A 53,742-nucleotide genomic window follows, 5' to 3' on the forward strand; every position below is an offset into this window, starting at 1 on the left:
TTTACTCTTCGTGTACCAGTGGACCACGTTTACTGGCACCAGAAGTCATAGCCGAAAGTGAACTCAGTATCGCGTCGTCCGCCCCGCCGCGCTCCACGCGTTCGTCGGCGCGTTCGTCGGGACGCGAACGTCGCGGTTCTGCAACCCGGCCATCCGCCCGGCGAACGCCCAGCGTTCGCCCTCCCAGTCCGGTTCCTCGTCCCCCGCCGCGGCGGCCGCCTCCTGCTCGCGGAGGTGGACGTCGATGGCCGCGACGATGGCCGCGGCTTCCTCCTCGGTGGCATCCGGCGGTATCGTGAGGTCCAGGCCCTCAGAGCGGGATGTTGCCATGTTTCTTCTCGGGTTGGGAGGTGCGTTTGCTCATCAGCATTTCGAGGTCGTCGATGAGTCGCGGGCGGGTGTCCTGCGGTTCGATGACGTCGTCCACGAAACCGCGGTCGGCGGCGGTGTACGGGTTGGCGAACTGCTCGCGGTACTCGTCGATGAGTTCGTCGCGGCGCGCATCGGGGTCGTCGGCCTCGGCGAGTTCGGAACTGTAGAGGACGTTGACCGCGCCCTGCGGTCCCATCACCGCGATTTCGGAGGTCGGCCACGCGTAGTTCACGTCCGCACCGATGTGCTTCGAGGCCATCACGTCGTACGCCCCGCCGTAGGCCTTTCTGGTGATAACGGTCATGAGCGGTACCGTCGCCTCGGAGTAGGCGTACAGCAGTTTCGCCCCGTGGCGGATGATGCCGCCGTGTTCCTGGTCCGTGCCGGGCATGAAGCCGGGAACGTCCACGAACGTCACGATGGGGATGTTGAACGAGTCACAGAAGCGGACGAACCGCGAGCCTTTCTCCGAGGACTCGATGTCGAGCGTGCCGGCGTTGACGCGGGGTTGGTTCGCCACGATGCCGACCGAGCGGCCGTCGAGGCGGCCGAAGCCGACGACGATGTTCTTCGCGTAGCCTTCCTGAACCTCGAAGAACGAATCCTCGTCCATGACGCCTTCGATGACGCGCTCGATGTCGTAGGGTTTGCGCGGTTGGTCGGGCACGACGGATTTGAGTTCCTCGTCGCGGCGCTCGGGGTCGTCCCACGGTTCGAAGCGCGGCGGGTCCTCGACGTTGTTCTGCGGGAGATAGGAGAGGAGGCGACGGATGTCGTCCAGCGCTTCCTCCTCGCTGTCCTCGGCGAAGTGGGCGACGCCGCTCTTGTCGGTGTGGGTCGTCGCGCCGCCGAGTTCCTCGAACGTGACCTCCTCGCCCGTGACCGTCTCGATGACGTCCGGGCCGGTGATGAACATGTGGCTCGTGTCCTTCACCATGAAGATGAAATCCGTGATGGCGGGCGAGTAAACCGCACCGCCGGCACACGGCCCCATGATGGCCGAAATCTGCGGGATGACGCCGGACGCCTGCTGGTTGCGGTGGAAGATGTCCGCGTAGCCAGCCAGCGACTCGACGCCCTCCTGAATCCGCGCACCCGCCGAATCGTTGAGGCCGATGACCGGCGCGCCGACTTCCATCGCTTTGTCCATCACCTTGCAGACCTTCTGGGCGAACACCTCGCCGAGCGACCCGCCGAAGACAGTGAAGTCGTGGGCGAAGACGAACACCTTCCGGCCGTTGACCTCGCCGTAGCCCGTCACCACGCCGTCGCCGGGCACCTGCTTTTCCTCCATGCCGAAGTTGTGGCTCCGGTGGGTTCGGAGTTGGTCGAACTCGTTGAAGGTGTCGTCGTCGAGGAAGTAATCGATGCGCTCGCGCGCCGTCATCTTTCCGCGTTCGTGTTGTTTCTCGATGCGCTCCTCGCCGCCGCCCTGCTCCGCCTCGCGGCGCTTCTCGCGTAGTTCGTCGATGCGCTCGTCCATCGTCATCGCTGAACACCCGGACGCGTTGTCATTGCGGAATTGCAGTACCAGCGGGCGCAAAAGGTTTCCGTACTGTGTCGGAAAAACGTCCGCCAGCCTACAACATCGAGTAGATGTTCACCGCGAGGGTGACGAGGAGAAACAGGGGGAGAACCGTTCTGACGCTCCAGAGCCACGGTGTACCCAGCGACCGCGCGAGTCCGCCCGCACCGGAGTCGAACTCCGAGAGTGCGTCCGTGCCAAGAATCCACCCGGCGAAGACGAGGAACCCGGCGAGTCCGGCGGTGAGCATCAGATCGACCAGCGTCCCCGCGACGAAACCGAATACACCGGGGTTGAACGCACAGACCGCACCCGTGACGAGTACCAGCCCGGTGAGTCCGAGCGTCGCGTTCCGCCGCGACACGTCCTGTTCGTCCACGAGATACGCGACGGGAATTTCGAGCATGCTGATGGAACTCGACAGCGCGGCGAACAGAATCGCGCCGAAGAAACCGACGGCGACGACTTCGCCGTACGGCATCTCCCGAAACGCTCCGGCGACGCCCATGAAAATCGCACCGGATTCGCCACCCCTCGTGACGTCCGTGAGACCGCCCTGAAACGCGAACAGGAGCGGGAACACGACGAACCCGGCGAGGACGCCGACGCCCGTGTTCAGCACGGCGATGACGCTCCCGTCGAACGGGAGGCTGTTGTCCTCGCCGAGATAGGAAGCGTAGGTTATCATCGTCCCGACACCGAGCGAGAGGGTGAACAGCGCTTGTCCGGCGGCGGCCCGGAGCATTCCGACGGGGTTCTCCTCGATAGGTGCGAGGTTGAAATCGAGGTAGAACGACAACCCTTCGCCCGCACCGGGTTGCGTGACCGCCCATCCGGCCAATGCTGCGAGCAGGACGACGATGAGCGGCATCATCACCTTCGTCGCCTTCTCGATACCGCCGCGAACGCCGCCGAGGACGACGATGGCGGTCAGCACGAGAAACGCGACTTGAAACGCCGCCGCCTCCCCGCCGAAGCTGATGTCTCCGAAGTACGTCGCTGGCGCGGAAAAGTACGACCCGGTGAAGCTAGCGAGGAAGTACCGAACGATCCATCCGCCGACGACGCTGTAGAACGAGAGCAAGATTAGCGCCGTGACGACGCCGAACAGGCCGACGTAGCCCCACGATTTGGTTCCGGGTGCGAGGCGCGCCAACGCGCCCGCAGGGTTTCGATGCGACCGGCGTCCGATGACGAACTCCGCGAGGAGTCCGGGGACGCCGACGAGCAGGACGATACACAGATAAACGACGAGGAAGGCGCTCCCCCCGTACTCCGCCGTCATCCACGGAAAGCGCCAGACGTTGCCGAGGCCGACCGCGCTCCCCACCGCCGCGAGGATGAAACCGATTCGACTCGCCCACGATTCACGTGCCATTGCTATGCACTCGCTTGTCGAACGGTTATGAGACTTTCGAGATTGAAAACCGTCAAAAGACGACAATCATGGTTTTCGGGCAGCTAAACGCGCATTTGTAGTTCCGGATCGTGGGGAAATTTGGTCGATAGGTTACGATTCGTCGGCGCTAGAAGTAGGCCCCCGTGGAGAGCCCCGTGTAAAGCGCCTTGATACCCAAGTAGAGGGTAACGACGACGGCGATGGGAACGACGATACGTACCCACCACAGCCAAACCGTCTTGAACGACCGGCCGACCGAACTCCCCCGTCCGAGTTCATCCATCGCGTCCGTGTCGGCGAACCAGCCGATGAAGACGGCGAGGAGGAGCACCACGATGGGGAGGAGGAACTTGAACACGACGTCGTTGTAGAAGTTGAGCCACTCCGTGCCAAACGTCGCGGGGACGCCAACGAGGAAGATGAAGACGCCCGTCGCGACCGCGGTCGTCGAACGCCGGTAGCCGTAGTGCTCGGTGATGTAGGACACCGGGACTTCGAGGAGGCTGATGGAACTGGAGAGGGCTGCGAACAGCAGGACGACGAAGAAGACGAATCCGATGATTTGTCCCGCCGGAAGGTTACCGAACGCACCGGCGAGGGCAACGAACGCCGTTCCTGCACCGCCGCTGCCGGCGCCTTCCGCCCCGCCCGTGGCGAAGAGGATGGGGAAAACGACGAAGCCGGCGAGAAGCGCGACGAGGGTGTTGACGACGACGATGGCTCCCCCGTCGGCCGGGAGGCTGTCGTCGCGTCCGAGGTACGACGCGTAAGCGATCATGACGCTGAACCCGAGCGAGAGCGTGAAGAACGCCTGTCCCATCGCGGGCGGAACGATGGACCCGAAGTTGTTCGCGATGACGCCGAAGTCCGGCGAGAGGTAGTAGTTGTACCCCGCGGTGGCACCCTCGAGCGTCGTCGCCCAAGCGCCCAGTCCGACGAGGAGGACGAGAATGGCGGGAATCATGAACGTCGTGGCTCGCTCGATGCCACCCGTGACGCCGAGCGCGACGATACCGATGGTGATCGCCATGAAAACGGCGTGAGCGGCGACGGCGGTCGGTCCGGCGGACACCGCACCGAAATAGGTTCCGGGGTCGCCGAAGTAGCTTCCCGTTGCGCTACCGACGATGTAGCTGAGGACCCACCCGCCGACCACGCTGTAGAACGCGAGCGTCAAGAGCGAGGAGAACAGGCCGAGTCCCCCGACGAACGACCACTGCCCGTGGCCGATTTTCCGGAACGCTTCGACGGGGTTCTGTTCCCCCCGACGGCCGATGACGAACTCGATGAGCATCGTCGGGAAACCGATGAGCGCCACCGCCAGAAGATAGACCACGAGGAACGCCGCACCGCCGTTCGTCGCGGTCTGGAACGGGAACGACCAGATGTTTCCGAGACCGACGGCGCTCCCCACCGCCGCGAAGATAAATCCTATTCGTGACGTCCACGTCTCTCGTTGTGCCATGTGTGTGCTTGCCATTTTTAATTAAGAGTTATAAACAACCCGATGTATATTTCCTACATTGGAAGTGAAATAATAAATATACGTGGGAGAGAACAGCAGCCTTTCGACCAGCGGCCTACGCCTCGCCGTACACCGGAACTGCGGCCCCGCTGGTCGCGTCCGCGGCGTCGCTACAGAGGAAGCACATCACGTCGGCGATGTCCGCCGGGTTGACCCACTTGTCGTGGTCGGAATCCGGCATCATCTCGCGGTTCGCGGGCGTGTCGATGACGCTCGGCATCACGGCGTTCGCCCGGACGACGCCGGTGTTCTCCTCAGCGATGGTCTCGGTGAGGAGGCGGACGCCCGCTTTCGAAGCGCGGTACGGACCGTCGCCTTCGCCGCCTTCGAGCGAGGAGCGCGCGCTGACGCTCACGATTGCGCCCTCGCGTTCCTGCAAGTGGGGAAGCGCGTGTTTCGACGCGAGAAACATCGTCTTCAGGTTCACGTCGAACAGCAGGTCGAACGTTCCCACGTCCGTCCCTTCGATATGCGACCCGCCCTTCCACGTTCCGGCGATGTTGGCGAGCGCGTCGATGCCGCCGTGGTCGGAAACGACCTCCGACACGACCGATTCCACCTCGGACTCGTCGGTGAAGTCCGCCCGATAGAAATCGACCCGTTCGCCGTCAAGTCGAGCATCTTCATCGTTCGGTTCGACTACGTCTGTCGCACAGACGGTCGCCCCCGCGTCGTCGAAGGCGGCACAGACCGCGCTCCCGAGCGCCCCGCTCGCACCCGTGACGAGGACGACGTCGTCGCTGAAGTCGAAACTCGCGTCCATGGACGGTCCAACACCGTGCGGCGTGAAAACACGCACGGCCGTTAAATCGCGTCGTACCGACCCAACCGCGTGCCGTCCAGCAGGTACGCCTCCCCGTCGGTGAGTCCGTCCGGCAGGAACGGCGCGAGGAAGTCCTGTCCGGCGACGTTCACCCACGTCCCACCCGTCAGGTCGTTGAACGCGGGAAAGACGACCAACCTGCCGTCGTTCGACATTTCGGCACCGCCGTCCGCGCCGTCCGCACCGTCCGCGCCGTACTGTTCCTCGAACGCGTCGGGATTCACCGTTCCCCGCAACCAGACGCGCTCGATTCGACTGCCGCCGACCGAATCCTCCAACCGCACGCACGGGTGTTCGTGGCCGACGCACACCACGTCCGCGGAGAGCACGTCCCCGTTCGGCCACGTGTGCCCGTGAACGAATCCGACATCGCCGAGGCGGATTCCGTCGCCCGGCGTCACTGTGCAGTCCACCCACGATTCGATGTCGCCGTCGTGATTTCCCTTGACCAGCGTGACCGGCCGGTCGATGGATTCGAGGAGCACCTCGATTTCGCCGCGCTCCGCTCCGCCCGGCCCGGCGATGGAGTGCATGAGGTCGCCGAGGACGACGACCCTGTCCGGGTCGGTGCGCTCGACCAGCGATTTCATCCGGTCGCGGCGCTCCCCGGCACGGCTGTCGAGGGAGATTCCCTGTTCGTATCGGAGTCCCGCCTCGATCCCGGCGTGGTAGTCCGCCACGACGAGCGCCCGTTCGTCGCCGAGCGTCGCGGTCGCGGCGGGTTCACCGGGGACCGGTTCGACCAGCGCCATCAGATGGGTTTCAGGGTCTCCTCGCCGGATTCATAACAGCGCCCGGCCATCAGCGCGTCTTGAAGCGCGTCCTCGACGTCGGCGGGCGTCACGTCGTAGGAATCGACGACGCCGGCGAGCAGGCGGTCACGCTTCACGCCGTCGCCGTCGTTCATTCCGCGCATGACCTCCATCACCGTGTTTTCGAGGTTCTCGGGGACCGGTTTCTCGCCGCCCGCGCTCGCCGGTTCGGCTTCCGGTTCCGCCGCCTCGGGTTCGTCGTCCTCGTTCGGCGTCGGTTCCGGTTCGGTGGCTTCGGTCCCCTCCGGTTGCGCCGCGTCGGCGTTCGGACCGGTCGCCTCGGCCGGTTCTGCGGCGGTGGTATCGTCCGGTTCCGCCTCCTCCACCTCCGTCGCCATCTCTTGGGCCGGTTCCGGCGTCTCGATGTCGGCCTCGCCGGGGTCGGCGACCTCCGCGCCGCTGGTGAACTCGGTGCCGAACTCCTCCTCTATCTCCTCGCGCTCGCCCTCGTCGAACTCGTACATCTCGCCGCTGACGTCCTCGCCCATCGGTTGGTCGTCGAAGTCACCGAGGTCGTCGTCCGACCCATCGGCGTCGAAATCGCCGAGGCCGCCCGTGGATTCGTCGGCGTCGGGGCTTTCGCCCGACGGTTCCGTGTCGAACTCCTCGACGTCGGTTTCGCCGACGGGTTCCGGTTCGACCGGGTCGTCCGTCTCCGCCGGTTCGCGGGCTTGGGCCGGAGGCGTGTCCGGTTCCGGGTCCGAATCGGGGACGGTCGTTTCCGCGCTCGACTCGTCCGCCGGCTCGGATTCCGTCTCGAACGTCGATTCGGCGTCCGCCGATTCCGGTTCCGTCGGTTCGGCGTCGGTCAAGTCAGCGTCGCCCGGTTCGGCGTCGGTCGATTCGAATTCGGCCGGTTCCGTTCCGGACTCGCTCTCCGAGTCCGGTTCGAATTCGGTGCCGAACTCGGGTTCCGGTTCGGCTTCGGCGGTCGGAGTTTCGTCCGATTCGGTTGCGTCCGCTCCGGTTTCGACCGCGGGCGCTTCGAGCGAGACGTCCGCATCGAGCGTCACGTCTCCGGATTCGTCCGGCGATACGTCGAGGGAACCGACCTCGTCCTGTTCGCCCGCCACGACCCGTGTGGCGTCGAGCGCGACGTTCTGCAGTTCCGCGAGATACGGCGTGTTCGTTCGGTAGTGGTCGAGCGCCAGCGGAACGCCGGCCGCGAGTCCCGTGTCCACGTCGGCGGCTTCGAGAGCGTGTTGCAGTTCCTCGCCGTACTGACCGGAATCGAGCGCGCCAGCGAACGTCCGGATGCGCGAGAGGGTCTGTTCGGCCGTTTGGACGACCCAGCGGTCGCGCGTTTCGGCGTCCACCGCGTTCATGCTCTCGGGTCGTATCGAGGTGTACACGAGGTCCGAATCATCGGGTTGGAAGGTTCGTGCCTTGCCCGTCACGGCGACGAACATCGGCGGGTCTGCGCGTTCGAGGAACGCGAGCGCGTCCGGTTGATACTGCCCCGCGTAGATGACGAACCCGCCCGTCGGGTCGACGATTCGGGCGCGAAGCACCTCGTCGCCGACCCGCTCGATTTCGGTCAGCACGCCGACGACGAACAGTCGATTGATTCGTGCGCCGGTCGGCGTGACGACGTAGTTCGGCGCGCGTTCCTCGTCGCTGTCCGAGTGTTCGAGCGAGGAATCGTCGTACTCGGCGGCGAAAATTCGCCACGCGACTTCCCGACGGCCGACCCCGCCCTGCGAACTCATGCGTCCACCTCCGCGAGGAAGGCCTTGGCACGGTTGACCGGTTCGTCGTCCGTTTCTGCGAACTCGCTCGCTTCGAGGTTCGCGCCGTAGTCGTCCACCGAGAGGTTGCCCCGAACGCGGTACTCGCGTCCGACGATCTTCTCGCGGATGCTGTCCGCGACGACCTCCTGGTCCATCGCGTCACGCGCCTGCTGACGGGCCTTGTCGAGGCCGCCGCCGTACACCTCGGCGGTGAGTTCATCGTCCAAAATCGCGGTGACGGTGCCCGTCCCGTCGTCCACGATGGCCTTCACGCGCAGGTCGTCTCGGCCGTCCACTTGGCCGTGGCTTCTGCACTGTCCTTTCTGTACGACGCGGCCGCACTCGGGACAGCGCTGGATGAGTCCCGACCCGTCGCGGACCGCGACGATGTTGCCGAGGACCTCCACGTCGAACGCGCCGCCGGTTTCGACCGCCTCGCGGACGGACATGCGCGTCGCGCTGTCGTTCACGTCCACGTCGCGCGCGAGCGGTTCGACGGTCGTGAACTCCGAGAAGTTGATGGACGGCACGCCGCGGAACTCGCGGACGTACACGTTGTCCACGCGAACCGTCGCACCGTCCGTCACCTCCTCGCGCGCTTCCCAGTCGGTGAACGGGAGGCGCGCGGATTCGTCGGCGACGACGCCGCTCTTTATCTCCGTCTCGCCGTCCCGTCCGTCGATGACCTTGCTCTCGACTTCGAGGAGGGTCACTTCCAGCGAGACGCCGCGGTCGCCGGGCGTCACCTCGGCCAGTGTCGCGTCGCCGCCGACATCGTACGGCACGTCGAGGTCGGTTTCCTCGCGCGCGACGTTGGTACTGTCCCCGAGGTTGAGTTCGGGTTTCCCCTCCCATTCGCGGACGCCCGCGTTTCCGGCGGTGATGACCTGCCCCGCGTCGAGGTCGAAGTCGTTCCACGCCGTGTAGGAAATCCTCCCCGTCTCGTCGGCGAGTTCGCCCTCGAAGATGGTCTGTTCGTTGCCCTGATAGCGAATCGAGCGCTTGCCCACGGTGAGCACCTTCGCGGTGATCGTGACGTTGCCCATGTCGGTCGTCACGTCCGCGATGTCGGCGGTGGACGGCGCGGAACTGCCGCCGCCACCGTCGCCGTACTTCCGGCGAAGGCTCTGTTTGGCTTCGTTTATCGGGACGCTGTACTCGATGAGGTTCTGCAGGTCTGCTTTGACCTCCTCTTTGTCAACACCGAGGTCGGAGGCGAGCGCCTCGGCATGATCGTCGACGTTCATCACCCGAAGTTGGGACGGGATGGATTAAAAGTGTTCGTCGTCGCTAGAAGTGTGAGCGGGAATGGAGGTGGAATCGAAATCGACCGAAATTCGCTATCGCCCGGCAAGTCCCCACGCGAAGACCACCCCGATCAGCATGATTGGAATTCTCCCGTAGGCCAGTACGAGACCGAGTGCAACACAGCACCGCAACCGCACCGCCACTGCACCACAATCCTCCCCAACCGACTCCTTCACTTCGTTCAGTCGCCCCTCGAACGGGCACACTACCGTGCGCCTTCGCGCGCCGTGTGGTTGGTCCGTAGCGCCCAACCCACCCAGCGTCAGTAGCGCGCAATCTGTCCAGCCGAATGGCGCGCGCCGAAGAGATGGTTCGGCCAGCGGTCCGGCCGAACCATCTCGGAAGATCCGTGCGAGGGATGAGTGACGCCGCGACTGAAAGGAGCGGCGGAGAGAATCGGTTGGGGAGGGTGTGGTGCGTTGCGGAGGCGGTACAGTGGTGGGGCGATTGTGGTCTTCATCGCCGCTCGGCAGTTGTACTCATAGCGCTCCCGGAAACGACTCAAAGCGACCGTGAGCGGGCGGGGGCTTTCGAGGTGGTCTGCCTCCTAGCAACTGAAACGACAGACCAACTCGAAGTCACCAGTTCGTCGCGAGCTCAGTCGGAGCGTTGCTCCGACAACGTCCCATTCGAACGCTCACTGGACCGATCGGGCGGGGGCTTTCGAAGTCCGCTTCTCGGTAACTGCAATCACAAAACAACCAAAGACGCCAGTGCGTAGCGGGCGAGTACAGAAGTAGCATCGAAATCACTCCGGTGACACCGAAAGCGGTTTTCTCCGGCGTACCGTATGTCGGTCATATGCACGTGGTCGTCAACGCCGCGATGAGCGCGGACGGAAAGCTCTCCTCGCGTCAGCGCGAACAGGTCGCCATCAGCGGCGCGAACGACTTCGATAGGGTTGACGACCTGCGGGTCGAAAGCGACGCCATCGTCGTCGGCGTCGGGACCGTCCTCGCGGACGACCCCTCCCTGACGGCGGACGACGGGCCGAACCCGGTGCGCGTCGTCGCGGACTCGCGAGCGCGGACGCCGCTCGACGCGGAGGTGGTGGACGACAGGGCGGAAACCCTGATTTTCGTCGCCGAGAGCGCGCCGAACCAGAACGTCCGGGCGCTGCGGGAGGCCGGGGCGGACGTCGTCGTGGCCGGAAACGGCCGCGTTGCACTTCGAGACGCGTTTTCGGAACTCGAATCGATGGGAACCGGACAGGTGATGGTCGAGGGCGGCGGCGAACTCATCTTCTCGCTATTCGACGGGGGACTGGTGGACGAACTCCGCCTCTACGTCGGGTCGCTGGTCATCGGCGGGCGCGAGGCACCGACGCTCGCGGACGGCGACGGCTTCGTCGAGCGAACATCGTTCCCGGACCTCGAACTCGATTCGGTCGAGCGCGTGGATGACGGGGTTCTGCTCCGCTATCTGGTTTCCTGACTTCGAAAAACGAACCGCGGTTTTCCCTACACCCAGCCCTCTTCGACGAGGAGTTCGCCGTTCAACACGCTGGCACCCGCGGCCCCTCGAATCGTGTTGTGTGCGAGGCAGTTGTACTGGATTCCGGCGGGCGTTTCCTGCACGCCGCCGACGGCCACCTGCATGCCGTTTCCGAGGGTGCGGTCGAGGCGCGGTTGCGGACGGTCCGGGTCCTCGAACACCTCGATGAGCGGGTCGGGTGCGCTCGGTAGGTCGAGGGTGGTCGCCCCCGCGAACGCCTCCTCGGCGCTCGCCTTCGTGATTTCCTCGTCCGTCTCCGCCCACACGTTTTCGAGGTGGCCGTCGAGCGTCGGGACTCGGTTACAGGAGGCCGCCACGTCCACGTCGTGCTGGACGATTTCGCTCCCGTCGAACGACCCGAGGAGCTTCTTCGGTTCGGCTTCCATCTTCTCCTCCTCGCCGCCGATATGGGGAATCACGTTGTCGATGATTTCCATCGACGTCACGCCATCGTAGCCCGCACCCGAGACGGCTTGCAGGGTGGAAACGTGAACGCGCTCCAAGCCGAAGGCGTCGAGGGCGGCGAGCGTCGGGACCATGGTGATGGTCGAGCAGTTCGGGTTCTTCACGAGCGCGCCGTCCCAACCCCGCTCGTCGCGCTGAACTTCGATGAGGTTCAGGTGGTCCGCGTTGACCTCGGGGATGACGAGGGGAACGTCGTCGGCCATCCGGCTGTTCGAGGAGTTCGAGGAGACGACGTAGCCCGCCTCGGTGAACTCCGGTTCGACGTCCGCGGCGACGCCGGAGGGAAGCGAGGAGAAGAGGAGGTCCACGTCGTCCGGTACCTCGCCCGGGTCCGTAGCGCGTACTTCGATATCGCCGACGTAGTCCGGAATCGGGGAGTCGATTCGCCATTTCGCCGCTTCGCGGTAGGCCTTTCCGGCGCTGTCGTCGCTCGCGGTTATCGTCGTCAGTTCGAACTCGGAATGCCCGTCGAGCAGTTGAATGAATCGCTGTCCGACCGCTCCGGTCCCACCAAGGATTCCAACGGTAACGCTCATGTGGGATTCGATAGCAGGAGTGTGCAAGTAGCTTTCGACGGTGTCGGTGTTTGCCGTGAGGCGAGTGGGGACGACATTCTGCAAATCGCGGACGGGCGTTCCGAACGACGTCGCTGCATGCCACGGAATTCGACCGAGCGCTATGCTAATATACTGGACGAAGCCTCTGAAGCCGTATGGATAGGGTGGTTGTCACCTGTGAGGGGTGTGGTCATCCGTGCACCGTCCGCGTTCGTGACGATGGCACGTACGTTCTCCCGACGGATACCGGCGAGTGCGAGCAGTGTGGTTGTACCGAATTTTTACAGGTTTCGGGGGACGTCATCGGGAACGATTGACACCGCTCGCCGTGCTGTCCGTCGGTGAAAAGTGACGCCGAAACGATCGAGAATTACTCTTTCTTGCGCGTGACGTATCCCGCGATACGGTTGCGGACGCCCTTCGAACCGATGTTGGTCAGTTGTTCGACGCTGTCCTTGTTCTGGTCGAAGTCCTTCGTGAACGCGGTTGGGTATCGTTCCAACAGGATGGTCCCTGTCTTCTTCACGTAGTCGGGTTTGATTGCCATACCGGACCCTTCCCGATAGCGGGCCTAAAAGCATTCGTTCTCGTTCGCCGCCGTCCTACCGCCGAATCCGGAATCCGTCCTCGCCCTCGGGGGAGTCGTACTCGACCGACACGTCGTCCACATCTGCCGCCGGACTGCCCGTGTGACACCACTGGACCATCTCCTCGACCGCCGATTCGGGACCCTCGAAGACGGCTTCGACGCGTCCGTCCAAGAGGTTCCGCACCCAGCCGTCGAGGTTCCTCTCCTCGGCCGTATCGCGGGTGTTCGCACGGTAGTAAACGCCTTGCACGTTCCCGGAGACGAACACGTGTGCGCGAGTTCGGTCTGCCATATCCGGACTTCGAATCCGAGACACAAAACGGTCGGGGTCGTCGGTGTTTCGGACGGCACACCCCCTGGTCGTTCGATACCGTTCGAATCCGACGGATGAACGAAACGTTAATTCGACATGTTGAGAGATGATGTGCATGAACCGTCGTTCGATGATCTCCGCTGGAGCAGTGATGACTACGACGTTGTTGTCGGGGTGTCAATTCCTCCGGTCCGAGCCACCGGATCCGGACATTTCGATAGCGTCCGCGCGAACGTATCCGGTCTCGTCGGATCAGTTCGTCGCGGCGGTCCGACTCGAAAAGCGCGGGGACACGGAAGCGACGGCAACCGTACGATGGGAACTCGACGTAGGAGAGTACACGCAGGCAGTCGTGCAGGAATTCGTACTGCGCACAGACATAACCGAACTGACGGTTTCCCTGTTCACGACGGTGGCCGACGATACTCCTCCCGAAGCGCTTCAACGGTCGGAAGTCAAACTGATTCGCCCCGATGCCGCCGATTCCGGTTGGTTCGCGGCCCCGGTACAAACCGAGTAATCGAAGTGGGCCGTCGGTTCTCGTGGTGGGTGCGCCGCATTACGATTTCCCCGTCTGCGGCTTTGGGTGGTATTTCGGACCGGAGTGGGTGAGGTTCGCCCCTCGGGCGGCAGTTGCTCGTAGGCGAGGTGTTTGACAGCCGTTCGTATCTCCTCCTTCGTGAGGTCGAGTTCCGAATACTCGAACGACCTGAGCGCGAGATACGCGCCGATACCCGAAACCGCTACGTCGATGAGGAACGCGAGGAGGAGTCCGAACCGTTGCACGGCGAGATGATCGATTCAGCTCCGCAGGTAATGGAACACGTAGGTCTGGGCGTACCCGGCGTACTCGTTCCCGAACTGCTCCCGAATCGCCCGTGAAGTGTCTCGATACGACCCCCGTTCGCAGTGGGGGTAGTGGTCCTCGATGGCGCTTTGAATCCACGTGTCGAGCGGTACCGCTTCCAGATAGCCGAGCGCGAAGAGGAGCACGCAGTCGGCCACCTTGTCGCCGACGCCGACGAACGCCTGCATGGCGTCGCGGGCGTCCTCGTAGGTCAGCCCAGACACGTCCGCGGGCGTCGCTTCCCCCGAGGCGAGGAGTTCGGCGGATTTCTTGACGTACGGCGCTCTGTAGCCGAGTTTCAACGCTCGGAGGTCCGACTCGTTCGCCGCGGCCAACTGCGTCGGCGTCGGGAATGAGTGGTAGGTCTTCCCGTCGAACTCGATGGCGTCTCCGAACTGCCGGGCCAGCGCGGTTTGCATCCCGTAGATTCGACTGACGCGCATCTGGGCCGAGCAGATGAACGAGACGAGACAGGGGAAGAACGGGTCGCGGACGATACGCATCCCGCGATACTCGTCGTAGGCTGCTTCGACCAGCGGATCCTCGGGCGTCGCGTCGATTATCGCGTCCAAGTCGTCATCGAGGCGGAGAAGGGAGACGAGGAGCGATTCGGCGTCCGTCGTCGCCACCCACTCCAACAGGCCGTCCCGCTGGCGGGCGCGAACGACTTCGTCCTCCACGACGGTGTAGTACCACGCCGACCCGCCGTAGGCGCGAGTCGTCTCGTACATCCGTCCGTCCTCGCGCCGCCAGAGGTAGCTTTGGCCGCTCTCGACGGTCGATTGCAGGTCGAACCCACCCGGAAGGTCTTCGACGGGTATCGAACCGGTTTCCATCGCTCGGGGATGGGTATCGCGGGAAAGCAACTCTTTCGATTCACCACGTCGCGGCAAGGACCCGTCGCCAGTTCTCGTGAGCCACCTCGGCAAGGTCATCGTCGGTGAACCCCCGTTCTCGAAGCGCGGCCAGAACGTCGGGGAGGCCGGTCACGTCGCCCACCTCGTCCGGAACGCGCGCGCCGTCGAAATCCGATCCGAGGACGACGTGGGAGACACCGACGCGGTCGGCGACGTACTCGATGTGGTCGACGATGTCGGCCATGGTCGCGGTGGCCTCCGGGTCGGGTTCGTCCGAGAGGACCATGTCGAAGAAACCGATACCGACGACGCCGTTCGAGTCGGCCACCGCGTCTATCTGCTCGTCGGTCAGGCACCGCGAGTGAGGTGCGAGGCCGTGGACGCCCATGTGAGTGGCGACGAGGGGGTCGCTGCTCGTCTCGGCGACGTCCCAAAACCCCGTTTCGGTCAGATGTGCACAGTCGACGACGATTCCTCGTTCGTTACAGGCGCGGACGAGGTCCCGACCCGCGTCGGTCAACCCGTCGCCGATGTCGGGACCGCTCGGGTACTTGGTGGGGACACCAGCGCCGAAGGCGTTCGGGCGACTCCACACCGGACCGATGGAACGGACGCCCGCGGCGTAGAGGAAATCGAGGTTCGAGCAGTCGGGGGCGACACCTGCCGCGCCCTCGATGTGTGCGATCGCACCGAGGTCGCCGGAGTCGAGACAGGCGTCGAAGTCGTCCACCGAGCGGACGACGCGAAAGTCGTCGGCGGTGGCGGCGAGACGGTGGAGGAGTTCGAGCATCCGATACGTCGTCTCGCGTGCGCCCTCGTGGTCGAGCGCGTCCGGAATGCGAAACTCGTAGCCGTCGTCCGTCCATCGGAGTTCGTGGTCGTCGTCTCCCAGTGCGAAGGTGGCGAAAAATCCGACGCCGAGTCCGGCCTCCCGAGCGCGTGGGAGGTCGAGGTGGGTCGTCGGTTCCTCGACTGCACCGGTGAACGCCGCCACGGGGTCGTCGGTTCCGTACAATCGGAGAAGCGTATCGTTGTGGCCGTCCACCACTGGCGGAGTCGTCATTGCTACTGCTGGGTCCGAAGCGGACATAAGTAGTGGTGTGACGTGTCAAAAGGGCTATAAAGGGCGAAAATTCATACTATTGGCCCTGTAATTACTCTTGGGAGTATGAACTGTAGAGTTGTCGTCGAAGCCGCGATACCGGTATACGACGTGAAAACGCCGGATGAGGCGGTGCGTATCGCCATTTCGAAGACTGGCGAGATGCTCAATCCCGACCTGAACTACGTCGAAATAAACATGGGGTCACGAACGTCTCCGTCCGGGGAAGACCTCCCACCAGCGTTCATCGCCGCCGACGAGGCGCTCGTCGCCTTGGAGTTGGAGATGACGGTGTTCAACGTCGAGCGAGAGGAACACGCGTCCCGAATCGCTCGCAAGGAAATCGGCCAACGACTGGAGAACATCCCGCTTACCGTCCTCGACGTCGAGATACTCGAGGAGGAAGACGAGGGGGAAACCGACGCTGAGGCCAGCGATGACACCGACGATTCGGACGAGGAGACGGGGGATGACTCGGACGACGTGCTGCCCGAGTTCGAGGACCTCATCGACTGAATCGATATCTGGGGGAACCGTATCGCGCTGTTCGACCGCGGTGACGAATGAGGCGACGGTCGCTGTCGGAGAACCATCCACGGGCCACGGTTCATCGTCCGGAACGCCCGGGACGGTTCACGGGGACGGGACACAAACGATAACCGATGGGACGACCAACCGGGGGATATGACCGAATACACGACGGTTTCGATTCCGAAGGACCTCGCCGACCGCGTCGACGAGACTATCGATGGAACGAGTTTTTCGAGCACCAGCGACCTCGTTCGGTTCCTGCTTCGCAGCATCGTCATTCAACACCAGCGACAGGGTCGCCTGACGGAATCGGAGTTCAGCGAAATCACGGACCAACTGCGCGAGCTGGGATACTTAGAGTAGCTCCACGGGTGGTTCCGCGTCGAGGATGACGAGTTCCCGTTTTCTTCCGCTCCGGTCGAACGCCCCGACCATCTCGGTCGTCCACGGCGGGACCGCGATCAACACCACTTCGTGCAGGTCGTCAGTTTGTGCCACTTCGAGACGACCCTGTGGATGGGAGATGAACCGCCCCTGTGTCTGTCGGGCGGGAATCGAGAGGTCCATGCCGAACACGGCAGTCACCGATCCCCCCGCGTTCGGCGGATAGAAATGGGTGAACACGGGTGCCCCCGGTTCGAGATGGTCCGCACCGTCCAGTTCGCCCGCCGGAGTGACAGCCAACGAGACGGTCAGCTTTTCCGGCTCGGCGTCCGCGGCCAGTTCGAGGAGCGCGTCTCTCAATCCACGGGTGAGGAAGACCACGATGACACATTCGTGTCGTATCGAGATAACGTCATCGCCCGACGGCCCTTCAGGTGATAAATTAATAATGATTCCATGCGTGGCACTCGCATGATAATACAATATCGGAAACTCCTGTATAATTTCATAGATTAAAATAGAAAATTTTATATAATTTAAGATATAACTCATTTCTATGGCAGACAACAGCCTTACTACGTACCTCGAAGAGAACCCACGAATGATCGGCGTGCTGTTCACGATCGTGTTGCTACTATCTCAAACTGGTAACGTAGCAGGTGCCGTGATGACCGGGTCACGCGGACCGTAGATTCGACGTTCCCCTACAGAGGCACCGTGTGACCGAGCTAATCGAATTTCCCCGCATCGACCGCGTAGCTCCACGTGAACTGCCCGTCGAGTCGAACGGGAACGTCTTCCAAGGCGAGAAATCGAGCGAATTCGTCCTTGTCCAACGTAAGCGTGCTGAGTGTTCCGGATGCTAAATACGATTGGTTCGCCTCGTCCAGTTGCAAGTGCACGAACGCACCCATTCCATCGGAGTTGGAGAGATACGTGGTCGGCGTCATTTCGAACTGCTCTCCGTTCGTTTCGATATCGAAAAGAACGGCCGTGATACTCTCTGTCTGCACGACGTTGATGCTCCCGTCCCCGACGACGGTGTACTGCCCTCCGATGATACTCCGGTCGCGGGCGATGTCCAACGCGGCCCAGAGCGGGAATCCGCGGTTCAACAGTCGCGCCATCGTTTTTCCGACACGAACCGCCCCGCTGTTTATCACGTCACTCAGCGTGACAACACCGCCGATGGCTCCCGCCTCGATGAGCGCCATTCCCTGCTCGTAGGACTGACACGCGTTGAGGAGAAACGCCTCGACGCCGATGTCGTCGAGTTCGGCAGCGTCCAGGGTTCCGTCTCGACAGTTGAACCCGCCGTCGTCGATGTGGCCGATGTAGTGGAGGAAATGGGTCTCGGATTCGAGAACCGAACGAAGTTCCGCGACGGACAGATCGTGACGGACGGTCACGTCGAACCGGAGGTTCCGTTCCGAACCGTACACCTCGTCCGCGAGGTTCCGCTCTTCGTCCATCTCGTCGTCGTTGCAGACGACCGTTATGTCTATCTCCCCTTCAGTTGCCGTGCGTTCGAGTCGGTTCCGAAACGCGGTCAACGTCGCTTTGCTCGCGCCGAGCGGCGCGTCGTCGCCGACCCACACCTGTTCGAGCGAGTCGGCCCGTTCCGGTTCCACGAACGAACGCGGCGTCGCCGCCGTTTCCGACGTACTTCTGCTGTGTTCGCTGCTTTCGCTGCTACCACGAACGAACTGGTCGACCGCCGGCACCTGTATCGTCGACGCGGATACCTCCGTGCCGCGTGCGGTCCGAATGACCGCGAGGTCGTCCACGAGAAATGGCAGCATCTCGACGTTGCTCGCCGCCGGGGAGACGTGCGTCGTCAACTGCCACTCGGGAACGAACTCCTCGATGTCCGTGTACGGTATCGAGAGATATCGCTCCAGTCTCTCGGCGGGTGACGCGTCGTATAGGGCCGCAAAATCCAGTTCGACCATCGATTCGAGTTCCCGACGTTCGTAGAGGTCGACCGGATACAACCCCTCGGTTCGGGTCACACAGTCGAGGAGGAACGTCCGTTTCAACACCCGTTCGACCTCGGTTTCGAAGCCACGAGCCACGTCGAGAGGATGCTCGAAGCCGCCCGCGACGATTCGGGGTGTGTTCCCCGGAACGACCGTCGCACCGAGGTAGTATGCGAGCGAGGCGACGGCGTAAACGGATTCGAGCGTCGGTGGTACCTCGATAATCACGCCTGTTTCGGGCGGTCGTAGGTCGTCCGGGATATGAAGCTCGTCGCCGAGTTCGATCGCCGGCGGATGGCCGCGAAGGGTGGGAAACGCTCGCTCGGGACTGGTCGTCTTCAGCGCCGACCCGAACGTCGAAACCGCCGCCATCACGTCCGTCGGGTCGTCCGTCGTCGTCACCGTTCCCGATGGACGACGATGGAACGACCGCCCGCCGACGACGATGTCCGTCTCCGATCCGAACTCGAAGGATATCTCGTCGAACGTTGCACCGATGGAAAGCGTCTCCTCGACGTGGACGTACAGTTTGATGGGCGCACAGAGCTCGATACTGTATGGTCCATCCGGGAGCTCTTCGTTCGCTATTCCCTCGACGCTTCGTACCATCTCGCCGTCCGTATCACGGACGTAGGTGGCGACCGGTGGCGAAAGACGGAAGCCGTCGGTCGAAAGGCGAACTGCGTCGTCGACCGGAAACGGAAACGGATGATTCGCCACCGGTTTCGGTCGAACCGCACCGAACGTCCGAAGCGTACATGTGCGTCGTTCGATGGGGTCCTGTATGATGACCTCGTTCTCCCGACCATCGAACGAGATTGTCACCGAATCCCCTCCGAAACTAGAGGGGAGGAAATCCGGAGCGTATCGGACATACGTCGTATATGTCGACCGAATACTAAAAAACTATCGACGATCTGTAATTCTTACTGTCTCACGAGGATATGAATCCGCGAACCGTTTTCATCAGCAGGGCCGGATATCGTCGGCGGGAGCCATCGAGAGCGTCCGCGAGGATCACAGGGGCGTCGTCGAAGATACCGGGACCGTGTCCGACGAGGATTCGCTCGGGCGCCAACCCGCGCAGATCGTTCGGCGGGAGGAGTCGCACCATGGGGTGGACGCCCAATCGCTCGCGGCCGGTTCGGAAGTAGTCGGCGGTTCCGACGGATTCGGGGACGACGAGCGTTCCGTTCGTCTCGTCGTACAGCGCGGCCTCCTGCCACGCCGGATTGTCCACCAGTCGCAACACGCGCAGTCCGGTGTCGGCGAGCGTCGTCTCGAACCGGCGAACCGGAACCCCGCTCACGCTCCGGCGGACCCACGTGGGGAGATACAACGGCACGTCGTGTCGTTGTGCGATCTCCTTTGCATCGCGCATGTGCCGGTCGAGCAGGACGACGACGCCGGCGACGGAACCAAACTCGGCGAACAGGTCGTCGAGACCGGGGGCGTCGACCGGATCGATGACCCAGACGTCACCGTCGATGGCGAGGGCGTGACTCGCCCGTCCCATCGTCTCCTCCGGATGGGCGAGCCAGCCGACGCCACCGTCCCATCGGTCGATCACTCGATATTCGGTCGGGGAATCGGTTTCTTTCAGCGGCATACCCACAGTAGCGGGCCGACGCGCATAAATCGACGGGGCAACGCTTCCGTCCCGCGGTGGCTACGTGTCGCTCGCGTCCAGCGACTCGACGTACTCGGCGTTTCTCAGAGTTCGCTCGTATCGATTTCGATGTCGGGCGGTGAGATGATGAGAAACTGCCGAAAGTGAACCAGATTTCCGCCCTGTTTTTTCACCGCCGGTGCGAGGTCGGCCGCCAATTCGGACAAGTCCCCGTCGACGGAGAGAACGAGGACGTGCCCGTGCTCGATTGCGCCGAGGCGCTCCGCGATGGGAGTGGTTCCGTCGAGGATGCCGAGGATGACCCGTGCATCCTCGTCGAAATCTATCTCCTGTTCGGCCGCTTGTAAATCCAAATCGAACCCCGAATCGTTCATGGCGGTACCTCTCATCCCCCCGAGAAAAATCCTTGCCTTGGTTCGGATCAGTTGTCGTATTCGCGCTTGAACCCGCGGAATTCCGTCCGATGGGCCTCCTCGTCGGCGAGGATGGTAACGCCGAGGTCCTCGGTAACCGGGTCGTCGGCCTCTCGCGCCGCTGAGATGACGTCACGGTACGTCGAGATGGCGTCCTCTTCGGCTTCGAGGACCCCGTCGATGACCGACAGAACGTCCGTGCTGTCCTCGGGCGGTTGCAGGCCTTCCTGCCGCGCCTCGAAATCGTAGGACGCCGGGGGGCGCTCGTCCAACTGTTTGAGCCGTTGGCCGATCATCTCGGCGTGGCCCAACTCCTCTTGGATGTCCGTTTCGAGGCTTTCTCGCACCTCTTCTGCGCTCACACCTTCGAGGACGATGGAGTTCGTCAGGTAGTTCATCACCGTCTCGATTTCGTCGCTGTACGCCTTTCGAAGGAGATCCGTGACTTCGTTGCTCGTCATCGCCTCGGAGTACGCGGTGGGACTACGTTACGATTGTGGCGAACTCGACCGGCAACCCTTGCCTCACGCAAAACGGTTATATTCCTTGCCACACATTCACATGCCAACGATGGAACAGTACGTTAAAGATTCGCATACGCACGGTGCAAGCGGTGCTATCGTCGACCCGATTCCCACCGGAGGGGTTTTGCCGCATCCGCACCACTGAACGTCGAATCGACACCGAACGGCATCGACTGTGCATCGTGACAGAACGCACGAAATCCGAAGCGGACGACCGACACACCGATCAATGACAGACGAGAACTCACCATCCCGACCGACAGACGACGACCGAGAGAAAGAGACGATGGCGGAAATCAGCCACACACCCCCGTACGAGGCACCCGATGCGAACCGAGTGTTCGAGCGCGGCGGCGAACTGTTGACCGAAGAGCGCCGCTCCTGAGCGGTCGAATCGGAAAAAGAAGTCCCGTTTTTCCCGTTCTCCATCTCCCGTCGAGTCCCCGGACCCCCGTCCCCAGTCCCAACTCAGCGGATCGGTTCCCGTCCGCCGACGGGTTTCGAGGTATCCACGATCTCCGCGCGCGCTCCACCCTTCTTGACTTCGGTCGCAGTCATACATTCGAGGCACCCGAAGACCTCGTTCTCGTTGTTTCCGAACACGCGGGCGAAATCACGCGTCACGAAGGAACCGCAGCTTCGGCATCGGTTTTCGGCTACAGTGTCGCTTCCACTAGCAATCTGGCTGTTTGTCGTTGTCATGCTGAACCTCGTCGATACGACTAACATCAGTGTGGGTACTTTGTTATCCGGTGGCTGTCGGTGCGAAACCAACCACTATCGTTTGGAAAGACAACTCTACGATTTCGGTAACGACCGGTTACTCGGCCGGAACGGCGAAAATTGCCCTTGGAACCACGCGCCACGAGGGTCCGAAATTCGGTGACGGCCTATGCTTTAATGATCGTCCGGGCGGTAGTTTTCGCTGATGCCCAAGATAACACTCGACGAGGAAACCGTTTCGCGTCTCGACAGCCTCCGGGTCGAGGACGAATCCTATGACGAAATCGTCAACGAGCTCATCAACATCTACGAGGCAGAGGAGATGACGCTCTTCCACGGCGGCGACTATTCGAGCGACTGAATCAGTCGGCGTCCCATCGAGCGACGAGAGTTTCTCCCGCGCGCACGCGCTGACCTTTTTTCACTTCGATGTCCGCCACGTCGAACGATTCGGGGAGGAGCACGTCCGCCCTGCTCCCGAAGGCGATGTGTCCGAGTCGCTCCCCGTGAGCCAACTCGTCGCCGGGTTCGACGTAGGGGTGGATTCGCCGGGCGAACGCGCCCGCGATGAGCGTCAGATCGCAGGTCGAAAGGCCGATGTGGACTTTCTCGTTGTTGTCCGACTCCTTGCTGAACGCGGGGCGGTGGGTTCCCGGTTCGTGTTCGACCGATTCGACGCGCCCCGAGAGCGGCGCGCGGTTGACGTGGACGTCCGTCACGTTCATGAACACGCCGACGCGAACGCGGTTTCCCTCCTCGCGTATCACCGAGACGCGCCCGTCGGCGGGTGAGAGAACACCCGCGGAGGGCGGGGAACGCTCCGGGTCGCGGAAGAACAGAAGGACGGCACCCCCCGTCGCGAGCGCCGCGAGCGTAGCGACCGGCGAGAGCAGTCCGAGTGGCCCGGCGAGTAGGAACGGCGGCGCGGCGTATCGCCACGCGCCGGGTGCGACCTTCATCACTCCTGAACCGCGGCCCTGACACGCGCCCACTTCCCGTTCGATTCGAGGCGCGTTTGGAGTTCGTCAGCGTATCGTTGTGCTAGCCCTTCGGCGGCCGTGAGTCGCTCCTCGTCGACGCCGCTTCCGCCACCGCCGCCCAGTCCGAGCGCGTCCTTGACCGACCCGAAGACGCCTCGTCCTTCCTTTTTCGACGACTTTCCGGCCATCGAGTTCATCTGCGACTGGATGTTCTCCATCTCGGGCATCACCTGTCGAACCTTGCTCGTGTCGGCGACGAGTTTCGCGCGCTCGTCGTCGTCGGGGTGTTCGATGTCGAACTCGACTGCGGTCATCACCAGACCCCATTCCTGCCGGGAGAACTGGGAATCGGCGACTTCCTGTGCGAACTCCCTATCGACCGCCATTCTGTCCCCCACGATCATGTCCGTCCACCGTTGTCCACTCATAGGTGACTGTGCTATGGCACGAGACTTGGTAGTTTCGTCTCCGAGAACGGTGCGGGAGACGGGACGGGATACCGAGGAGACGGTGCGGTGACACGTGTGGAGGGCGAAAACCGCCCGGTAGGGAGTGCCTACGGGTGAAAATCCGACGCGTAATCACTGCTTTCCGAAACGAGGGATACAGAATCAAAAACCGAGGGTCGAACCGCGCGCGAGTCAGTTGTATGGATAGCGCGCGTGGTTGCCACAGTCGCAGGTAATGACGACGTGGCCGTCCTGTAATCGGACGCGGGCGTTCTTTCCGGGACGGAGGTACGCATCACAGGCATCGCAGCTAAATCGCTTGAACTGCCGGGGAAGCGAGAGGCGGTGTCGCTCGGCGATTCGCCTGGCGAGGCGGACGTACTCCCGCGCTCTGTCGTCGTTGCACTCCGTAGTGGCGTCCCGTGCAAGTACTTCGAGACGCTCTATTCGCTCTTGAGCTACAGTCATTCGGAATGGGGGGGTGGGGGGTTTCCGGGGCGAGACAGGACAAGGATAGAAATCGTTCCTGTATTGCCCCATGCGAGTCATGCTCGTACGGGAACAAATACTTTGCGGTCGTTCAATGAGTCCTTTCCGAAAGGAGTAATTGGGCGCTATGCAATCTCCCGCGCAGTGCGCGTACTCAACTATCTCGAACTCGAATCTCGGTTGGCCCGAAGCGGCATCGGCACCTCCACGAAGCAGCAACGCAAGGCGTTAGCGGAAACCGACGTCGACGTCATCACGTCGCCGTGGGCGGGGGAAACCCCGGTTCATGCACTCGCGTCCGGGGCAGTAGGGGGCCGTTTCTTCGCCGACTTCGACGTGGCCCACTGCAACCTCATCGGGCCGGGTTCGGTCGCCGTCGCGCGCCACGCGAAACGGAACGACATTCCGCTCGTCCTCCACTCGCACGTCACGAGCGAGGACTTCGCGGAGAGCTTTCGCGGGTCAAGTCTCGTCGCGCGCCCCCTCGGACGCTATCTGAAGTGGTTCTATTCGCAGGCGGACCTCGTGTTGTGTCCTAGCGAATACACGAAATCCGTCCTCGAACGCTACCCCGTCGACGCGCCGATTCACCCCATCTCGAACGGCGTCGACGCGGAGTCGTTGGACGGCTTCGAATCCCTCCGCGAGGAGTACCGCGCGCGCTACGATTTGGACGGCATGGTCGTCTTCGCCCTGGGGAACGTCTTCGAACGCAAGGGCCTCACGACGTTCTGCCGGGTCGCCGAGCGGACCGACTTCGACTTCGCGTGGTTCGGGACGGTGGACGACGGGCCGCACGCCAGTTCGACGGTCAAGAAGTGGACCGAGAACCCGCCGGACAACGTGACGTTCTCCGGGTGGGTGGAGGACAAACGCGGCGCGTTCGCGGCGGGGGACGTGTTCTGCTTCCCGGCGAAGGTGGAAAATCAGGGCATCGTCGTCCTCGAAGCCATGGCGTGTGGCAAAGCCGTCGTGCTTCGGGATATCCCCGTGTTCGACGAGTTCTTCACGCACGGCGTGGACTGCCTGAAGTGCGAGACGGAAGACGAGTTCCGACGCGCGCTCGAACTGCTCCACCGCGACCCCGAACTCCGGGAGCGACTGGGGGAGAACGGTCGGAAGACGGCGAGCGAACACAGTCTCAAGCGCGTCGGGGAACGACTTGTCGAGGAGTATTCAAAACTCGTCTGAAGTCATAAGCACTTAACTCCCCGTCGTCGAATGGCCGAACAATGAGCCGATGGGTCGCCGCCTTCACGGACACATATTTACCGACCATCAACGGCGTCACCTACACGATTCGAACGTGGCGCGATTTCTGGGAGAAGACCGGTAGCCGAATGGACGTGGTGTACCCCCAGTCCGATGAGTACACGCCGGAGCAGGGCGAACATCCCATCGGAAGCCTGCCGTTTCCCTTCTACGACGGCTATCGACTCGGAACACCGCGGATTCCGAAGGCCGTTCTCGACGCCGAAATCGTCCACTCTCACACGCCGTTCGCCATCGGCCTCGGCGGCCTCCGACTCGCACGAAAACACGACCGACCGTTCGTGACCTCGTATCACACGCCGACTGGGGAGTATGCGGACTATCTCGTCTCGAACGAGTCGGTCGCCGACTACGTGGAACGGGCGGCGGGCGCGTACGAACGGTGGTTCTTCGGACAGTCGGACGCCGTGCTGACGCCGAGCGAGGCGACCAGGAAACACGTCGTCGAAACCGTCGGCATCGATGCGCCCGTTCACGTCGTCCCGAACGGTATCGACGTCGAGCGGTTTCACCCGGTCGAAACGGGGGCGTTCGTCCGAAAGTACGACCTCGACGTCGACCGGCCGCTTATCGGCTACACGGGGCGTCACGGGTTCGAAAAGCGCCTGTCGGAAGTCATTTCTGCCGCCGACGGCATGGACGTGACCGTCGTCTTCGGCGGCGACGGTCCCGCCCGAAAGACGCTCGAAAAACAGGCTCGCGACCACGACGTGGACGTCCGTTTCCTCGGCTTCCTCGACCGGGACGAGATGGCGTCCTTTTACTCCGCCCTCGACGTGTTCGCGTTCCCCAGTCCCGTCGAAACGCAGGGTCTCGTCGCGCTGGAAGCGAACGCCTGCGGCACCCCCGTGGTCGGTGCGAACGCCGGGGCGCTGTCGAACACCATCGTCGACGGGGAGACCGGCTACCACTTCGAGAGCGGTGACATCGAAGGCGTTCGGGCGTCGATTCGCCGCGCGCTCGAAGAACGCGAGCGTCTCCGGGAATCGTGTCTCGCCCGCAGAAACGAAATCAGCGTCGAACGAGCGGTCGAAGGGTTGGAGTGGGTGTACGAACGCGTCGTTTAGAGTTCGACGCGCTCGACGATGTGGTCGCTCCCTTCGCGGACGTTCAGGGCGACGATTCGGATGTCGTCTTCCAGTCCCGACCCGTGGAGTTTTGCCTTGAGCAGGTTATCGACCTGATACACGCCCGCCGCGTTCAGCATCTCGATTTCGACGAGGACCGGCACGGTGTCGCCCTGTCGCAGGCTGACCTTCTTGATAGCTTGGCTGGAAACGGTGTTGATGCCGCGACCACCCTTCTCGTAGGGGATGCGCGAGCGGCCGTGTTCCATGTCGAGCGCGTCCGAGACGCGGATGACGCCCGCTTCGGTCGTCAGCGGGTCCTCCTCGGTGTGGTGGCAGAGGATGGCGTGGAGGATTTCGCCCTTCATCCGAACCGTGTTTTCGACGTCGTAGAAGTTCGGCAGTACGCGGTCGAGGATGTCCGACGCGAGCGGAATCGAGTAGTAAGAGTGGTCGTCGCGGTGGACGATATGGCCGATGTCGTGGAGCGTCGCGGCGAACGCGACGATGACGCTCTCGTCCGCCTCGTCCAGTCCCTCGTCCGCCGCGCCGTTGAACTCGACGCCGCCGCGTTTCAGCAGGTCGTAGAGCAAAAGCGCGCGGTTTCGAACGATTTCGATGTGTTTTCGCCCGTGGTCGTTGTACCCCTTTCTCGTCACAGCGTTGACGTTTTGGGCGTCCAGATACGCTTGAATCTCCTCGTCGTTGTGGATAAATTCGAGTACCTCGTTCAGCTTTTCGTCGGGGAAGGCGTGGTCAGCGTCCGGGTCGTACGCACGCCGCCCGTTCTCCGTTTGAGCTTCCATTTCCGCATCTTCCATGGCTCCGATTTCACGTTCTGGGGAGAAAAGCTCTCGGGGAAGGGTCGTTCGAACGCAGTGACCGGGACTCTCGAACGCGAATCGACGGACTTCGAGCGATCACGGACGGGTTTCCATCGTGATGGTTACTGGCAGGCGACCGACGTCATCGTTTCGCGATTTGACCGCGGGAGGGAAACGAAGAGTTGGACGTTTTCGCCCTGTGCGGTCGATTCGGAGTCTCGTCATCGCCCCCCTGAGAAGAGCAAAAAGCCTATAGTTGGCAACGGGTAAGAAACTGGTAGAGGATGTTCGAAATGATACCACTATTCGGGCCGGTTCCCGGAGGGATGGAGCTCGCGGTGATCCTGCTCATCGCGGTTCTCCTGTTCGGTGCAAACAAGATTCCGAAGCTCGCACGCTCCACGGGAGAGGCGATGGGCGAGTTCAAGAAAGGCCGCGAAGAAGTCGAGCAGGAACTGCAGGAGATGCAAGGCTCGAGCTCTTCCAGTACCGCGCGCGAAGTCGAAAGCGAACCGACGACGGCCACCGAAACCGAGACCGAGACCGAGACGGAAACCAAGACCGAGTCGGAATCGTAGTTGTTTTTCCTTCGAGTTATCACATATTACGCGGGGCGTGTGGCCTAGCGGATAGGGCGAGAGGTTCCTAACCTCTCGACCGCGGGTTCGAATCCCGCCACGCCCTGCATAGCGAACGCCAGTGAGCCGTGAGAAGTGACTAGGGATTCGAATCCTGGGAGCCGCAGCCCGGGAAGCGAACGGAGTGAGCGACCCGGACCGTCTCCCTTCGGTTCGAATCCCGCCACGCCCCCTCGTTCACTACGTTCACTCGCGGGAGTTCCGAAAGACGTACTGCGTCTTTCGACGTTCGTGAATCTTCGATTCACTCACTCCCGCCACGCCTTCGCTGCGCTCGCGGGAGTTCCGAGAGGCGCACGGTGTCTTTCGACGTTCGTGAATCATCGATCCACTCACTCCCGCCACGTCTTTTTCGAGTGAGGGCACATGTCGCGTTTCCGTGTGAGGCGCGCGACGCTCGTTTTCCGCCGATTACCGGTAGCGACGTGATGAAAGATTTATCATGTGTCGGAGAAAAGCAACGAATGCGGTAACTTCCGACGAAGATACCGCGAAAACAGCCTAGTCAGGCACGCCGCGTTCGCCTCGAAACGGTGACTCTCCCCGTGCCGAGGAAATGCGGTTCTCTCTCCCCCTTTCGAACGAGCTGACATGGTCGAGAGGTATCTTTCTTCTGAGATGTCGAAACCACCCGACTGGAAACCGATGGTTTCAAATGTGAAAAATAACACATGTATATTAATTTTAATAAGTCTTTTTAATGGATTAGCGTTTGGCGATAGTCAATGGCTAGTGACGAGTCCGAAACGCTCGGGAACGGGGGCCCCGACGACACCGGACCGAACGGTATCCGCCTCTCGGACGGAGTTCCACCACGTGTGGCCGTCGGGTCGTACTCGTGGGAGGAGTTCAAAGAGGAATTTTTCTACGAGGACGGGACGCCGCCGACGAACTGGCGGGGAAAACCGCGTCCGTTTCCGGCCGAGGAGTTCCTCGGCTTCGACCCCGACGGGACCGACGCTCGCGTCGAAACCGCCGCGGAAAACGCGTCGGCGCTCGGGGAATATTTCGAGTCGTTCCTCGACTACGAGGGGACGCCCGTCGCGCTCGGGAGCTACTACTGGGAGCACTTTCGCTACGAGTACTACTACGACCCCAACCGGGAGAAACCGCGCGAACTGCCGCGTGACGAGGAGGGGGACGTCATCGAGTTCGAGAAGGCCGATTGGCTCGGTTTCGCCCCCGACGAACTCCCCGAACGCCTCTTCCGCGGCGCGTTCGCCGGAGATCGCGGAAGCGACCGGTTCGAGGCGTTTCTCGACCCCGCGACCACGCCGGTCACGGTCGGCGAGTACCTGTGGGAGCACTTCCGCTACGAGTACTACTACGACCCCGACCGCGAGAAACCGCACGAAAAACCCCGTGATGAGGAGGGAGACGTCATCGAGTTCGAGAAGGCCGATTGGCTCGGATTCGAGGAGGAGGACCTGCCGGGGTTGCTCACCGAGGGTGCGGCCAAGGCCCGAACACTCCTCGAAGTCGAGGACGAGCGGACGCTCGACGTTCCCGAAGAACTGGACGAGGACGCCTTCTTTTCGACCGTCGAGGGGCACACGACGGTCGTCAACCGATACGATTTGGAGAAGGCGGTCGCGCTCCCGAAGAAGGGCCACTTCCGCGAGGTGGACCGGTACTGGGTGAACAAGCCCTATTCGTTCGTCATCATCTTCCACTCCGAGCGGGAAAACGAGACCAAATACTACCTCGTGGAACCGTATCGGACGCGAATCGAAGAGGACCTTCGGGAGTTCCTGACCGGCAAACTCAGGACCTCGATCAAGTACGCCAGCGACGAGGTGGTCGTGGAGGCCGACGAGGAAGCCCGCGAGGACGTCATCGGGCGCGAGGCGCTTCGCCTCCTGTCGCGCTACGACCTGTACATGCTCGACGACGACCAGATCGCCGACCTGCTAAGCGGGATACTTTCCGGGTACGACGGCGCGCGCGCGACGTGGACGCGGCACGCCGCCGAACTCGAAACTCGAACCGACGACGCGCTTCGAACCCTCCGCGACCGGACGGAACCGTACGTCGAAAGCCTCCGAGAAAGGAAGACGAGCGTCGCAGAGAGAGACGAGCCGAACGCCGAGGACGGTGCCGAAGACGGCGATAGCGAGTCCGGGCCCGAGGGAACCGAACGAGCGAGGCGAGTGGAAACAGAGGAGGAAACGAAGGATGCGAAAGAGGCGGACGACGCGGAAGAAGCGAAGGGAGAGGAGGGTAAGGATATCGATGATATCGAGGATGGTTCCGAGAGCGACGGCTCCGAAGACGCGGTCGAAAGCGACCGGACCGAGGGGGGAGACGAAACTCCAGCAATAGAGGAAGGGGCCGAGGTTGATGGGACGGGTGAAACCGAAGAGGCCGACGGACCTGTCGTCACGACGAAACCGGTCGAACTGTCGGATTCGGTCGACCCGTCGGCCTCGGACGAATCGGCACCTACCGTCGAACCGAGCCGAATCGAGGAGTTGCGGACGCGGTGGGAGGACCTCCTCCGCGAACACGCCGGGGATGAGAGCCTTCGCCGAGCGGTTCGAACCCGAATCGAGGGGATCATCGAGGAACACGAGGTGGACGAGACGGGCGGCGAACTCGACGGCATCATGGCCCGGCCGGAACCCGCCCTGTTGGAGGAGGACGCGGACACGCTGACGGAGTATCAGGTCGAGAAACTGCTGTACGTCCTAAAGCGGAACTTCATCGGGTACGAGCGTATCGACGGCATCAAACACGACATCAACGTGGAGGACATCTCCTGTGACGGCTACGACTCGCCGGTGTTCGTCTACCATTCGGACTACGAGCAGGTCATCACGAACGTCTTTCACGAAGTGACCGAACTGGACGATTTCGTCGTCAAACTCGCCCAACGGTCCGGCAAGGGCATCAGCAAGCGCCAACCGCAGGTCGATGCCACGCTCCCCGACGGGTCGCGTGCCCAGTTGACGCTCGGGCGCGAGGTGTCGGACCACGGGACGAACTACACCATCCGGCAGTTCAAGGACGTGCCGTTCACGCCAATCGACCTCATCAATTGGAACACCTTCTCGCTGGAGGAGATGGCGTTCCTCTGGCTCGCCATCGAGAACCACCGTTCGCTCATCTTCGCCGGGGGGACGGCGTCCGGGAAGACGACGAGCCTCAACGCCGTCTCGCTGTTCATCCCGAGCAACACGAAGATCGTCTCCATCGAGGACACGCGCGAGGTGGAACTGCCCCAGCGCAACTGGATCGCGAGCGTCACCCGCCCCTCGTTCTCGGACGACGACAAGGGCGACGTGGACGAGTTCGACCTGCTGGAGGCCCCGCTCCGCCAACGCCCCGACTACATCGTGATGGGCGAGATTCGGGGGGAAGAGGGGCGAACGCTCTTTCAGGTCATGTCCACGGGACACACGACCTACACGACGTTCCACGCCGATACCGTGGGCGAGGTGCTGAAACGGTTCACGACGGAGCCAATCAACGTCTCGAAGACGCTGTTCACCGCCCTCGATTTGGTGTCCGTCCAGACCCAGACGCGGGTGAAGGGGAGCAAGGTGCGCCGGACGAAGTCGCTGACCGAGATCAACCACTACGACACGGAGAACGATGAGATCAACGTCAAGGACGTGTTCCAGTGGCGCGCCGAAACGGACGAACACGAACCGCTCACCGGGTCGAACACGTTGGAGGAGATAAAGTTCGACCGCGGGTGGGACCAGTCCCGGTTGGACGAGGAATTCCTGAAACGGCGGACCATCCTCGCCTACCTTATCGACAACGGCCTGAACGAGTACACGCAGGTCGCGGCGACGATTCAGGCGTTCATCAACGATCCCGACACCATCCTCGCGCTGGTGGCGAACGACGCGCTCGAAGACAGCCTCGCCGACCTTCGCGAGATGGAAAGCGTCCTCATCGACATCGACCCCGAAAAGGAGGAGATGGTCCCGCGACCCGATCCGACCCGGGAAATAGCGGATCTGTCGGAGGACATCCTCGCCGAGGCGGAGGACCGACTGTTCGACGACTATCGGGACGTCTCCGTCTCGGAGAAGGGCCTCGCCGTCGCGCTGGCGGACACGGCGAAACCGACGAACGACAGGGGTACCGACGGTCCGCGAGACGGGAGCGAATCGAGCATCGAGCGGGGCTCCGGTTTCGGCCGTGAAGCCGACGTCGAACGGGAATCAGCGAGCGTTCCCGATTCGGCGCTCGACGACGATGACCCGTTCGGCGGGTTCGAGGAGGCAACGGTCACGGACGACGGGAACGACGAGGACGATGAGGACGACGAAGACGAAGGGACGACGGAATCGGAGGACGACGGATGAGTTTCGGTTCCGCGTCCGCACAGGGCGGGTCGAGCGCGGACGCGCTCGCCGACGCCTTCTATCCGCTGTACGAGCGTCTCTTCCCCGAGAACAGCGATTTCGTCGCCGACTTGGAAGGAAAACTCGCCGAGGCGCGGATGTCCGAGACGGCGGAACTGTACCTCTCGCGAGGCCTCGCGATCGGAACGCTCGCCGGACTCGTCCTGTGGTTGGTCGGTCTGTTTCTCGGGTATCTCCTCCTGCGGTCCGGCGTCGTCGGAACGGGCGTTTGGCTCGGAATGCCCGTCTCGGGAACCGTCGCCGACGTGCTGAACGCGCTCAAGGTTCCCGCGCTGGTCCTCGGAACCGGCGTCGTCCTCGGCGCGGTCGGATTTTTGGCCGGTTTCGGAACGGTACTCGTCATCCCGTACAGCCGTGCCGGGGAGCGAAAGCGGGAGATAAACATGCTCCTGCCGGACGCCGTCTCGTTCATGTACGCCCTCTCCATCGGCGGGCTGAATCAACTGGAGATACTGGAGGCGATGGCGAAGGCGGACGACACCTACGGCGAGGTGTCACGCGAGTTCCAGAGCGTCGTGCAGGAAACCGACTACTTCGACATCGACTACCGAAACGCCATCAGAAAGCGGGCGCTCGAAACGCCGAGCGACGAGTTGGCTCAGTTTTTCACCGACATGCTCTCGATAATCAACAGCGGCGGGAACATGACCCGGTTTCTGGACGACAAGAAGGACAAACACATGCGGACGGCCAAACAGGAACAGGAGTTGACGCTCGAAACTCTCGAACTGTTCGGCGAGATGTACATGACGCTCTCGCTGTTTCCCCTGCTCCTCATCATCATTCTCGTCATCATGAGCATGCTCGGAAAGGCACAGGAGATTCTGCTCTACGGGACGGTGTACGCCCTGATTCCGCTCATCGGCGTCGGCTTCCTCGTCCTCGTCTCGACCGTGAAACAGGACGAAGTGGGTGACGGCTACCTCGACTCCGGTGAGGGGACGAACCGCCTCGAAACCGTCTCCGGGTCCGGCCTCCTCCACCTCGGACTCGTCGAGGAGTTCGTCGGCGAGTTTTCCGTCTTCGACCGGATCAAAAGTCGAGAGGGAACCCACACCACCCTCGAACTGCTGAAACGACCGCACGTCTTCTTCCGCGACAACCCGCTGTACGTCCTCGGCATCACGGTTCCGACATCGGTGGTCCTCGTCGCCAGCGCGGTGTGGACGGGGGCCGTGGCGTCGTCGTTCGACGGTCTCCGGGCGAACCCCACGTGGACGACGTTCGTCTACGTCTACATACCGCTGTACGTGAACGGATTTCCGCTCGCCGTCTTCCGCGAATGGAACGTCCGCTCGCGGCACAAGGTGATTCGGAAGCTCTCGGACGACCTCCGAAAACTGTCCAGCGCGAACGACACGGGCCTGACGCTGCTCGAATCCGTGAAGACCGTCGCCGAGACGTCTTCGGGAACGCTCGCCGACGAGTTCGATCGGATGCACGCCAAGGTCCAGTACGGGATGAACATGAAGGCGGCGCTCATCGAGTTCAACAACCGGTATCACATCCCCCGACTCGCCCGGACGGTGAAGCTCATCAGCAAAGCACAGGAAGCGTCGAGCCAGATTACGGCCGTTCTGACCACGGCGGCACAGACCAGCGAGAATCAGGACGACATCGCGCGGGAGCGCCGGTCCCGCGCCCGGATGCAGGTCGTCATCATCATGATGACGTACCTCACGCTCCTCGCCGTGATGGCGATTCTGAAGACGCAGTTCCTCGACGTGATGGCGAACCTCTCGGCGAGCGCGGGCGGAAGCGGAGGTGCCGGCGGAGCGGCGGGTGTGGGTTCGTCCGGTCCGAGTTTCGGCGGCGGCGTCGATACCGAGACGCTCTCGATGCTCTTTTTCCACGCCGTGACGATTCAGGCCATCCTCTCGGGGTTCATCAGCGGGTACATCCGTGACGCGGACCTCCTGTCGGGCGTCAAGTTCGCCGTCGTGCTGGCGACGACGGCGCTCGGCGTGTGGATGGTGGTGGGCTGACCATGGGCGACAGAGGCCAGACGCTGAACGACTACGTGCTCGGTATCAGCGTGTTCCTGCTGACGGTGGCGTTCGTCGTCGCGTTTCTGCCGAGCATCTTCACCCCGTTCAACGCGCCGATAGACGATTCGACCGCCGCTCGCGCGAGCCGCGGTGCGACGTTCATTATCGACGACCTCTCCGTCGAGGGACGAGCGAACGTGTTGGACCAAAGCCGAACCACGACGTTTTTCGAGCAGAACGAGACGGAACTCCGTCGGGTGCTCGGCTTCCCGCGGACGACTGACGTCAACGTCACGCTCGTCGATGCGGAAACCGGAATCGTCAATCGATCCGCAGGTGACGCGCCGGGCGACGATCCGACCGCAGCGACGGATCGCATCGTTCGAATCGGATCGAACACCTACCAACTGACGGTGAGAGTATGGTAGACGACAGGGGGCAGGCGTACACGCTGGAGGGGTTCGTCGGCGCGCTCGTCGTGCTGACCGCCCTGCTGTTCGTCTTCCAGTCCATCGTGCTGACGCCGACGACGGCGGGGACGGTCGACCAGGACGTGAAAGCACAACTCCGCGTCCAAGCGAACGACGCGCTCAGGACCGTCGATAGCGACGGAACGCTGGAAAATCTCACCCGGTACTGGAACGCGAGCGGCGGGTTCGCCTACGCGAACGAAAGCGAAGTGGGATACGGCTCGGAACCGCCCTGCGCGCCCGCCCGTTCCCCGGACGAGGTGTGTGACTCGCTCGGCGAGACCCTCCACGACGCGTTCACGGTTCGCGGCTACACGTACAACCTCTACGTGAGCTATCAACTTCCGGACGACCCGACGGAAGTCGCCACGGAGCGCGTCGTCTACCGCGGCGTGCCGTCGGCCAACGCGGTGACGGCGAGACACACCGTCGTCCTGTACGACGACCAGCGGTTGACCGCCCCGGACGACGGCGGGAACGCGACGCTCGAATCGCTCGGGTCGAACGGGTTCTACGCGTCCGATGCCGACGAGGGCGTCGTCTACAACGTCGTGGAGGTGCGGTTGGTCGTATGGTAGACGGAAGCGAACGCCGTCGCCTGCGCGGCGACGACCGAGGACAACTCATCCTCGTCGGCGCGGTGGTCATCGCAATCGCGCTCGTCGGCGTCGTCGTCGTCCTCAACAGCGTCCTCTACACGGAGAACGTCGCCAACCGGGAACCGATTTCGTCGACGCGCGACGCGCGGGATGCACACACCCTCGTACGGGAGGACATCGGGTCGCTCGTTCGACGGGTCGATTACGAGGAGCGGTACGATTCGCCGAACGCGGTCCGAACAGCGGTCAACGCGAGCGTCGCGGAGTACGGGACGCTCATCGGACTCCGACTCTCCCGGCGCGCGCCCGCCTCGTTGAACCTCACCGTCGTCGACGAAACGGTCGGAACGGGTATCGAACAGGACTCCGGCGGGAACTTCACGAACGCGACCGATGCGAGCAACTGGACCGTCGCGCGGAACGCGGACGTTCGACGGTTCGTCGCGACGGTGAACCGGTCGTCGCTTTCGACCGACGCCAACGCTTCTTTCGCGGTGACGACCACCGACGGGTCCGCGAACTGGACGCTCTCGCTCTCCCGGAACGGGAGCGACGTCGTCGTGCGAACGAGCGGGTCCTCGAGTCCGACGGCGAGTTGTAATGTCACCGCGGACCGACTTCGAATCGACTTCCGCAACGGCACCGTATCGGGCTGTTCGTTCACGTTCGCGGACGGCGTCGGCGACGGCTACGACGTGACGTATCGGAACGGCGCGAACGCGAGCGGAAACTACTCCATCCTCCTCAACGGAACCGACGCGACGATTCCGTCGGAGTCAGTGTGGACCGACTCCGACGCGTCGCCGTACCGAACGTACGTCGTCTACGACGTCTCGGTTCGGTTGACATACGCGACGCCGGAACTGACCTACCGAACGCTCCTTCGAACCGTCCTCTACGAACCATGACTCCCACGCGATTCGCGGCCGACGACAGAGCGGTTTCGACCACCGTCACGTACGTCTTGACGATGGCGATTACGGCGGTGCTCCTCGGCGGACTCATCACTGCCGCCGGGGGACTCGTGGAGAACCAGCGAACGCAGGCGGTACGGAACGAGCTCGGCGTCGTCGGCGAGCGAATGGCGGGCGAGTTGACGAGCGTTGACTCCCTTGTGCGGGTCGGGGAGAACCCCACGGTTCGACTGCGCGCGACGCACCGACGACAGGTCGCGGGCAGATACTACTCGGTCGAACTCGTGACCGACGGGCCGCCGTGTCCCGGTCAACAGTGTCTCGTCCTCTCCACCGACGACGTGACGGTGACGGTCCCGTTCGCCACGGAAACGCCGGTTCGTCGGGGGAACGTGTCCGGCGGCACCGTCGTCATCGAATACGACACCGCGAACGGAACGCTCGGGGTGACGGACCCGTGACGTTCGACGAGCGCGGGGTGAGCGAGGTGCTCGGCTTCGTCTTCATCTTCGCCATCATCGTGGCGTCCGTCGGTCTCCTCTACGTCAGCGGCGTCGGGTCGTTGACCGACGCCCGCAACGCGGAGCAGTCGCGCAACGCCCAACGGGCGTTTTCGGCGCTGGCGACGACGTTCGACGACCTCCAGCGTGGTCGCGCTCCCGCCCGCGCCGGAGAGGTTCGCCTGTCCGGTGGAACGCTGTCGGTGGAACGGGGAACGGAACTCCAAGTCATCGTTGACCAGACGAGTCCGTCCGCGGTCGAGTTCGATCGGACGTTGTCACACGGCGCGCTCGTTTACTCCCACGACGGTACCGTCGTAGAGTATGAGGCGGGGGCCGTCTTCGGTCGAAGCGACGGCGGAAGCCTCACCATTCGCCCGCCGGCGTTCGCCTGCGGACCCGACCGGGCGTTCGTCTCCTCGGTTTCGGTTGAACAGGGAGGTGGCTCCTCCGTGGTCAGCACGCAGGGGTCGGTCCTCCTCGTCGGGCGAACCGCATCGACGGAACTCGTCTTTCCGACGGACGGGACCCCGCAGGACGGGGTACGGGCCACGACGGTCAGGTTGAACGTCGAGTCGTCCCCCAACGGTGCCGCGTGGCGTCGTTACTTCGAAGCCAACGGGTGGTCGAAAAACGGGACGTGGTACGAGTGTCACACCCGGCGGGCGGTCGTTCGCGAGACGACCGTCGTGTTCGCCATCCGGACCTGACCTCACGATGCCCGTTCTATCGTGACCTGATTCATCGTCACGTGGACGCGGAAGTCCTCCGGTTCCCCGACGCTTCCCTCCTCGTGAATCGAGATGAGGACCACCGCGTCGTTGTAGTCGGGGTCGCCGCTGCCGCATTTCCCCGTCCCGATGTCGTCGGTGGTCGCGTCGGCACAGGAGAGTTCGTACACCAGCACGAACTCGTTCGGGTCGAGGTCGAGGTAGCCGGTGTCGTTGATTCGGTCGCCGAGCATCTGGGACATGTTCCGCTGTTCGGGATTCGCGGAGCCGTACCCCGGAACCTCCATCCCGTCGGCGAGGAGTACGACGTTCCCCTCGTTCGTACCCGATCCGTCGGCCTCGACGACGATGTTGGTCATCAGCGACCCTTCGTAGTCGGTCCGGTAGGATTCCCAGACGTAATCGTACTGCTCTCCACCGGATTCGTACTGATTGAGTCGTTTCGTCGACGATGACTCCCAATCGACCGAGCCGATTCCGTACGCGGTTCCCTCCACGCTGATGACGTCGCCCGCGGTCACGTTTTCGGAGAAGTGATAGCCCTCGTCGTGGGTCGGGTCGTTGATGTCGTGTCTGATGACGTCCGTCGACCCGACGCCGTCGCCCCACGGTTCGTAGGTGTCCCCGCCGATGTTGATGCGCATGTTGATGGGGGCGTTTCGTTTCGTCCCGTGAACCTCCCACTCGTCGGTCGTGTCGTTGTAAACCCAGTCCAGATCGGTTCCCGAAGAGATCTCCGTCCCCAACACATCCACGCTGACGGAGGCGTTCCGTTGGGCACTGACGCTGTTGTCGTCGCTCCGGGTCGTCGAACCGCTCAAGATGACTGTCAACGACGCGGTTTCGTTGCCGTCGTCCACCGTTACGGTCCCACCGTCGACGTGCGTTCTGAAGAAGTCCGCCCACGCCCGGTAGTAGTCGCTTTCGACGGTGAGCGTCGCGTTGTCCGGCGGGGAGCACCGCGGCGCGTCGAACGCCTCGCGGAACTCCTCGCTGTCGGCGCGGGAGGCCGTGACGTTTTTCGTTGCCCGGAGTCGCTCGACGGGGCCACTCGCGGACCCGGTGACGTTCACCAACTGAAAGCTGAAGGTGCCGTTTCGGTACTGCATGTCCGGCGGCGATATCATGACGCTCCCGTTGCCGGTTCGCTTCCAGACGCCGCCCGCTTGATACGCCACCACGTCGCCGTCCTCGCCGCGATACTCGATGGCACCGAATTCGATACGCTTGCGACACGCCGCGTTCGACCCGTTCACGAGCGAGATGGTCATGGCCCCGTCGTGTGTGACCTCGACGTTGCCGTCCTGGCCGCTGAAATCGAGGACGTGTTCGTTGTTCGTCCCGAACGCGACCTGACTCAATCTGGCGTCCACCTCCCGCATCGCGTGTTCCGCGTTCCGTACCTCCACCGCTCCACGAATCTCGTGGACGGCCGTCGAACCGATGAGGAGGACGCCCACGACGGAAACCGTCACCAGACCGATCATCAAAACGACACCGATGAGCGGGGATTGCCCGCGGCGGTTTTTTCGAAGAATGTCCGGTTTCCGATGTGTCATAGTTTCGATTTCCATCTCGAACCTGCATAAATCTATGCCAAAAAGTCAACAGAAACGAATGGTCGATAATCGAACCGTACCGTCGACGAACGACCGAGCACGACACAAAAAATTGATACCTTTCTCGTCCGAATTTCCGTATCGTGTTCGACTCGGAGGAGGCGTTCGTCGGCGCACTGCGGTCCCGCTTCGAGTCGTCGCTGATCGCAGTGGCCGACGGCCGACGCGAGGAGTACGACCTCCTCTTTTCACGCGAGGACGTCGAGGGGCGGTTCCGCCCCGAAGATTTCGACCGGATTCACGACGGGTCGCTCCTCCGGCGCGACGCGCGCGAGGACGCCGAAAACGTGTTCCGCGCCGGGTCGCTCGACTTCGCCATCTACACCTTCGACGAAGCCGTCGTCATCCAATTCCTCCACGGCGAAGGGTCGCTGTTCGTCGCGTTCGAGGACGGCGACGTTCCGCTGTTGCAGGCCGTCGAACTGTGTTCGGAATGGGTTCGGTCAGACGTCTGATTCGCCCGTTCGGAATACCGTTCCGCCGCGTGACCGGCCGCAGTGGGCGGATCGGAGGTCGTTCGCTCCGATCAGTTCCCCGACGCTTCCGAGACGCGACGAACCGCAACCCCGTAGAACGGTCGTTGGGCACAGTAGCCGCTCGGTGCGTCCTCGCAGACGAAAATCGTCGCGATTCGGTAGGTTCCGGGCGGAAGTCGCTTCCGCGTCGCCCACGCGATTCCTTCCCGTCTTCGGTTTTCTCCCTCGACGGTGGCGAACAGGTAGCGATGGAGGAGCGTTCGCTCCTCGAAGCAGTCGGCTTGGGTCGGACCGAAGGTCCCCTCGACCCGCCGGACGTCGAGTCGGTCGTTCACGTCCGGGGTCGGGTCGTCCTCGGGCGTGATGTCACAGGTGTACAACAACCGCGGCGGCCCCTCGGATTCGGTCCGCGTCGCCGTCGCGTTCGCTGCCCCGAAGGCCGCGAACGTCCCCGTCGCGGCCATTCGGCGAAGCAGTTCGCGTCTCGTTTGGGTCGTGTTCGGTGTCATGGGTGGCATCCCCGACTCGCGCCGCTTACCATCGGGACGCGATTAGTTGTTCTGCTCCGTCACACCGAGGAACTGTAAGAACGAAATGAATCGAGAATAACGTTTATGTTCGGCGAACAGGTACGTCGATTATGGTCCTCGAAAACGGTTGGACGGTGTACGACAAATTGGCTGGCGCGCTTGCGCTCGTCCTCATGACCGGTTACTACCTCACACCGGTTCAGAGCGCGGTCGTGGCGACGCTGGACGTCGTTCTCAGCCCGCTCGCCACGCTCGTTCCCGTCTCGGTGTTCCTGTTCGGGTTGGCCGGTGCGACCGGACTGTACTCGACGACGCTTCAACTCCTCCTGCAGGACTCCGACGCGATGGAGCGATTACAGGAACGGATGAAAACCCTGCAGAGGGAACTGCAATCGCCGCCGGACGACGATGCGGACGCCCTCGGAGACGACCAACGCGAACTGATGCGGTCGTGGATGACGATGCTGAAACTGCAGTTCCGCCCGATGGTGTGGAGCATGCTGCTCACGATACCGGTGTTCCTGTGGATTCGCTGGGCGATGATGAATCCCGCGGCGGCGACGATTCCGGTCGCGCTCTCGCTCCCCGTCGTCGGGCACGTTGCACTGACCGCCACCCTCGTCGGCCCGGTGAAAGTCTGGCTCGTCTGGTACCTCGGCGGGTCGATTTCGTTCACTTTCGTCTCGCGGCGCGTGCTCTCGCGCGTCCTCGCGTGAACGCGAAAAACGGAAGACAAAAAGAACGAAAACCCAAATCGGAACTCCTCCACCCCAACCCGGCGACTCGTCTACGTCGGCATGATGACCGCACGGCCCTCGATTTCGCCGTGTTCCAGCTTTTCCGCGACGGAGTTGATGTCGTCGAGGTCGTACCTCGTCGTGTGAAGCGTCACGTCGCCGCGCTCGACGAGTTTCACGAGTTCCTGTAGTTCCGTGTAGCGGCCCACCAGCGTTCCGCGGTAGGCGAACTCGCCGTCCACGAGCGACTGGGAGGGTTCGTGAACGTGGCCGCCGTAGCCGACGATGTGGTGGTCGCCGCCGGGCGCGACGATGTCAGGGGCGTAGCCCGTCGTCTCGTCCGCGCCCACGAAGTCGATGACCTGTTCGGCACCCGCCCCGTCCGTGATATCCGTTATCGTGTCCGGGACGTCCTCCGAATTCGGGTCCACCGTGTGGTGTGCGCCGAGGCCGTCGGCCAAGTCGCGGGCGTCCGCCTTCACGTCGAGGGCGGTGATTTCGGCGGCGCTCATCGCGTCCAGACATTGCAGGCCGATGTGGCCCAATCCGCCGACGCCGATGACGACGGCGTGGTCGCCGGGGTTGAGTTCGCGGGCGGCCTTCTTGACCGCGTGGTAAGCCGTGATTCCGGCGTCGGCGTGCGGTGCGATGTCCACGGGGTCCACCCCGTCGGGGAGAGGAATGACCGCACGCTCGTTGGTGAGCAGGTATTCGGCGAACCCGCCGTCGGTCGTCAGGCCGGGAAACTGGACGTTCTCGCAGTACATGTCCTCGCCGAGGCGACACTGGCGACACTGCCCGCAGGTCATCACCGGATGGCAGATGACCGTGTCGCCCTCCTCGACGGTTCGGACCTCGCTCCCGACTTCGACCACCTCCCCGGCGTTCTCGTGGCCGAGCGTCATCGGGAGTTCCTGTTCCACGTAGTCCGTCCACATTCCCTCGATGACGTGGTTGTCCGTCTGGCACCACCCCGCGCCCCGAACCTTCACGACGACGTGATTCGACCGACTCGCCTCCGGCCGGTCCACGTCGTCGATTTGCAGGGCGTCTTCCATATCCTCCGTGTACTCGTGCAGGCGTGCGGCTTCCATGGCGCGTAGAATAACCGCCGAATTACGCATAAACATTCGTGTACTACCCAGCTCGGATATGATTTCCGCACCACATATAACACGATTGTAAGTGAAGGTTATGTGCTAGTAGCCCGTTACCTTGGGCGGTATGTACCGTGGAACCGGAGACGGTCGATGGGAGGACGAGGAGGACCTGTTCGTCATCGACTCACACATTCACTTCTGGGACGCGAGCGAGGAGAACATCATTCACGAGGGCGGCGAGCAGTTCATCCGCTGTTTTTACGACTACCACACCGGGTTCACGCCGGCGGAACGGGAGTGGACGTTGGAGGAGTATCGCAAGTATTCACAGGAGCGCATGATAGAGGACCTGTTCGGCAACGGTGCCGTGGACATGGGTATCTTCCAGCCGACGCACTTGGAGGAGTTCTACGACGAGGGCTTCAACACGGTGGATACGAACGCCGACTTCGCGGCCGACCACGAGGATCGCTTCATCGTCAACGGTCGCTTCGACCCGCGCGAAGGCGAGGAGGGATTGGAGGAACTCGAACGCCAGAAGGAGGAGTTCGACATCCAAGGCGTGAAACTCTACACCGCCGAGTGGCTCGACGACTCGAAGGGGTGGCGACTCGACAGCGAGGAGGCGTTCGAGTATCTGGAGAAGTGTGTCGAACTGGGCATCGAGAACATCCACCCGCACAAGGGTCCGACGATTCGGCCGCTGAACAAGGACGCCTTCGACGTGAAGGACGTGGACGACGCCGCCACGTCGTTCCCGGACCTGAACTTCGTCGTGGAACACGTCGGTCTCCCGCGATTGGACGACTTCTGTTGGCTGGCCGCGCAGGAACCCAACGTCTACGGCGGCCTCGCGGTGGCCGCGCCGATGGCGCAGAACCGCCCGCGAAAGTTCGGGGAGATAATGGGCGAACTCCTCTACTGGCTCGGCGAGGACCGCCTGCTGTTCGGGAGCGACTACGCGCTGTGGAACCCCGACTGGCTGGTCGAAACGGTCATGAACGCCGAACTGACCGAGGTACAGAAAGATGAGTACGGCGTCGAGTTGACGCCGGAAGTCATGCGCAAAATCATGGGTGAGAACGCCGCCCGGTTGTACGACATCGACATCGAGGAGAAAAAGCGGCAGTTCCGCGAGGACGCCATCACCGAACAGTTCGGATTGGAAACGCACTACGAAACGACGGACTCCACGACGGCCGACTGACCATGTCGACGGACACTCCGAACGCGAACGAACCGGAGACGAGCGATTCGGAAACGCATGCGTCGAAATCGAACGAGTCGAGAACGGACGAGTCGAAAACGGACGACCCGGACGGAAACGGCGAGGGGATTCCGACCCGAGCGGCCGTCCGGTCGGCGCTCGACGCCGTGACCGACCCCGAACTCGACCGGTCCATCGTGGAACTCGACTACATCGACGACATCGAAATCGAGAGCGGCGAACGCGACGAGTCCGACGACCCCGAAAAACCCGGCGCGCACGTCGGAGTGACGTTCACGCTCCCGACGGCGTGGTGCTCGCCGGCCTTCGCGTGGATGATGGCCCTCGACGGACGGGAGGCCGTCGAAGCGATTTCGGGCGTCGCCCGCTGTGAGATGTACCTGAACGACCACATGCACGCACAGGAAGTCACGGGAGGCGTCAACGGCGGGCGGGACTTCGACGAGACGTTTCCCGACGCCGACGGGGGACTCGAGGCGACCCGCGCGACACTCGATTCGAAGGCTCGACTCGCACGGCAGTACGTCGCCGTCGAGGCGCTGCTGGCCGCGAGCGTGACCCACGAGCAGATAGCGGTACTGTCCCGCGAGGACGTGAATTTCCTTCCCGGCGGGGAGTACGCCACCGTCGGCGTTCGGGACGGCGCGCTCGCCGTCGTGGTGGACGCCGACCCGCTGGTTCGGTATCTCGAAAAGGGAACGCAAGTGGGCTGTTTCGCCGACGGCGACGGACGCCTCTTTCGAACGCCGGAGGGGGACCCCATCGACCCGGACCGGGCCGAACTCGTCCACCGCCGGGCGCGACTCGCACGGGTGAACATGGACGGACAGGGCGGCGTCTGCGATGCCCTTCACGAGGCACGTCGTTCCGAATCAGCGCGTCGGTAGCCGTGTCTGTCGAGATCGTTCACATACCTCGGCTTCGAGGTCCAGCAAGCGTCGCTTCGTCGCGACTCCGTCGGCCGCCGAATACCCCTTCAGCGACCCGTCGCTCCCCACGACTCGATGACACGGAACCACCAACGGGACCGGATTTCGACCGCACGCTTGCCCGATGGCAATGGGTGTCGTGTCGAGGGCCGTGGCAAGTTCGCCGTACGTCCGCGTTTCCCCGTACGGTATGTCGGCCATCGCGTTCATCACCGTCCCTGTCATCCCGTCGGGGACGGTCACGTGCAGGTCGAAGTCCACGCGGTCGCCCGATTCGTACTCTCGTATCTGGTTCCGGATTTCCCCGCTCGATTCAGAAACGAGCGACTCGTCGATGTCGATGGTCGTTTCGAAGATGTCTGCGTTCATATTGGTGCTCCTGCCGGTGTCCGAACTCCTTCGTGATTCCCTATGCCGGTGGAGGATATGACTCCTGGGCGCGGACCGAAACTGATCCCGGTCGAATATGCGACTTCGACGCGCTCGTCGCGTGTGATTAGATGGTGATTCGAGACCGGAATTCGGGGACTCCCGTTACACCGGTCTCGACTCGAAACAGCGCACCCGCTGCGGGCCCGTTCGCTTCCTTGTCTTCTCCGCCACCGGAGGTCACGTAGGCGTCCGCGTACTCCTCCCCGCCGAACGTTATACTGGTCGTCTTCTTCGCGGGCAAGTCGATTTTCCTCTCTTGGGTTCCATCCGGCGAAAAACGGTAGAGGCCTCCACCGTTGTAGCGAGCGGACCAGATGTGTCCCTCCGAATCGACGGTCAGTCCATCGGGAACTCCGTCCCCTTCTGGGGTCCGTACGAACGTCGTTTGGTTGGATATCTCGCCCGTTTCCACCTCGTAATCGAACAGATAGATCTTCCGCTCGTTCGATTCGGTCACGTACATCCGTTCTCGGTCGGGAGTGAACCCCATGCCGTTCGGAATATCCATCCCGTCCAGCACCTCGACGATACTCCCATCGGTGTCGAGTCGATACAGACTGCCGAGATGGTCCTCCGTCGGCATGGTCCCACAGAACACGCGTCCTTTCGGATCCGCGATTACGTCGTTAAATCGGGAGTCCCCTTCTCCACAGATTCCGTCGACGACGGTGGTGAGACAGCCGTCCTTCCATCGTTTCACTTTCCCCTGTTCCATGAAGAGCAGGAGGGACCCGTCTTCCTGAATCGTGTAGCCGCCGACGACGTCTCCGTCGTAAAACTGCTCGTGCTCCCCGGTGTTCGGATCGTAGCGGAACATCCGACCGGTCGGAATGTCGCCCCAGTACACCCGCCGTTCCGTCGAATGCCAGAGCGGCCCCTCGCCCGTCACACAGTCGTAGTTGGCGATGACCTCGTACTCCTCCGATTCGTCTTCTTTCGCGCTCGACATCTCCGACGTACTACCGCCGCTGACGCCTCCCGTCGCAGCCATGCCCATGAACGCACCCGTTCCTTCGATCACTCGCCGTCGGGAAATCGTCCCCGAACACAGGTCGGTTATCGTTTTTTTAGCCATAACTTCTCACGTGTTATTATTCTAATAATGAATAATAGTTTTTGAAGATAAATATTATTTACAGCGTGGAGGAATTATCGGGGCGACACGAATCGACCGTCAGTTCGGTACCATTCGTGAGGCGATTCGATACGTATGGGTTATCTCACAGATAATTACTACCACTAGAAAAAATAATTAAGTTATGGTAATTCATGGTATTAACTGGAATCGGAGGTCGTTGACCACCCAGCTCGGTTTTGCGATTGGGCGAGCAGCGGCACCCGATGGAGAGGCAATCAATGAGTTCAGACGATTCAAGCGAACCGACAGGCGAGGAACAGACCAGTAACCGATTCGACCGCCGAACGTTCCTGAGCACCGCGGCGGTCTCGCTCAGCGGCGGCGCGGTCGCCACCAGCACTGCGAGTGCCGCCTCGGGGCAGGTCCACACCGAGGCGTTCGACGGAAACGAATGGACGCTTCGCTGGCGCGACGAGTTCAACGCTGGATACATCGACACCGGCATCTGGAACTTCGAAACCGGCAACAACAACGGTTGGGGGAACAACGAACTCCAGTACTATCGGAGCAACAACGCGTGGACCGAGAACGACCACCTCGTCATCGAGGCCCGCGAGGAGCAGTACGGAGGGTATGATTACACCTCCGCGCGGATGACGACCCAAGGAAAGTACAACAAGCAGTACGGTCGAGTGGACGTGCGCGCCAAACTTCCCTACGGACAGGGCATCTGGCCCGCCATCTGGATGCTCGGGTCCAACATCGGCTCCGTCGGGTGGCCCGACTGCGGCGAAATCGACATCATGGAGCTCATCGGCTCCGACCCCGACACCGTTCACGGAACCATTCACGGTCCCGACTCCGGCGGAGCGGGCGTCGGCGGGTCCTACAGCCAGAGCAACTGGTTCTCGGACGCCTATCACACGTTCACGCTGACGTGGTACCCGGACGCCATCAAGTTCTTCGTGGACGGCCAGCAGTTCTTCGTGACCACGCTGTACGACGCACAGAACGCGGGCCGCGAGTGGGTGTTCGACGACGGGCCGTTCTTCTTCCTGCTCAACGTCGCCGTCGGCGGGAACTGGCCGGGCGCGCCCGACGCCAGCACGCAGTTCCCACAGCGGATGGAAGTGGATTACATCCGCGTGTACGACTGGGTCTGAGACGAGTGTGCGAAAAAACGGGCGGACGGTCGAACTCTCTTTTTGACGGGCGGTGACGTCGAGGTGTGTTGGACGAAACGATGACTACCAACTGGCCGTTTCGACGATTGCGACCGTCGACGAGTTGGTTCGCTCGCCTCGTCGTCCGCTTCATCACTCACTCGTGAGTGTTCTGTCCGCGCAATTCGAACATGGCTCCCGGACTCACCGGACAGCCGCACGGTTGACACGCGTGACTGCCCGGCCCGTGCGTCGTGACCAGCAACACAGTCTCGCCACAGGCGGGACAGTTGGGGAACGTTTCTCGTGTCGAACCGTCGTCCGGCGAGTTCTCGGGGAGCATGACTTTCCGATGGATACGGAGACCAGCACGGACCGATTGCACTGTTGGGGCTCTCCACAGGGTGGGCAGTCCGTGAGTTGTCTCCGTGGCAGCAACATTGTACGCTATTGACTTATAATTTGGCAGTTCAAACTGCCATTTTGATACTCTAAAATGTCAGAAGAGTGACGAACCAAATCGAGTAAGTATTCCCTCGTGGTGCTACTGCCAATGACACGGCGAAAACGGGGACGCTGGATGAACACGGCGACGGACCCCGTTTTAGAGTTCTTGGACGACCACGACATCGCCGTCCCAATCGGCGTCCTCGACAACGAACTTCAACCGGGCTATCGAACGATAAAACGAGCGTTGGAGGAGCTAGAAGAACGGGAGTTCATCGAGCGCGACGAGAACTATTCGTCTCATTTTCGGATCACCGAGCGAGGCCGGGAGTATCTGATAGGGGAAATAGATGCGAGCGAAAGATAATATCTGCCCACTATTCAGAAGACCTATCAATTGAATGTCTGATTAAGGATACCTTCTCGACAAAGTTCGCGCCCTACAGTCGATCCATGTTCTTCGAACGCTTCGAACTCCTTCCGCTGGATCTCCTCGCGTGCCTTCGATACTGGAACGAACTGACGAACAGGAGAAAACTCGCCACGACGGCGTGGCCGGACCCCATGTACGTCGCACCCGTGGCGAAGGTCAGTCCGGCGACAAAAAGCGCCATCAGCGCACAGGACAGGGAGATTCGATGCGGTTGTTCGAACAGTTCCGCGCGGAGATAGTGACGAGGAGAGCGCGAGCGACTCATTGACAGCTAATTTGTTGTCGAACCGTATTGTTGTTGGCACTCGGAACGGGACGACGCATGAAATCTTGCTCGTCCATTCCTCAGTGTGTTCGTCATGGACTCGCCGGGAGTCCCGCGAGCGAACGAAGTGAGCGAGGGGGACTACGGCGAGTCCATTGACTGACGCGAGTGAAACGAGCGGAAGGAAATGGACTCGCCGGGATTTGAACAACGCCAAGACGTTCCTGCTCGCTTCGCTCCGCGGGCGTGCGTCTTGTCTAATTAAAATCCCGCTCGTCCATTCCTCACTGCGTTCGTCATGGACTCGCCGGGATTTGAACCCGGGGCCTCTCCCATGCCAAGGGAGTGATCTACCACTGATCTACGAGCCCTCGTCTGCACTCGCTTCTTCCGTGTGACCATTGATAAACCTCTCGAATTTCGTGCCGCCGCGCGGTGGTGTGACACACTGCTCTCGATGAAATGGATTTTCTCGGTCGGGAGGACGATGGCTCCGGGGACTCGTACACGCCGCTGCTCGCTACGAAGTGATGTTGGTGTTGCCGTGACTGCAACTACAGACGTCAATGAAACCGCACCGCCACGGCACCGCGACAGCCACACCCTCCCCAACCGACTCCCTCCCCCGCTTCGCTCCTCCGGTCGTCCCTCGCGCTTGCCAGCAGCCCTCGGATGTGAAATCCTCGGATTGCTGGCGCACGCGCCCACGGCGGTTGGTCGGTATCGCGCGCCGCTGACTTTCGAGGTGGCGTGTGGTAAGGTGCGGTCGCTGTCGGGTGGGCCTTTCGAGGTCTTCTTCGTAGCTGCTGCAGTCGTAACCCGGAATCCGCACTGTACTCGTCGTCTCGAACGCGGTACTCGAATGGAAACCCTTTAAGCCACGAAAACAGAACGCGTCTGTAGGGAACGGCACAGCCGCAAATCCGACTCGTCGTGAGATTTCACGGCTCTGGGATTGCGGACGTGCAACGTGACTCATGTCACGACTGGCGGAACCCACCGCCAGCGTCAGCGGCTCGTGCAGTTCCTATCCTCAAACAATGGCACGAATGCACACCCGACGCCGCGGGTCGTCCGGTTCGGACCGACCAGTGGCAGACGAACCACCGGAGTGGAGCGACGTAGATGCCGACGACGTGGAAGACCGCGTCGTCGAACTCGCGGAACAAGGCTACAACCCGAGCGAAATCGGGGGCAAGCTCCGCGACGAGGGCGTGACCGGCACGCCCGTCCCGAACGTGAAGCTTGCAACGGGCAAGAAAGTAACCGAAATCCTCGAGGAGAACGACGTGGCGAACGAGCTGCCGGAAGACCTCGAGAACCTGATGGTCCGCGCCGTGCGCCTGCGTGAGCACGTCGACGAGAACCCACAGGACAAGCAGAACAAGCGCGCGCTGCAGAACACCGAGTCGAAGGTTCGCCGTCTGGTCAACTACTACCGCGGCGACAAACTCGACGAGGACTTCACGTACACCTACGACAACGCGAAAGAACTCTTCGAATAGATGTCCACGTCCGGTCGAACCGCTTCCGAGGACGCCCGTTCCGCGAGCGACATCGCCGCGACGCTCCGCGACGCCGACTTCGTTCGGCTCGTCGCGCGGGCCGACGGCGACGCGCTCGCATCGAGCGGTCTCCTCGCTCGTGCATGCGCGACCGTCGGGATTCCGTTTCAAGTGAGTGTAACCACCTTGCCCGCCCGACGAGTCGATTCACGTGACGACGAACTCGTCGTCACGGTCGGCGCGAGCGGTGGTGGCGTCTCGCTCCCCGATCGCCCGACGAGCATCGTCGCGTTCGACGTCGCGACCGAACTCGGCGGCAAATCCGACCCGGTGCTGGCGCTTGCCGGTGCCGTTGCGGCGGGGTGTTCGCCGGGAGCGGACGGGACGGCGCGACTGCTCGAAGCGGCGGACGACCGATTGACGCGACGCCCCGGCGTTTCGACGCCGACCGAAGACCTCGCCGACGGACTGGCCCATTCGACGCTTTTCCACGCCGGATTCTCCGGGACGGTGGAATCGGTTCAGGCCGAACTCGCGGAACTCGGCCTGCCGGTCGAACTCGACGACGACGCCCATCGACGGGTCGCTTCGCTCGTCGCGCTCTCGGTCGCCGGACCGGGGAACGCGACGCCGCGAGCGGCCGAAACGGTCGAGCGGGCGCTTCGGCCGTACGAGCTTTCGGACGGTCCGTTTGCGACGGTCGGCGGTTACGCCGACGTTCTCGATGCGGTCTCCCGCGAGCAACCGGGAACCGGCATCGCGCTCGCACTGGGTCACGACGCCCGTGCGCCCGCGCTCGATGCGTGGCGCACGCACGCTGAGACGGCCCACGCGACGCTTCGGGAGGCGACGACGGGACGCTACGACGGCCTGTTCGTCGCCCGAACCGACGACGTTCCGGTCGCGACGGCGGCGCGGCTCCTCGGCGATTTCAGGTCGCCGGAACCGGTCACGCTGGTCGTCACCGACGACGAAGCGGCCGCGGTCGCCATCGGTGACCGCGGGACGGGTGACTCCGACGTGGACGCCCCCGACATCGGGGACGCCATGGAACGAGCGGGGTCGCGACTCGGCGGCGACGGAACCGGAACCGAACGGCGGGGCTACGCACGGTTCGACGCGGACGCGAAGGAGTTCCTTTCGGCGTTCCGGGAGGCACTATGAGACGAGCGACGATTCGAACGGAGTTGGCGGACGCGGAGCGTATCGCGGCGGCAGTCGTGCCCGACAACACGCCCGAAATCGACACGAGCGTGGAGGACGGCGCGATTGTGACGCACATCGAACGCGAAACGACCGGCGGACTCCGGACGACCATCGACGATTACGTCGTGAACCTCTCGGTGGCAACGAAGGTAGTACAGACGGCAAACCAACACACAAACACGAACTATGAGTGAACGATCAGTCTCGAAGAAGTCACAGGAAAAGCGGTGGTACACCGTCCTCGCTCCCGAGCAGTTCGACCGAGAGGAGCTTGGAACGACCCCCGCAGACGAACCGGACAAGGTGCTCGGACGCACCATCGAAACAACGCTCGGCGAACTGACGAACAACGCCAGCGAGAACAACACGAAGTTGGCCTTCAAGATCAACGACGTGGGTAGCGACGCGGCGTACACGGAGTTCGTTCGACACGAACTCACCCGCGACTACCTCCGCAGCCTCGTCCGCCGCGGTGCCTCGAAGGTCGAGGCGTACGTCACGGTGCTGACCTCGGACGACTACCGCGTCCAGATTCAGCCCGTCGCCTTCACGACGAAGAAGGCGGACCACAGCCAGGAGAAGGCCATCCGCCGCACGATGATCGACATCGTGCAGGAGTCCGCGAAGGACCACACCTTCCAGGACCTCATCGACGGCGTCGTCGAAGGTCGCCTCTCCAGCGCGATTTACGGCGAGGCCAAGACGATTTACCCGCTTCGCCGCGTCGAAATCCAGAAAGCGACGCTGGAAGCCCACCCCGACGAGGTCGCCGAGGAAGAGGAGACCTCCGTGGACGTGGACGAGGAAGAAGCCGAAGTCTAACGACGACGCTTTGCGTTTCGTTTTTTGAAACCCGACCGGCGAGAGACGTCCCTTATTTTTCCGTGACGACGACGACGCCGGACATGCCCGCTTTCTCGTGTGGGATACAGAAGTAGGCGTAGTTTCCGGGCACGGTAAACGTGTGTTCGTACGTTCGCCCTTGGTCGACCGCACCCTTTCCTTGGGTCCACGCGTCGCGTGCCGCCCGTTCGGTGTCGTAGCCACCGGACGCGAAGTAGTCGGCATCGTCCGGAATGCCGTCCTCGTAGGCGGTGACGCTGTGGCGTCGCATGCCGGTGTTCTTCCAGATGACGGTGGTTCCGGCTTTCACCTCGAACTTCGTCGGATGGAACGCCATCGCACTCATCCCGATGTCGAAGTCGTCGCCCGAGGTGGACCCGGACCCGGATCCCATGTTCATCACGCTCGAACACCCTGCCAAGGTGGCGGATGTCGCGCCGACGACCCCGGCCAAAAACGCTCGGCGGTTCATGGCTCACGTTCGGTCTTCCCGGCGTATATGTCTCTCGAAACGCGGGTCAGTGCGAAACGGCAAACGAAGTCGAGTTCGTCCTCAGCAGCGCTCCTCGCAGATTCGGTCGATGATTCGACCGGTCGAGAGGAGTTCGCCCTCGTCGGAGTCCAGCGGCGAGGCGCGTCGGACGACGCAGTCGATACCGCGGCGGTCGAGTTCGGCCTCGATGGCGTCGTCGTCGTGGTGCTGGTCGTAGCCCAACACGATGATGTCCGGGTCGAGTTCCTCGATGGGGACGAAGATGTCCTCCGGGTGGCCGACGACCGCGTCGTCCACGACGCCGAGCGCCTCTATCATGTCCCGCCGTTGACGATTCGGCAGAATCGGCGGTTGCTTGTGCGTTACGTTCTCCCGGCGGGCGATGATGACCGACAGTCGGTCGCCCATCGCCGCGGCGTCGCGGAGGTAGTGGACGTGGCCGGGATGAAGGATGTCGAAGGTTCCCTGTGCGAGTACGTGTGTCACTTGTCTTGCAGCTCCTCGTCGATGTCCGCCTGCGTGAAGTCGAAGAACGATTCCGCTTCGGGGAGTTCGACGTCGAGGACGTCGAGCCGTTGTGGGTTCCCCTTTCGGTCGAACGCCTGCCAACTCTTCCGCTCGTAGGGTGCGCCGATGATGATGTGGACGGTCCCTTTCTGGAACGTCCCCAAATCCGTGTCGCTCGGCCTGAGAACGCCGTTCGGGTGCGAGTGTACCGAGCCGACGGCCCTGATGTCGTTGGGGATGGTGCTCGTCTTCACCGTCGCGCTGACGCTGTTCGACTCGGTGCCGGGCATGACGAGTACGTCGGTGATGACGAGACCCTCGCGGTCGAGGCCGAGTTTCCTCGCCTCCTCGCCGCGGAGATAGCCCATGTACTCGTTCGGATGGGCATCGCGGGAGGCTTCGAGGGCGAACGTGAGTGCGCCCTCCGCGATGCCGAGAATTTCGTTCGACCGGAACAGCCGCATGTGATACACTCCGACCGCCCGCGTTCTAAACGTTGCGAAGGGAACGGCGCGGTGTGGGACGATTCCGACTACGGAGCCGTGTTCGCGAACGAGCGGTCGAGAGCGACCCGAAACGAATCGGTTCGCGGCCGGAACGCAGTTGCAAAGCGTTAAAAATAGCGCGGCCGAAAGGACGCACAAGATGAACTCCTCTCAAGACGGTCCCGATGGTGGACCGGATACCCCCGTCGTCTACGAACTCGCGGCGGACTGTACTCTCTCCGACACGTCCGAAGGAGAACTGTATCACGCCGTCGTCAACGGTGTCGTCGATTACGGCGTCTTCGTCGACCTCTCCGACTCGGTCTCCGGTCTCGTTCACGAATCGAATCTCTCTACGTCGTACGACGTCGGCGACGAACTCGTCGTCGAACTCGTCGAAGTCCGGGACAACGGCGACCTGAGTTTCACGCCGGCCGATGCCGACGATGCCGAAACCGTCGCCGTCGCCCACGAGTACGAAGTCGCCGAAACCGGAACACTCTCCGAACAGATCGGCGATACCGTTCACCTCGAAGGCGAAGTCGTTCAGATAAAACAGACGGGCGGCCCGACGATATTCCACGTGAGCGACCACACGGGCATCGTCCCCTGTGCCGCCTTCGAGGAAGCGGGCGTCCGCGCGTATCCCGAAATCGATATCGAGGACCTCGTTCACCTCGTCGGCGTCGTCGAGGAACGCGAAGGGTCCCTCCAAGTCGAGGTCACGTCGCTCACCGCGTTGGAGGGCGAGGAAGAGGACGTCGTCCGCGACAGAATCGAGACGGCGCTCGACGAGCGAGCGGAACCGCACGACGTGGAGCCGCTCATCGAATGGCCAGCGCTGGAACAACTGTTCCCCGATCTCCGGGAAATCGCAAAACAGCTCCGCCGTACGGTCCTCGAAAGCCGACCGATTCGCGTTCGTCACCACGCCGACGGCGACGGAATGTGTGCCAGCCTCCCGGTCGAACTCGCGCTCCAGCGATTCATCGAGGAGACCCACCAAGCGCCCGAGGCGAAGCGTCACCTGTTCAAGCGTCTGCCGAGCAAGGCACCGTTCTACG

At 62.6% G+C, this 53,742-nt stretch carries 61 protein-coding genes, 2 tRNA genes and 1 pseudogene (1 of these 64 only partly in view); 31 read left to right on the top strand and 33 right to left on the bottom strand.

The window, feature by feature from the left end; genetic code table 11:
* Window positions 1-63: 63 nt before the first annotated feature.
* The 8 genes from LJF34_RS01495 to LJF34_RS01530 all read right to left on the bottom strand — a co-directional run bounded on the left by LJF34_RS01495 (window position 64) and on the right by LJF34_RS01530 (window position 9,433).
* Window positions 64-330 (bottom strand): acc operon protein, encoded by a 267-nt coding sequence (locus tag LJF34_RS01495; RefSeq protein ID WP_231182865.1) that lies wholly within the window; start codon window positions 328-330, stop codon window positions 64-66.
* A complete protein-coding gene (locus tag LJF34_RS01500; protein ID WP_231182866.1) occupies window positions 311-1,861 on the bottom strand; it encodes an acyl-CoA carboxylase subunit beta in 1,551 nt (516 codons plus the stop codon). Before LJF34_RS01500 ends, LJF34_RS01495 begins: the two co-directional genes overlap by 20 nt.
* 91 nt (window positions 1,862-1,952) lie before the next feature.
* Window positions 1,953-3,275 carry a sodium-dependent transporter gene (locus LJF34_RS01505; RefSeq protein ID WP_231182867.1) on the bottom strand — a complete coding sequence of 441 codons (1,323 nt, stop codon included), beginning with the start codon at window positions 3,273-3,275 and terminating at the stop codon, window positions 1,953-1,955.
* Window positions 3,276-3,423: 148 nt separating this feature from the next.
* Window positions 3,424-4,761 carry a sodium-dependent transporter gene (locus tag LJF34_RS01510; RefSeq protein ID WP_231185022.1) on the bottom strand — a complete coding sequence of 446 codons (1,338 nt, stop codon included), beginning with the start codon at window positions 4,759-4,761 and terminating at the stop codon, window positions 3,424-3,426.
* A gap of 115 nt (window positions 4,762-4,876) precedes the next feature.
* A complete protein-coding gene (locus LJF34_RS01515; RefSeq protein WP_231182868.1) occupies window positions 4,877-5,584 on the bottom strand; it encodes an SDR family oxidoreductase in 708 nt (235 codons plus the stop codon).
* A 41-nt stretch (window positions 5,585-5,625) separates the two neighbouring features.
* The gene (locus LJF34_RS01520; protein WP_231182869.1) at window positions 5,626-6,396 is read right to left on the bottom strand and encodes a metallophosphoesterase; all 771 of its coding nucleotides are present in this window, start codon (window positions 6,394-6,396) and stop codon (window positions 5,626-5,628) included.
* Window positions 6,396-8,165 (bottom strand): hypothetical protein, encoded by a 1,770-nt coding sequence (locus tag LJF34_RS01525; protein WP_231182870.1) that lies wholly within the window; start codon window positions 8,163-8,165, stop codon window positions 6,396-6,398. Before LJF34_RS01525 ends, LJF34_RS01520 begins: the two co-directional genes overlap by 1 nt.
* Entirely contained in the window at window positions 8,162-9,433 is a 1,272-nt protein-coding gene (locus LJF34_RS01530; RefSeq protein WP_231182871.1) for a Single-stranded DNA binding protein, read from the bottom strand. Before LJF34_RS01530 ends, LJF34_RS01525 begins: the two co-directional genes overlap by 4 nt.
* An 862-nt stretch (window positions 9,434-10,295) precedes the next feature.
* On the opposite strand from LJF34_RS01530, the gene LJF34_RS01535 reads away from it, so the two are divergent.
* A complete protein-coding gene (locus LJF34_RS01535; RefSeq protein WP_231182872.1) occupies window positions 10,296-10,928 on the top strand; it encodes a 2,5-diamino-6-(ribosylamino)-4(3H)-pyrimidinone 5'-phosphate reductase in 633 nt (210 codons plus the stop codon).
* 26 nt (window positions 10,929-10,954) lie between these two features.
* Here the strand turns inward: LJF34_RS01535 and asd are convergent, their stop codons facing one another.
* Window positions 10,955-11,989: an aspartate-semialdehyde dehydrogenase gene (asd, locus tag LJF34_RS01540; protein ID WP_231182873.1), complete on the bottom strand. Its 1,035-nt coding sequence runs from the start codon at window positions 11,987-11,989 to the stop codon at window positions 10,955-10,957.
* A 176-nt stretch (window positions 11,990-12,165) separates the two neighbouring features.
* Here asd and LJF34_RS01545 point away from each other — a divergent pair, with 176 nt between their 5' ends.
* On the top strand, window positions 12,166-12,327 hold the full coding sequence (locus LJF34_RS01545) for a hypothetical protein (protein WP_231182874.1): 162 nt from the start codon (window positions 12,166-12,168) through the stop codon (window positions 12,325-12,327).
* 53 nt (window positions 12,328-12,380) lie between these two features.
* On the opposite strand, the gene LJF34_RS01550 is transcribed toward LJF34_RS01545, so the two are convergent.
* A complete protein-coding gene (locus LJF34_RS01550) occupies window positions 12,381-12,557 on the bottom strand; it encodes a 30S ribosomal protein S17e (RefSeq protein WP_231182875.1) in 177 nt (58 codons plus the stop codon).
* Between the two features lie 55 nt (window positions 12,558-12,612).
* Window positions 12,613-12,891, bottom strand: a complete 279-nt coding sequence (locus tag LJF34_RS01555) for an acylphosphatase (RefSeq protein ID WP_231182876.1) — start codon at window positions 12,889-12,891, stop codon at window positions 12,613-12,615.
* A gap of 172 nt (window positions 12,892-13,063) precedes the next feature.
* On the opposite strand from LJF34_RS01555, the gene LJF34_RS01560 reads away from it, so the two are divergent.
* Window positions 13,064-13,432 carry a hypothetical protein gene (locus LJF34_RS01560; protein WP_231182877.1) on the top strand — a complete coding sequence of 123 codons (369 nt, stop codon included), beginning with the start codon at window positions 13,064-13,066 and terminating at the stop codon, window positions 13,430-13,432.
* A gap of 281 nt (window positions 13,433-13,713) precedes the next feature.
* Here LJF34_RS01560 and LJF34_RS01565 read toward each other — a convergent pair whose 3' ends face one another.
* Entirely contained in the window at window positions 13,714-14,595 is an 882-nt protein-coding gene (locus LJF34_RS01565; protein WP_231185023.1) for a DNA glycosylase, read from the bottom strand.
* Window positions 14,596-14,635: 40 nt separating this feature from the next.
* Window positions 14,636-15,679 (bottom strand): dipeptidase, encoded by a 1,044-nt coding sequence (locus LJF34_RS01570; RefSeq protein ID WP_231182878.1) that lies wholly within the window; start codon window positions 15,677-15,679, stop codon window positions 14,636-14,638.
* A 105-nt stretch (window positions 15,680-15,784) separates the two neighbouring features.
* On the opposite strand from LJF34_RS01570, the gene LJF34_RS01575 reads away from it, so the two are divergent.
* Together LJF34_RS01575 and LJF34_RS01580 are read left to right on the top strand one after the other, a co-directional pair.
* Complete coding sequence (locus LJF34_RS01575) at window positions 15,785-16,234, top strand: DUF555 domain-containing protein (RefSeq protein ID WP_231182879.1); 450 nt, start codon at window positions 15,785-15,787, stop codon at window positions 16,232-16,234.
* A 168-nt stretch (window positions 16,235-16,402) separates the two neighbouring features.
* A complete protein-coding gene (locus LJF34_RS01580; protein ID WP_231182880.1) occupies window positions 16,403-16,612 on the top strand; it encodes a ribbon-helix-helix domain-containing protein in 210 nt (69 codons plus the stop codon).
* Here the strand turns inward: LJF34_RS01580 and LJF34_RS01585 are convergent.
* Complete coding sequence (locus LJF34_RS01585) at window positions 16,604-17,014, bottom strand: hypothetical protein (protein WP_231182881.1); 411 nt, start codon at window positions 17,012-17,014, stop codon at window positions 16,604-16,606. The two genes, LJF34_RS01580 and LJF34_RS01585, sit on opposite strands and share 9 nt — an antisense overlap.
* 175 nt (window positions 17,015-17,189) lie before the next feature.
* Between LJF34_RS01585 and LJF34_RS28810 the strand changes: the two genes are divergently transcribed.
* Window positions 17,190-17,324: a hypothetical protein gene (locus LJF34_RS28810; RefSeq protein ID WP_255665570.1), complete on the top strand. Its 135-nt coding sequence runs from the start codon at window positions 17,190-17,192 to the stop codon at window positions 17,322-17,324.
* 37 nt (window positions 17,325-17,361) lie between these two features.
* Here LJF34_RS28810 and LJF34_RS01590 read toward each other — a convergent pair whose 3' ends face one another.
* From LJF34_RS01590 to LJF34_RS01605, 4 genes are all read right to left on the bottom strand, one after another.
* Window positions 17,362-19,437, bottom strand: coding sequence for a CHAT domain-containing protein (locus tag LJF34_RS01590; protein ID WP_231182882.1), 2,076 nt, complete (start codon window positions 19,435-19,437; stop codon window positions 17,362-17,364).
* Between the two features lie 109 nt (window positions 19,438-19,546).
* Window positions 19,547-20,221 carry a hypothetical protein gene (locus LJF34_RS01595; protein WP_231182883.1) on the bottom strand — a complete coding sequence of 225 codons (675 nt, stop codon included), beginning with the start codon at window positions 20,219-20,221 and terminating at the stop codon, window positions 19,547-19,549.
* A 104-nt stretch (window positions 20,222-20,325) separates the two neighbouring features.
* Window positions 20,326-20,616, bottom strand: coding sequence for a DUF5779 family protein (locus LJF34_RS01600; protein WP_231182884.1), 291 nt, complete (start codon window positions 20,614-20,616; stop codon window positions 20,326-20,328).
* 47 nt (window positions 20,617-20,663) lie between these two features.
* Window positions 20,664-21,116, bottom strand: coding sequence for a ferritin-like domain-containing protein (locus LJF34_RS01605; RefSeq protein ID WP_231182885.1), 453 nt, complete (start codon window positions 21,114-21,116; stop codon window positions 20,664-20,666).
* Window positions 21,117-21,408: 292 nt separating this feature from the next.
* On the opposite strand from LJF34_RS01605, the gene LJF34_RS01610 reads away from it, so the two are divergent.
* On the top strand, window positions 21,409-21,564 hold the full coding sequence (locus LJF34_RS01610; protein WP_231182886.1) for a hypothetical protein: 156 nt from the start codon (window positions 21,409-21,411) through the stop codon (window positions 21,562-21,564).
* A gap of 83 nt (window positions 21,565-21,647) precedes the next feature.
* On the opposite strand, the gene LJF34_RS01615 is transcribed toward LJF34_RS01610, so the two are convergent.
* On the bottom strand, window positions 21,648-21,881 hold the full coding sequence (locus LJF34_RS01615) for a hypothetical protein (protein WP_231182887.1): 234 nt from the start codon (window positions 21,879-21,881) through the stop codon (window positions 21,648-21,650).
* 226 nt (window positions 21,882-22,107) lie between these two features.
* Between LJF34_RS01615 and LJF34_RS01620 the strand changes: the two genes are divergently transcribed.
* Window positions 22,108-22,263 (top strand): hypothetical protein, encoded by a 156-nt coding sequence (locus LJF34_RS01620; RefSeq protein ID WP_231182888.1) that lies wholly within the window; start codon window positions 22,108-22,110, stop codon window positions 22,261-22,263.
* A 1-nt stretch (window position 22,264) separates the two neighbouring features.
* Here the strand turns inward: LJF34_RS01620 and LJF34_RS01625 are convergent, their stop codons facing one another.
* The 3 genes from LJF34_RS01625 to LJF34_RS01635 all read right to left on the bottom strand — a co-directional run bounded on the left by LJF34_RS01625 (window position 22,265) and on the right by LJF34_RS01635 (window position 23,799).
* Complete coding sequence (locus tag LJF34_RS01625; protein ID WP_231182889.1) at window positions 22,265-22,861, bottom strand: protein sorting system archaetidylserine decarboxylase; 597 nt, start codon at window positions 22,859-22,861, stop codon at window positions 22,265-22,267.
* Window positions 22,861-23,310 carry a DUF5799 family protein gene (locus tag LJF34_RS01630; protein WP_231182890.1) on the bottom strand — a complete coding sequence of 150 codons (450 nt, stop codon included), beginning with the start codon at window positions 23,308-23,310 and terminating at the stop codon, window positions 22,861-22,863. The genes LJF34_RS01625 and LJF34_RS01630 overlap by 1 nt, the downstream gene beginning before the upstream one ends.
* Before the next feature lie 213 nt (window positions 23,311-23,523).
* On the bottom strand, window positions 23,524-23,799 hold the full coding sequence (locus tag LJF34_RS01635) for a ribonuclease P protein component 4 (protein ID WP_231182891.1): 276 nt from the start codon (window positions 23,797-23,799) through the stop codon (window positions 23,524-23,526).
* 165 nt (window positions 23,800-23,964) lie between these two features.
* Here LJF34_RS01635 and LJF34_RS01640 point away from each other — a divergent pair, with 165 nt between their 5' ends.
* The gene (locus LJF34_RS01640; RefSeq protein ID WP_231182892.1) at window positions 23,965-25,011 is read left to right on the top strand and encodes a glycosyltransferase; all 1,047 of its coding nucleotides are present in this window, start codon (window positions 23,965-23,967) and stop codon (window positions 25,009-25,011) included.
* Window positions 25,012-25,052: 41 nt separating this feature from the next.
* A complete protein-coding gene (locus LJF34_RS01645) occupies window positions 25,053-26,159 on the top strand; it encodes a glycosyltransferase (RefSeq protein ID WP_231182893.1) in 1,107 nt (368 codons plus the stop codon).
* On the opposite strand, the gene LJF34_RS01650 is transcribed toward LJF34_RS01645, so the two are convergent.
* Window positions 26,156-26,980, bottom strand: coding sequence for an HD domain-containing protein (locus LJF34_RS01650; RefSeq protein WP_231182894.1), 825 nt, complete (start codon window positions 26,978-26,980; stop codon window positions 26,156-26,158). The genes LJF34_RS01645 and LJF34_RS01650 overlap by 4 nt on opposite strands.
* Window positions 26,981-27,267: 287 nt before the next feature.
* Between LJF34_RS01650 and LJF34_RS01655 the strand changes: the two genes are divergently transcribed.
* Window positions 27,268-27,561: a twin-arginine translocase TatA/TatE family subunit gene (locus tag LJF34_RS01655; protein WP_231182895.1), complete on the top strand. Its 294-nt coding sequence runs from the start codon at window positions 27,268-27,270 to the stop codon at window positions 27,559-27,561.
* Between the two features lie 33 nt (window positions 27,562-27,594).
* Window positions 27,595-27,667: transfer RNA gene (locus tag LJF34_RS01660), tRNA-Arg, on the top strand.
* 140 nt (window positions 27,668-27,807) lie between these two features.
* On the opposite strand, the gene LJF34_RS01665 is transcribed toward LJF34_RS01660, so the two are convergent.
* The gene (locus tag LJF34_RS01665; RefSeq protein WP_231182896.1) at window positions 27,808-27,945 is read right to left on the bottom strand and encodes a hypothetical protein; all 138 of its coding nucleotides are present in this window, start codon (window positions 27,943-27,945) and stop codon (window positions 27,808-27,810) included.
* 2,186 nt (window positions 27,946-30,131) lie between these two features.
* Between LJF34_RS01665 and LJF34_RS01670 the strand changes: the two are divergent.
* The 7 genes and pseudogenes from LJF34_RS01670 to LJF34_RS01700 all read left to right on the top strand — a co-directional run.
* Window positions 30,132-31,940: pseudogene (locus LJF34_RS01670) on the top strand (type II/IV secretion system ATPase subunit); the annotation flags it as partial.
* A complete protein-coding gene (locus LJF34_RS01675) occupies window positions 31,937-33,985 on the top strand; it encodes a type II secretion system F family protein (RefSeq protein ID WP_231182897.1) in 2,049 nt (682 codons plus the stop codon). The pseudogene LJF34_RS01670 and the gene LJF34_RS01675, both read left to right, overlap by 4 nt.
* 2 nt (window positions 33,986-33,987) lie before the next feature.
* Window positions 33,988-34,416: a hypothetical protein gene (locus LJF34_RS01680; protein WP_231182898.1), complete on the top strand. Its 429-nt coding sequence runs from the start codon at window positions 33,988-33,990 to the stop codon at window positions 34,414-34,416.
* A complete protein-coding gene (locus tag LJF34_RS01685; protein ID WP_231182899.1) occupies window positions 34,410-35,036 on the top strand; it encodes a hypothetical protein in 627 nt (208 codons plus the stop codon). Before LJF34_RS01680 ends, LJF34_RS01685 begins: the two co-directional genes overlap by 7 nt.
* Window positions 35,030-35,965, top strand: a complete 936-nt coding sequence (locus LJF34_RS01690; protein ID WP_231182900.1) for a hypothetical protein — start codon at window positions 35,030-35,032, stop codon at window positions 35,963-35,965. The genes LJF34_RS01685 and LJF34_RS01690 overlap by 7 nt, the downstream gene beginning before the upstream one ends.
* On the top strand, window positions 35,962-36,432 hold the full coding sequence (locus tag LJF34_RS01695; RefSeq protein WP_231182901.1) for a hypothetical protein: 471 nt from the start codon (window positions 35,962-35,964) through the stop codon (window positions 36,430-36,432). The genes LJF34_RS01690 and LJF34_RS01695 overlap by 4 nt, the downstream gene beginning before the upstream one ends.
* Window positions 36,429-37,181 (top strand): hypothetical protein, encoded by a 753-nt coding sequence (locus LJF34_RS01700; RefSeq protein ID WP_231182902.1) that lies wholly within the window; start codon window positions 36,429-36,431, stop codon window positions 37,179-37,181. Before LJF34_RS01695 ends, LJF34_RS01700 begins: the two co-directional genes overlap by 4 nt.
* A gap of 2 nt (window positions 37,182-37,183) precedes the next feature.
* Here the strand turns inward: LJF34_RS01700 and LJF34_RS01705 are convergent, their stop codons facing one another.
* The gene (locus LJF34_RS01705) at window positions 37,184-38,761 is read right to left on the bottom strand and encodes a hypothetical protein (protein ID WP_231182903.1); all 1,578 of its coding nucleotides are present in this window, start codon (window positions 38,759-38,761) and stop codon (window positions 37,184-37,186) included.
* Between the two features lie 143 nt (window positions 38,762-38,904).
* Here LJF34_RS01705 and LJF34_RS01710 point away from each other — a divergent pair, with 143 nt between their 5' ends.
* Entirely contained in the window at window positions 38,905-39,276 is a 372-nt protein-coding gene (locus LJF34_RS01710; RefSeq protein WP_231182904.1) for a hypothetical protein, read from the top strand.
* 71 nt (window positions 39,277-39,347) lie between these two features.
* On the opposite strand, the gene LJF34_RS01715 is transcribed toward LJF34_RS01710, so the two are convergent.
* On the bottom strand, window positions 39,348-39,806 hold the full coding sequence (locus LJF34_RS01715; RefSeq protein WP_231182905.1) for a hypothetical protein: 459 nt from the start codon (window positions 39,804-39,806) through the stop codon (window positions 39,348-39,350).
* Window positions 39,807-39,937: 131 nt separating this feature from the next.
* On the opposite strand from LJF34_RS01715, the gene LJF34_RS01720 reads away from it, so the two are divergent.
* On the top strand, window positions 39,938-40,543 hold the full coding sequence (locus tag LJF34_RS01720) for an EMC3/TMCO1 family protein (protein ID WP_231182906.1): 606 nt from the start codon (window positions 39,938-39,940) through the stop codon (window positions 40,541-40,543).
* Between the two features lie 71 nt (window positions 40,544-40,614).
* On the opposite strand, the gene LJF34_RS01725 is transcribed toward LJF34_RS01720, so the two are convergent.
* A complete protein-coding gene (locus tag LJF34_RS01725; protein ID WP_231182907.1) occupies window positions 40,615-41,658 on the bottom strand; it encodes an NAD(P)-dependent alcohol dehydrogenase in 1,044 nt (347 codons plus the stop codon).
* A 130-nt stretch (window positions 41,659-41,788) separates the two neighbouring features.
* On the opposite strand from LJF34_RS01725, the gene LJF34_RS01730 reads away from it, so the two are divergent.
* Window positions 41,789-42,871 (top strand): amidohydrolase family protein, encoded by a 1,083-nt coding sequence (locus tag LJF34_RS01730; protein ID WP_231182908.1) that lies wholly within the window; start codon window positions 41,789-41,791, stop codon window positions 42,869-42,871.
* Between the two features lie 2 nt (window positions 42,872-42,873).
* Window positions 42,874-43,779 (top strand): iron-sulfur cluster assembly protein, encoded by a 906-nt coding sequence (locus LJF34_RS01735; RefSeq protein WP_231182909.1) that lies wholly within the window; start codon window positions 42,874-42,876, stop codon window positions 43,777-43,779.
* On the opposite strand, the gene LJF34_RS01740 is transcribed toward LJF34_RS01735, so the two are convergent.
* Together LJF34_RS01740 and LJF34_RS01745 are read right to left on the bottom strand one after the other, a co-directional pair.
* Window positions 43,765-44,190: a methylated-DNA--[protein]-cysteine S-methyltransferase gene (locus LJF34_RS01740; RefSeq protein WP_231182910.1), complete on the bottom strand. Its 426-nt coding sequence runs from the start codon at window positions 44,188-44,190 to the stop codon at window positions 43,765-43,767. The genes LJF34_RS01735 and LJF34_RS01740 overlap by 15 nt on opposite strands.
* Window positions 44,191-44,317: 127 nt before the next feature.
* Window positions 44,318-45,328 carry an SMP-30/gluconolactonase/LRE family protein gene (locus tag LJF34_RS01745; RefSeq protein ID WP_231182911.1) on the bottom strand — a complete coding sequence of 337 codons (1,011 nt, stop codon included), beginning with the start codon at window positions 45,326-45,328 and terminating at the stop codon, window positions 44,318-44,320.
* Window positions 45,329-45,609: 281 nt separating this feature from the next.
* On the opposite strand from LJF34_RS01745, the gene LJF34_RS01750 reads away from it, so the two are divergent.
* The 3 genes from LJF34_RS01750 to LJF34_RS01760 all read left to right on the top strand — a co-directional run bounded on the left by LJF34_RS01750 (window position 45,610) and on the right by LJF34_RS01760 (window position 47,613).
* The gene (locus LJF34_RS01750; protein ID WP_231182912.1) at window positions 45,610-46,494 is read left to right on the top strand and encodes a glycoside hydrolase family 16 protein; all 885 of its coding nucleotides are present in this window, start codon (window positions 45,610-45,612) and stop codon (window positions 46,492-46,494) included.
* Window positions 46,495-47,047: 553 nt separating this feature from the next.
* On the top strand, window positions 47,048-47,308 hold the full coding sequence (locus LJF34_RS01755) for a hypothetical protein (protein ID WP_231182913.1): 261 nt from the start codon (window positions 47,048-47,050) through the stop codon (window positions 47,306-47,308).
* Window positions 47,309-47,394: 86 nt separating this feature from the next.
* Window positions 47,395-47,613: a hypothetical protein gene (locus LJF34_RS01760; protein WP_231182914.1), complete on the top strand. Its 219-nt coding sequence runs from the start codon at window positions 47,395-47,397 to the stop codon at window positions 47,611-47,613.
* A gap of 325 nt (window positions 47,614-47,938) precedes the next feature.
* On the opposite strand, the gene LJF34_RS01765 is transcribed toward LJF34_RS01760, so the two are convergent.
* Window positions 47,939-48,010, bottom strand: a tRNA-Ala gene (locus LJF34_RS01765).
* A gap of 669 nt (window positions 48,011-48,679) precedes the next feature.
* On the opposite strand from LJF34_RS01765, the gene LJF34_RS01770 reads away from it, so the two are divergent.
* Genes LJF34_RS01770 through LJF34_RS01785 form a run of 4 tightly spaced genes read left to right on the top strand, consistent with a single transcriptional unit; the run spans window position 48,680 to window position 51,172 of the window.
* A complete protein-coding gene (locus tag LJF34_RS01770) occupies window positions 48,680-49,144 on the top strand; it encodes a 30S ribosomal protein S15 (protein ID WP_231185024.1) in 465 nt (154 codons plus the stop codon).
* Window positions 49,145-50,308: a DHH family phosphoesterase gene (locus LJF34_RS01775; RefSeq protein ID WP_231182915.1), complete on the top strand. Its 1,164-nt coding sequence runs from the start codon at window positions 49,145-49,147 to the stop codon at window positions 50,306-50,308.
* Window positions 50,305-50,544, top strand: coding sequence for a KEOPS complex subunit Pcc1 (locus tag LJF34_RS01780; protein ID WP_231182916.1), 240 nt, complete (start codon window positions 50,305-50,307; stop codon window positions 50,542-50,544). The genes LJF34_RS01775 and LJF34_RS01780 overlap by 4 nt, the downstream gene beginning before the upstream one ends.
* Window positions 50,537-51,172 (top strand): 30S ribosomal protein S3ae, encoded by a 636-nt coding sequence (locus LJF34_RS01785; protein WP_231182917.1) that lies wholly within the window; start codon window positions 50,537-50,539, stop codon window positions 51,170-51,172. Before LJF34_RS01780 ends, LJF34_RS01785 begins: the two co-directional genes overlap by 8 nt.
* Window positions 51,173-51,224: 52 nt before the next feature.
* Here LJF34_RS01785 and LJF34_RS01790 read toward each other — a convergent pair whose 3' ends face one another.
* The 3 genes from LJF34_RS01790 to LJF34_RS01800 all read right to left on the bottom strand — a co-directional run bounded on the left by LJF34_RS01790 (window position 51,225) and on the right by LJF34_RS01800 (window position 52,657).
* On the bottom strand, window positions 51,225-51,665 hold the full coding sequence (locus LJF34_RS01790; RefSeq protein ID WP_231182918.1) for a plastocyanin/azurin family copper-binding protein: 441 nt from the start codon (window positions 51,663-51,665) through the stop codon (window positions 51,225-51,227).
* An 81-nt stretch (window positions 51,666-51,746) separates the two neighbouring features.
* Entirely contained in the window at window positions 51,747-52,172 is a 426-nt protein-coding gene (locus tag LJF34_RS01795) for an FAD synthase (RefSeq protein ID WP_231182919.1), read from the bottom strand.
* Window positions 52,169-52,657, bottom strand: a complete 489-nt coding sequence (locus LJF34_RS01800; protein WP_231182920.1) for a Mov34/MPN/PAD-1 family protein — start codon at window positions 52,655-52,657, stop codon at window positions 52,169-52,171. Before LJF34_RS01800 ends, LJF34_RS01795 begins: the two co-directional genes overlap by 4 nt.
* A 181-nt stretch (window positions 52,658-52,838) precedes the next feature.
* Here LJF34_RS01800 and LJF34_RS01805 point away from each other — a divergent pair, with 181 nt between their 5' ends.
* A protein-coding gene (locus LJF34_RS01805) for a DHH family phosphoesterase (protein WP_231182921.1) crosses the window boundary here: on the top strand, window positions 52,839-53,742 show its 5' end (the start). The gene runs 1,007 nt beyond the window's last position; 904 of the gene's 1,911 nt are visible here — the first part of the coding sequence; its start codon is at window positions 52,839-52,841; its stop codon lies beyond the right edge, outside the window.

This window comes from Haladaptatus sp. DYF46 (assembly GCF_021083305.1).
Taxonomy (GTDB): Archaea; Halobacteriota; Halobacteria; order Halobacteriales; family Haladaptataceae; genus Haladaptatus.

Excerpts from the sequence above, each read along its gene's own strand:
- LJF34_RS01770 (WP_231185024.1), top strand. The coding sequence starts at position 48,680 with ATGGCACGAATGCACACCCGACGCCGCGGGTCGTCCGGTTCGGACCGA.
- LJF34_RS01595 (WP_231182883.1), bottom strand. The coding sequence starts at position 20,221 with ATGCCGCTGAAAGAAACCGATTCCCCGACCGAATATCGAGTGATCGAC.
- LJF34_RS01745 (WP_231182911.1), bottom strand. The coding sequence starts at position 45,328 with ATGGCTAAAAAAACGATAACCGACCTGTGTTCGGGGACGATTTCCCGA.
- LJF34_RS01695 (WP_231182901.1), top strand. The coding sequence starts at position 35,962 with ATGACTCCCACGCGATTCGCGGCCGACGACAGAGCGGTTTCGACCACC.
- LJF34_RS01790 (WP_231182918.1), bottom strand. The coding sequence starts at position 51,665 with ATGAACCGCCGAGCGTTTTTGGCCGGGGTCGTCGGCGCGACATCCGCC.
- LJF34_RS01740 (WP_231182910.1), bottom strand. The coding sequence starts at position 44,190 with ATGAACGCAGACATCTTCGAAACGACCATCGACATCGACGAGTCGCTC.
- LJF34_RS01655 (WP_231182895.1), top strand. The coding sequence starts at position 27,268 with ATGTTCGAAATGATACCACTATTCGGGCCGGTTCCCGGAGGGATGGAG.
- LJF34_RS01800 (WP_231182920.1), bottom strand. The coding sequence starts at position 52,657 with ATGCGGCTGTTCCGGTCGAACGAAATTCTCGGCATCGCGGAGGGCGCA.
- LJF34_RS01605 (WP_231182885.1), bottom strand. The coding sequence starts at position 21,116 with ATGACGAGCAACGAAGTCACGGATCTCCTTCGAAAGGCGTACAGCGAC.
- LJF34_RS01535 (WP_231182872.1), top strand. The coding sequence starts at position 10,296 with ATGCACGTGGTCGTCAACGCCGCGATGAGCGCGGACGGAAAGCTCTCC.
- LJF34_RS01715 (WP_231182905.1), bottom strand. The coding sequence starts at position 39,806 with ATGACACCGAACACGACCCAAACGAGACGCGAACTGCTTCGCCGAATG.
- LJF34_RS01775 (WP_231182915.1), top strand. The coding sequence starts at position 49,145 with ATGTCCACGTCCGGTCGAACCGCTTCCGAGGACGCCCGTTCCGCGAGC.
- LJF34_RS01520 (WP_231182869.1), bottom strand. The coding sequence starts at position 6,396 with ATGGCGCTGGTCGAACCGGTCCCCGGTGAACCCGCCGCGACCGCGACG.
- asd (WP_231182873.1), bottom strand. The coding sequence starts at position 11,989 with ATGAGCGTTACCGTTGGAATCCTTGGTGGGACCGGAGCGGTCGGACAG.
- LJF34_RS01750 (WP_231182912.1), top strand. The coding sequence starts at position 45,610 with ATGAGTTCAGACGATTCAAGCGAACCGACAGGCGAGGAACAGACCAGT.
- LJF34_RS01730 (WP_231182908.1), top strand. The coding sequence starts at position 41,789 with ATGTACCGTGGAACCGGAGACGGTCGATGGGAGGACGAGGAGGACCTG.
- LJF34_RS01580 (WP_231182880.1), top strand. The coding sequence starts at position 16,403 with ATGACCGAATACACGACGGTTTCGATTCCGAAGGACCTCGCCGACCGC.
- LJF34_RS01505 (WP_231182867.1), bottom strand. The coding sequence starts at position 3,275 with ATGGCACGTGAATCGTGGGCGAGTCGAATCGGTTTCATCCTCGCGGCG.
- LJF34_RS01565 (WP_231185023.1), bottom strand. The coding sequence starts at position 14,595 with ATGGAAACCGGTTCGATACCCGTCGAAGACCTTCCGGGTGGGTTCGAC.
- LJF34_RS01705 (WP_231182903.1), bottom strand. The coding sequence starts at position 38,761 with ATGACACATCGGAAACCGGACATTCTTCGAAAAAACCGCCGCGGGCAA.
- LJF34_RS01570 (WP_231182878.1), bottom strand. The coding sequence starts at position 15,679 with ATGACGACTCCGCCAGTGGTGGACGGCCACAACGATACGCTTCTCCGA.
- LJF34_RS01725 (WP_231182907.1), bottom strand. The coding sequence starts at position 41,658 with ATGGAAGCCGCACGCCTGCACGAGTACACGGAGGATATGGAAGACGCC.
- LJF34_RS01575 (WP_231182879.1), top strand. The coding sequence starts at position 15,785 with ATGAACTGTAGAGTTGTCGTCGAAGCCGCGATACCGGTATACGACGTG.
- LJF34_RS01685 (WP_231182899.1), top strand. The coding sequence starts at position 34,410 with ATGGTAGACGACAGGGGGCAGGCGTACACGCTGGAGGGGTTCGTCGGC.
- LJF34_RS01680 (WP_231182898.1), top strand. The coding sequence starts at position 33,988 with ATGGGCGACAGAGGCCAGACGCTGAACGACTACGTGCTCGGTATCAGC.
- LJF34_RS01600 (WP_231182884.1), bottom strand. The coding sequence starts at position 20,616 with ATGAACGATTCGGGGTTCGATTTGGATTTACAAGCGGCCGAACAGGAG.
- LJF34_RS01675 (WP_231182897.1), top strand. The coding sequence starts at position 31,937 with ATGAGTTTCGGTTCCGCGTCCGCACAGGGCGGGTCGAGCGCGGACGCG.
- LJF34_RS01735 (WP_231182909.1), top strand. The coding sequence starts at position 42,874 with ATGTCGACGGACACTCCGAACGCGAACGAACCGGAGACGAGCGATTCG.
- LJF34_RS01500 (WP_231182866.1), bottom strand. The coding sequence starts at position 1,861 with ATGACGATGGACGAGCGCATCGACGAACTACGCGAGAAGCGCCGCGAG.
- LJF34_RS01690 (WP_231182900.1), top strand. The coding sequence starts at position 35,030 with ATGGTAGACGGAAGCGAACGCCGTCGCCTGCGCGGCGACGACCGAGGA.
- LJF34_RS01620 (WP_231182888.1), top strand. The coding sequence starts at position 22,108 with ATGCCCAAGATAACACTCGACGAGGAAACCGTTTCGCGTCTCGACAGC.
- LJF34_RS01515 (WP_231182868.1), bottom strand. The coding sequence starts at position 5,584 with ATGGACGCGAGTTTCGACTTCAGCGACGACGTCGTCCTCGTCACGGGT.
- LJF34_RS01665 (WP_231182896.1), bottom strand. The coding sequence starts at position 27,945 with ATGATTCACGAACGTCGAAAGACACCGTGCGCCTCTCGGAACTCCCGC.
- LJF34_RS01785 (WP_231182917.1), top strand. The coding sequence starts at position 50,537 with ATGAGTGAACGATCAGTCTCGAAGAAGTCACAGGAAAAGCGGTGGTAC.
- LJF34_RS01780 (WP_231182916.1), top strand. The coding sequence starts at position 50,305 with ATGAGACGAGCGACGATTCGAACGGAGTTGGCGGACGCGGAGCGTATC.
- LJF34_RS01720 (WP_231182906.1), top strand. The coding sequence starts at position 39,938 with ATGGTCCTCGAAAACGGTTGGACGGTGTACGACAAATTGGCTGGCGCG.
- LJF34_RS01760 (WP_231182914.1), top strand. The coding sequence starts at position 47,395 with ATGTTCTTCGAACGCTTCGAACTCCTTCCGCTGGATCTCCTCGCGTGC.
- LJF34_RS01495 (WP_231182865.1), bottom strand. The coding sequence starts at position 330 with ATGGCAACATCCCGCTCTGAGGGCCTGGACCTCACGATACCGCCGGAT.
- LJF34_RS01635 (WP_231182891.1), bottom strand. The coding sequence starts at position 23,799 with ATGACTGTAGCTCAAGAGCGAATAGAGCGTCTCGAAGTACTTGCACGG.
- LJF34_RS01525 (WP_231182870.1), bottom strand. The coding sequence starts at position 8,165 with ATGAGTTCGCAGGGCGGGGTCGGCCGTCGGGAAGTCGCGTGGCGAATT.
- LJF34_RS01560 (WP_231182877.1), top strand. The coding sequence starts at position 13,064 with ATGACTACGACGTTGTTGTCGGGGTGTCAATTCCTCCGGTCCGAGCCA.
- LJF34_RS01530 (WP_231182871.1), bottom strand. The coding sequence starts at position 9,433 with ATGAACGTCGACGATCATGCCGAGGCGCTCGCCTCCGACCTCGGTGTT.
- LJF34_RS28810 (WP_255665570.1), top strand. The coding sequence starts at position 17,190 with ATGGCAGACAACAGCCTTACTACGTACCTCGAAGAGAACCCACGAATG.
- LJF34_RS01755 (WP_231182913.1), top strand. The coding sequence starts at position 47,048 with ATGACACGGCGAAAACGGGGACGCTGGATGAACACGGCGACGGACCCC.
- LJF34_RS01510 (WP_231185022.1), bottom strand. The coding sequence starts at position 4,761 with ATGGCACAACGAGAGACGTGGACGTCACGAATAGGATTTATCTTCGCG.
- LJF34_RS01550 (WP_231182875.1), bottom strand. The coding sequence starts at position 12,557 with ATGGCAATCAAACCCGACTACGTGAAGAAGACAGGGACCATCCTGTTG.
- LJF34_RS01630 (WP_231182890.1), bottom strand. The coding sequence starts at position 23,310 with ATGAGTGGACAACGGTGGACGGACATGATCGTGGGGGACAGAATGGCG.
- LJF34_RS01615 (WP_231182887.1), bottom strand. The coding sequence starts at position 21,881 with ATGACAACGACAAACAGCCAGATTGCTAGTGGAAGCGACACTGTAGCC.
- LJF34_RS01610 (WP_231182886.1), top strand. The coding sequence starts at position 21,409 with ATGACAGACGAGAACTCACCATCCCGACCGACAGACGACGACCGAGAG.
- LJF34_RS01545 (WP_231182874.1), top strand. The coding sequence starts at position 12,166 with ATGGATAGGGTGGTTGTCACCTGTGAGGGGTGTGGTCATCCGTGCACC.
- LJF34_RS01625 (WP_231182889.1), bottom strand. The coding sequence starts at position 22,861 with ATGAAGGTCGCACCCGGCGCGTGGCGATACGCCGCGCCGCCGTTCCTA.
- LJF34_RS01645 (WP_231182893.1), top strand. The coding sequence starts at position 25,053 with ATGAGCCGATGGGTCGCCGCCTTCACGGACACATATTTACCGACCATC.
- LJF34_RS01555 (WP_231182876.1), bottom strand. The coding sequence starts at position 12,891 with ATGGCAGACCGAACTCGCGCACACGTGTTCGTCTCCGGGAACGTGCAA.
- LJF34_RS01650 (WP_231182894.1), bottom strand. The coding sequence starts at position 26,980 with ATGGAAGATGCGGAAATGGAAGCTCAAACGGAGAACGGGCGGCGTGCG.